The organism is Marinimicrobium sp. (assembly GCF_002695945.1).
GTDB lineage: Bacteria > Pseudomonadota > Gammaproteobacteria > Pseudomonadales > Cellvibrionaceae > Marinimicrobium > Marinimicrobium koreense.
In genome coordinates, this window is record NZ_NZQP01000062.1 from 1 (window position 1) to 57,671 (window position 57,671).

General features: G+C 56.8%; 44 protein-coding genes and 1 other RNA gene (1 of these 45 running past the window's edge). 26 read left to right on the top strand and 19 right to left on the bottom strand.

The features are described 5' to 3' along the window. From CMG77_RS14180 to CMG77_RS14195, 4 genes are all read left to right on the top strand, one after another. Positions 1-465, top strand: a 465-nt coding sequence (locus CMG77_RS14180; protein ID WP_286904921.1) for a GGDEF domain-containing protein, incomplete at its 5' end; no start/stop codon positions are given. 102 nt (positions 466-567) lie between these two features. Beyond that, positions 568-834 (top strand): hypothetical protein, encoded by a 267-nt coding sequence (locus CMG77_RS14185; RefSeq protein WP_286876286.1) that lies wholly within the window; start codon positions 568-570, stop codon positions 832-834. A gap of 153 nt (positions 835-987) precedes the next feature. Continuing rightward, on the top strand, positions 988-2,469 hold the full coding sequence (locus tag CMG77_RS14190) for an amidohydrolase family protein (RefSeq protein ID WP_286806452.1): 1,482 nt from the start codon (positions 988-990) through the stop codon (positions 2,467-2,469). Positions 2,470-2,578: 109 nt separating this feature from the next. Further along, positions 2,579-2,968, top strand: coding sequence for a Dabb family protein (locus tag CMG77_RS14195; RefSeq protein WP_286806454.1), 390 nt, complete (start codon positions 2,579-2,581; stop codon positions 2,966-2,968). 78 nt (positions 2,969-3,046) lie between these two features. Here the strand turns inward: CMG77_RS14195 and CMG77_RS14200 are convergent, their stop codons facing one another. Next, on the bottom strand, positions 3,047-3,277 hold the full coding sequence (locus CMG77_RS14200) for a hypothetical protein (protein ID WP_286806456.1): 231 nt from the start codon (positions 3,275-3,277) through the stop codon (positions 3,047-3,049). A 32-nt stretch (positions 3,278-3,309) separates the two neighbouring features. Here CMG77_RS14200 and CMG77_RS14205 point away from each other — a divergent pair, with 32 nt between their 5' ends. After that, positions 3,310-4,461 (top strand): glycoside hydrolase family 88/105 protein, encoded by a 1,152-nt coding sequence (locus CMG77_RS14205; protein ID WP_286806457.1) that lies wholly within the window; start codon positions 3,310-3,312, stop codon positions 4,459-4,461. 33 nt (positions 4,462-4,494) lie between these two features. On the opposite strand, the gene CMG77_RS14210 is transcribed toward CMG77_RS14205, so the two are convergent. Continuing rightward, positions 4,495-4,878, bottom strand: a complete 384-nt coding sequence (locus CMG77_RS14210; protein WP_286806458.1) for a PKD domain-containing protein — start codon at positions 4,876-4,878, stop codon at positions 4,495-4,497. Positions 4,879-5,122: 244 nt separating this feature from the next. Here CMG77_RS14210 and CMG77_RS14215 point away from each other — a divergent pair, with 244 nt between their 5' ends. Next, entirely contained in the window at positions 5,123-5,314 is a 192-nt protein-coding gene (locus CMG77_RS14215; protein WP_286806459.1) for a hypothetical protein, read from the top strand. A 60-nt stretch (positions 5,315-5,374) separates the two neighbouring features. Next, positions 5,375-6,547, top strand: coding sequence for a helix-turn-helix domain-containing protein (locus CMG77_RS14220; protein WP_286806460.1), 1,173 nt, complete (start codon positions 5,375-5,377; stop codon positions 6,545-6,547). Between the two features lie 70 nt (positions 6,548-6,617). Here CMG77_RS14220 and CMG77_RS14225 read toward each other — a convergent pair whose 3' ends face one another. The 4 genes from CMG77_RS14225 to CMG77_RS14240 all read right to left on the bottom strand — a co-directional run bounded on the left by CMG77_RS14225 (position 6,618) and on the right by CMG77_RS14240 (position 12,327). Further along, positions 6,618-8,234 (bottom strand): hypothetical protein, encoded by a 1,617-nt coding sequence (locus tag CMG77_RS14225; protein ID WP_286806461.1) that lies wholly within the window; start codon positions 8,232-8,234, stop codon positions 6,618-6,620. Between the two features lie 382 nt (positions 8,235-8,616). Next, positions 8,617-10,098 carry a glycerol kinase GlpK gene (gene glpK, locus CMG77_RS14230; protein WP_286876284.1) on the bottom strand — a complete coding sequence of 494 codons (1,482 nt, stop codon included), beginning with the start codon at positions 10,096-10,098 and terminating at the stop codon, positions 8,617-8,619. Between the two features lie 74 nt (positions 10,099-10,172). After that, on the bottom strand, positions 10,173-11,450 hold the full coding sequence (gene gabT / locus CMG77_RS14235; protein ID WP_123639069.1) for a 4-aminobutyrate--2-oxoglutarate transaminase: 1,278 nt from the start codon (positions 11,448-11,450) through the stop codon (positions 10,173-10,175). Positions 11,451-11,487: 37 nt separating this feature from the next. Then, on the bottom strand, positions 11,488-12,327 hold the full coding sequence (locus CMG77_RS14240) for a CLCA_X family protein (protein WP_286806464.1): 840 nt from the start codon (positions 12,325-12,327) through the stop codon (positions 11,488-11,490). A 94-nt stretch (positions 12,328-12,421) separates the two neighbouring features. Between CMG77_RS14240 and CMG77_RS14245 the strand changes: the two genes are divergently transcribed. Then, the gene (locus CMG77_RS14245) at positions 12,422-13,474 is read left to right on the top strand and encodes an NAD(P)-dependent alcohol dehydrogenase (RefSeq protein WP_286904924.1); all 1,053 of its coding nucleotides are present in this window, start codon (positions 12,422-12,424) and stop codon (positions 13,472-13,474) included. Between the two features lie 41 nt (positions 13,475-13,515). On the opposite strand, the gene CMG77_RS14250 is transcribed toward CMG77_RS14245, so the two are convergent. Together CMG77_RS14250 and CMG77_RS14255 are read right to left on the bottom strand one after the other, a co-directional pair. Then, positions 13,516-15,345, bottom strand: a complete 1,830-nt coding sequence (locus CMG77_RS14250; protein WP_286904925.1) for an SLC13 family permease — start codon at positions 15,343-15,345, stop codon at positions 13,516-13,518. Positions 15,346-16,276: 931 nt separating this feature from the next. Beyond that, positions 16,277-17,689, bottom strand: coding sequence for a deoxyguanosinetriphosphate triphosphohydrolase (locus CMG77_RS14255; RefSeq protein ID WP_353743505.1), 1,413 nt, complete (start codon positions 17,687-17,689; stop codon positions 16,277-16,279). Positions 17,690-17,962: 273 nt separating this feature from the next. On the opposite strand from CMG77_RS14255, the gene atzF reads away from it, so the two are divergent. The 13 genes from atzF (at position 17,963) to CMG77_RS14320 (ending at position 34,594) form a co-directional block, all read left to right on the top strand. Then, positions 17,963-19,738 carry an allophanate hydrolase gene (atzF, locus tag CMG77_RS14260; protein ID WP_286904927.1) on the top strand — a complete coding sequence of 592 codons (1,776 nt, stop codon included), beginning with the start codon at positions 17,963-17,965 and terminating at the stop codon, positions 19,736-19,738. Positions 19,739-19,812: 74 nt separating this feature from the next. After that, positions 19,813-22,593, top strand: coding sequence for an urea carboxylase (gene uca / locus CMG77_RS14265; RefSeq protein WP_286904928.1), 2,781 nt, complete (start codon positions 19,813-19,815; stop codon positions 22,591-22,593). After that, complete coding sequence (locus tag CMG77_RS14270) at positions 22,532-23,452, top strand: carboxyltransferase domain-containing protein (protein WP_286904930.1); 921 nt, start codon at positions 22,532-22,534, stop codon at positions 23,450-23,452. Before uca ends, CMG77_RS14270 begins: the two co-directional genes overlap by 62 nt. Positions 23,453-23,669: 217 nt before the next feature. Further along, on the top strand, positions 23,670-24,371 hold the full coding sequence (locus CMG77_RS14275; RefSeq protein ID WP_286904932.1) for a GntR family transcriptional regulator: 702 nt from the start codon (positions 23,670-23,672) through the stop codon (positions 24,369-24,371). A 152-nt stretch (positions 24,372-24,523) separates the two neighbouring features. Beyond that, the gene (gene urtA / locus CMG77_RS14280) at positions 24,524-25,780 is read left to right on the top strand and encodes an urea ABC transporter substrate-binding protein (protein ID WP_502691945.1); all 1,257 of its coding nucleotides are present in this window, start codon (positions 24,524-24,526) and stop codon (positions 25,778-25,780) included. Positions 25,781-26,313: 533 nt separating this feature from the next. Beyond that, on the top strand, positions 26,314-27,486 hold the full coding sequence (gene urtB / locus CMG77_RS14285; protein ID WP_502691947.1) for an urea ABC transporter permease subunit UrtB: 1,173 nt from the start codon (positions 26,314-26,316) through the stop codon (positions 27,484-27,486). 34 nt (positions 27,487-27,520) lie between these two features. Beyond that, a complete protein-coding gene (gene urtC, locus CMG77_RS14290; protein WP_286904937.1) occupies positions 27,521-28,666 on the top strand; it encodes an urea ABC transporter permease subunit UrtC in 1,146 nt (381 codons plus the stop codon). After that, on the top strand, positions 28,663-29,487 hold the full coding sequence (urtD, locus tag CMG77_RS14295) for an urea ABC transporter ATP-binding protein UrtD (RefSeq protein WP_286904939.1): 825 nt from the start codon (positions 28,663-28,665) through the stop codon (positions 29,485-29,487). The genes urtC and urtD overlap by 4 nt, the downstream gene beginning before the upstream one ends. Before the next feature lie 130 nt (positions 29,488-29,617). Continuing rightward, entirely contained in the window at positions 29,618-30,313 is a 696-nt protein-coding gene (gene urtE, locus CMG77_RS14300; RefSeq protein ID WP_286804958.1) for an urea ABC transporter ATP-binding subunit UrtE, read from the top strand. Between the two features lie 143 nt (positions 30,314-30,456). Beyond that, complete coding sequence (locus tag CMG77_RS14305) at positions 30,457-31,602, top strand: OmpA family protein (RefSeq protein ID WP_286804959.1); 1,146 nt, start codon at positions 30,457-30,459, stop codon at positions 31,600-31,602. Positions 31,603-31,785: 183 nt separating this feature from the next. Beyond that, positions 31,786-32,143, top strand: a transfer-messenger RNA (tmRNA) gene (ssrA, locus tag CMG77_RS14310). Positions 32,144-32,328: 185 nt separating this feature from the next. Then, a complete protein-coding gene (locus CMG77_RS14315; RefSeq protein WP_286804961.1) occupies positions 32,329-33,570 on the top strand; it encodes an integrase domain-containing protein in 1,242 nt (413 codons plus the stop codon). A 517-nt stretch (positions 33,571-34,087) separates the two neighbouring features. After that, on the top strand, positions 34,088-34,594 hold the full coding sequence (locus tag CMG77_RS14320) for a putative molybdenum carrier protein (RefSeq protein WP_286804963.1): 507 nt from the start codon (positions 34,088-34,090) through the stop codon (positions 34,592-34,594). Positions 34,595-35,106: 512 nt separating this feature from the next. Here CMG77_RS14320 and CMG77_RS14325 read toward each other — a convergent pair. The 7 genes from CMG77_RS14325 to CMG77_RS14355 all read right to left on the bottom strand — a co-directional run bounded on the left by CMG77_RS14325 (position 35,107) and on the right by CMG77_RS14355 (position 46,943). Continuing rightward, positions 35,107-35,745 carry a hypothetical protein gene (locus CMG77_RS14325; RefSeq protein WP_286804965.1) on the bottom strand — a complete coding sequence of 213 codons (639 nt, stop codon included), beginning with the start codon at positions 35,743-35,745 and terminating at the stop codon, positions 35,107-35,109. 166 nt (positions 35,746-35,911) lie between these two features. Continuing rightward, on the bottom strand, positions 35,912-39,013 hold the full coding sequence (locus CMG77_RS14330) for a type III restriction-modification system endonuclease (protein WP_286804967.1): 3,102 nt from the start codon (positions 39,011-39,013) through the stop codon (positions 35,912-35,914). 106 nt (positions 39,014-39,119) lie between these two features. After that, positions 39,120-40,778: an RNA-binding domain-containing protein gene (locus tag CMG77_RS14335; protein WP_286804969.1), complete on the bottom strand. Its 1,659-nt coding sequence runs from the start codon at positions 40,776-40,778 to the stop codon at positions 39,120-39,122. Positions 40,779-40,789: 11 nt separating this feature from the next. Continuing rightward, on the bottom strand, positions 40,790-42,748 hold the full coding sequence (locus CMG77_RS14340; RefSeq protein WP_286804970.1) for a site-specific DNA-methyltransferase: 1,959 nt from the start codon (positions 42,746-42,748) through the stop codon (positions 40,790-40,792). Next, the gene (locus CMG77_RS14345; protein ID WP_286804973.1) at positions 42,741-43,484 is read right to left on the bottom strand and encodes a DUF4391 domain-containing protein; all 744 of its coding nucleotides are present in this window, start codon (positions 43,482-43,484) and stop codon (positions 42,741-42,743) included. The genes CMG77_RS14340 and CMG77_RS14345 overlap by 8 nt, the downstream gene beginning before the upstream one ends. Continuing rightward, a complete protein-coding gene (locus CMG77_RS14350) occupies positions 43,484-46,753 on the bottom strand; it encodes a helicase-related protein (RefSeq protein ID WP_286876268.1) in 3,270 nt (1,089 codons plus the stop codon). The genes CMG77_RS14345 and CMG77_RS14350 overlap by 1 nt, the downstream gene beginning before the upstream one ends. After that, on the bottom strand, positions 46,740-46,943 hold the full coding sequence (locus tag CMG77_RS14355; RefSeq protein ID WP_286804677.1) for a helix-turn-helix domain-containing protein: 204 nt from the start codon (positions 46,941-46,943) through the stop codon (positions 46,740-46,742). The genes CMG77_RS14350 and CMG77_RS14355 overlap by 14 nt, the downstream gene beginning before the upstream one ends. A gap of 326 nt (positions 46,944-47,269) precedes the next feature. Here CMG77_RS14355 and CMG77_RS14360 point away from each other — a divergent pair, with 326 nt between their 5' ends. The 5 genes from CMG77_RS14360 (at position 47,270) to radC (ending at position 51,177) form a co-directional block, all read left to right on the top strand. Then, entirely contained in the window at positions 47,270-47,443 is a 174-nt protein-coding gene (locus CMG77_RS14360; RefSeq protein ID WP_286804676.1) for a hypothetical protein, read from the top strand. Between the two features lie 71 nt (positions 47,444-47,514). Further along, positions 47,515-48,474, top strand: a complete 960-nt coding sequence (locus tag CMG77_RS14365) for a DUF932 domain-containing protein (RefSeq protein WP_286804675.1) — start codon at positions 47,515-47,517, stop codon at positions 48,472-48,474. 104 nt (positions 48,475-48,578) lie between these two features. Then, positions 48,579-49,586 (top strand): YqaJ viral recombinase family nuclease, encoded by a 1,008-nt coding sequence (locus CMG77_RS14370; RefSeq protein WP_286804674.1) that lies wholly within the window; start codon positions 48,579-48,581, stop codon positions 49,584-49,586. A gap of 115 nt (positions 49,587-49,701) precedes the next feature. After that, positions 49,702-50,583, top strand: coding sequence for a recombination directionality factor (locus CMG77_RS14375; protein WP_286804673.1), 882 nt, complete (start codon positions 49,702-49,704; stop codon positions 50,581-50,583). An 84-nt stretch (positions 50,584-50,667) separates the two neighbouring features. Continuing rightward, entirely contained in the window at positions 50,668-51,177 is a 510-nt protein-coding gene (radC, locus tag CMG77_RS14380; RefSeq protein WP_286804672.1) for a RadC family protein, read from the top strand. Positions 51,178-51,304: 127 nt separating this feature from the next. Here radC and CMG77_RS14385 read toward each other — a convergent pair whose 3' ends face one another. From CMG77_RS14385 to CMG77_RS14400, 4 genes are all read right to left on the bottom strand, one after another. Further along, entirely contained in the window at positions 51,305-54,427 is a 3,123-nt protein-coding gene (locus CMG77_RS14385; RefSeq protein ID WP_286804671.1) for an efflux RND transporter permease subunit, read from the bottom strand. Continuing rightward, positions 54,420-56,087: an efflux RND transporter periplasmic adaptor subunit gene (locus CMG77_RS14390; protein ID WP_286804670.1), complete on the bottom strand. Its 1,668-nt coding sequence runs from the start codon at positions 56,085-56,087 to the stop codon at positions 54,420-54,422. The genes CMG77_RS14385 and CMG77_RS14390 overlap by 8 nt, the downstream gene beginning before the upstream one ends. Continuing rightward, positions 56,071-57,426: a TolC family protein gene (locus CMG77_RS14395; RefSeq protein ID WP_502691942.1), complete on the bottom strand. Its 1,356-nt coding sequence runs from the start codon at positions 57,424-57,426 to the stop codon at positions 56,071-56,073. The genes CMG77_RS14390 and CMG77_RS14395 overlap by 17 nt, the downstream gene beginning before the upstream one ends. Beyond that, positions 57,423-57,671, bottom strand: the 3' portion of a protein-coding gene (locus CMG77_RS14400; RefSeq protein ID WP_265367062.1) for a DUF411 domain-containing protein. The gene runs 294 nt beyond the window's last position; only the last 249 of its 543 coding nucleotides appear in the window; its start codon lies off the right edge, out of view; it ends in the stop codon at positions 57,423-57,425. Before CMG77_RS14400 ends, CMG77_RS14395 begins: the two co-directional genes overlap by 4 nt.

The window sequence follows — 57,671 nt, forward strand, 5'->3', positions numbered from 1 at the left end:
CACCTGCGTCTCCTATGGTGGATGTCAGGTACGGGATTGTGTCACTCAACCGGCCAAGATAGTTGTCGCGGACCGGCCACCGTAATTGTCGCCGAACACCACTTCAAGGACGTCAATGATACCTGGGGCCACACCTGTGGTGATCGAGTGTTGACCAAAGTCGCCGACGTTTGCCGACACTCATTGCGCCCCACCGACATCATTGGCCGCTTCGGAGGCGAGGAATTTGTGGTGGCGCTGCCGAACACTGATTCAATCAATGCGCAAGCCGTGGCAGAGCGGTTGAAGGAGAATGTCGCCGCACTGATACTCGAGGGGGAGATGAGCGATCTTCGCCTGAGCGTCACCATTGGTATAGCGGTCGCCAACGCCGACGATGATCTGGATGCGCTGATTACCCGGGCGGATAACATGCTCTATGTGGGTAAGCGCGATGGTAGGAATCAGGTCGTGATGTTAAATTAAGGTGGCTTATTGAGAGACTTCGAGGTTTTGAAATGTACTTCAAACGCTCCGGAGCTTACATTGATTGCCTGCATATATCGGCCATTATCAAGGAGAAAGTCGTTGAGGATTTTAGTCGTTTTTTTGGTATCGGTTTTGGCCACTGGCTGTTCTACCTCCACCAGCAGAATGCACGAAGAGCGAGCAGCGGCGGAACAAAGCCGGGCCTATCGGATTGGCCAACAGGCAGGCACGCCTGACAACATCCAGGCTATGCGCTCGGCTCAGAAGAGCGCCCAATCCCACCGGGATCAGGCACAGGAGACGGACGGCTGGTCGATGTTTGAGTTTCTGTTCGAGATGATTGAATTTATTGGCGACAGAACGTGACCCCTGGAGCTATCGCCCCCAGCATGGCGCCCCTCCAGTCACCCACCCGCTTGAAAACCACTCTCCGCCCGCCTATACCTTCTAGTTACCACCCGTTCCTTCCGGCCCCACCACGGGCAAGTTGTTCCTAATTCCTGAAATCAGGAGCCAACCATGAAATTTGTTCACGATCCCGAGGGCACACGCCTGCCCATCAAGCTGGACAGCACCAGTAATGGAGAGTATGTGCCTATCCCGCTGGACAAGACGAGCAAGCTGGCCAACCGCATGGCGCACGAGGCCACCTCTGCCAACGCACACCGGCTGGGTGTCAGCCGACGGGAGCTGCTGGTGTCCGCCTGCGGCGCGGCGACCACCCTGTTGGCGTTCAATGCGGCTCAGGCGGCGGCCGGGCGTGGGGCTGGTTTTTATTCCCTGGCGTCTGAAGCCGGGCTTGATAAGTATGCCGCCGCCGAGGCGCTGGAAGGGGATGAATTCATCTTCGATGTGCAGGGTCATTTCGTGAATCCCACTGGGGCCTGGCTGGACAAGATACCGGAGGATGCTCGACCCCTGTCCGGCATGGAACAGGCCGGCTGCGCCCTGGCCACCGGCAAGGAGGACCGCTCTTATCTGCAGTGCCTGGGCCCGGATGCGTTTATCCAGGATGTGTTCATGGATTCCGACACCGACCTGATGGTGCTTTCCTTCGTGCCCTCGAAGCGGGACGAGGAGCCACTCACCATTGAGGAAGCGTCCGCCGCGCGATCGATTGTCAATCAGATGAAAGACAACCGTCACCGCCTGTTTCTGCACGGGCGGGTCAATCCGAATCAGGACGGCGACCTGGAGGACATGGACCGACTGAAGGAGGAATTCGGCGTGGTCGCCTGGAAGACCTATACCCAGTGGGGACCGGACGGCAAGGGCTACTGGCTGGATGATGACGACACCGGTATTCCCTTTCTGGAGAAAGCGCGCAAGCTGGGCGTGAAGATCATCGTCATTCACAAGGGCATTCCTTTCGGACCCCAGTCCTATGAGCACTCCCTCTGCGACGACATTGGCCGGGTCGCCAAGCGCTATCCCGATCTGAAGTTTCTGGTCTATCACTCAGGGTTTGTGCCCGGGCAGGCCGAGGGGCCCTATGATCCTAGCCGGAACGAAGGCGTCGACTCCCTGATCAAGACGGTGGTCGAGAACGACCTTGGCCGACACTCCAATGTTTACGCGGAACTGGGGTCAACTTGGCGGTTTCTGATGCGCGACCCCGACTCCGCCGCGCATACTCTGGGCAAGTTGATCAAATACCTGGGGGAGGACAATGTGCTCTGGGGCACCGACTCTATCTGGTACGGCTCGCCCCAGGACCAGATTCAGGCGTTCCGGACTTTCCAGATTGCCGAAGCAGTACGGGAAAAACACGGCTACCAGGGGCTGACACCAGAGATCAAGCGCAAGATCTTTGGCCTCAATGCCCTCGTGCCCTACGAGATTGACGAGTCACTGATCCGCCAGCTGGTCGGCAAAGACAACATCTCTCTGGCCCGAGCCCACTACCGCGAGCACCCGGATCCCCACTACCGCACCAATGGTCCCAAGACGCGTCGCGAATTTCTGAACCTGATGCGGTGGAGTGGTGGCCGGGCTACCTGATGGGCTTGCGTGGCTTCGCCTGGGATGTCATCATTAATTTATATGATAAATTGGCAGATCTACCTTAGGTCTGGCCAGAAATGATGCCCCCAACAAAAAGGTCAACACCATGACAAAGAACGTCCGGATTCTCGCTTTCGCCATTTTCTCCACGCTGGCCGCGGTGAGCACAGCTCATGCCACCGAGGACCCAGTGCGGCATATTGTTGCCTTCAAATATAAAGAAGGGGCAGCCGAGAGTGATATCAATCAGGTAACCAATGCCTTCCGCGCTTTACAGAACGAAATTCCCGGAATCGCCTCCTATGAAGACGGCGTCAATAACAGTCCGGAAGGCTTGAACAAAGGGTTCACCCACGTTTATGTTGTCACCTTCGACGACGCAGAAGCCAGAGACGAGTACCTGCCGCACCCAGAGCACAAAAAGTTTGTGGCGCTGATGGAGGAGCTCGACATCCTGGAGGATGTATTTGTGATCGATTATTCAATCAAAGAGTGAATAATTATTACCTTTGCCAAAGAACATCTTCAAGCGCCAGCGTAGCGTTATTCAAGCCGCGAACCTGAAGGGAGGTAGCTATCTCTTCAGTTCGCGCTGAATTTCCTCTAGCTGATCCGCAATTCTCGCCTGCTCACGAGCGCTTTTGCGTAAAGCTCGCACTGCCATTACTACGGCAACAGCAAGCCCTACAATTGAACCCAACTTAATCAACAGAGCGACGATGGCGAGCGCACCAGGTGTACCAATCATTATTTGCGTCCTTTTTGTAATACAATTAAGATGAGCGTAATCAATATAATCAGACATTACAACCACTGATCAACCAGAATGGATATCGCATGAACACACTCCTACATCGCAATCGGCTGATTGTACTCGTCGTACTGTTTTTCCTTAACGCTTGCACCACCGGCAGCAACCAGTCTACCCATGCGCTACCGGACGCCGAGGTCGTACGGGAACAACTGACCCGCGCCAATGATTACTGGCAGTCAGAGCATCCGGAACCCGGCTGGGCTTTCTGGGAACACGCGGCTTACCACACCGGCAACATGGAAGCCTATTTCGTAACGGGCGACCAGGACTACCTTGATTATTCCCTGCGCTGGGGCGAGCGAAACGAGTGGATGGGCGCGAAATCAAACCAGCCTTCAGAGTGGAAATACAGCTACGGGGAAACCGACGAGTTTGTACTATTTGGTGATTGGCAGATCTGCTTTCAGACCTATATCGACCTTTATGAAATCACCGGAGATCGCGAAAAAATTGCGCGGGCGCTGGAGGTGATGGAATACCAGATGGCCACCGATGCGGATGACTACTGGTGGTGGGCCGATGGCCTGTACATGGTGATGCCGGTCATGACCAAGCTCTATCAGGTCACTGGCGACGACCTGTACCTTGAAAAGCTGCACGAATACTACACCTACGCCAAAAGCATCATGTACGACGAAGAAACCGGCCTGTTCTTTCGCGATGCCAAGTACGTTTACCCTGAGCATAAGAGCCTGAATGGTCACAAGGATTTCTGGGCCCGGGGCGATGGCTGGATCTTTGCCGGTCTGGCCAAGGTGCTGGCGGACCTGCCCGAGGACCATAGGCATCGGGATGAATACCTGGCGGATTATCAGAAAATGGCCGCCACCCTGGCCGATGCGCAGCAGCCCGGTGGCTACTGGACGCGCAGCCTGCTCGACCCGGAGCACGCTCCCGGGTATGAAACCAGCGGCACGGCCTTTTTTACCTACGGCTACCTGTGGGGCATAAACAATGGCCTACTCGATCGAAATACTTACTTGCCTGTCGCCCTGAACGCGTGGCAGTACCTGAGCGAAACAGCGCTGCAGGGGAGTGGCAAGATCGGCTATATTCAGCCCATTGGTGAGCGAGCCATACCCGGCCAGGTTGTCGACGCCGAATCCACTGCCAATTTTGGCGTGGGCGCCTTTCTGTTGGCCGCCTCTGAGATGTATCTATTACTAGAAAGGTGAGCGCTCCAAGTGGGCGAATCAGTCCTGACTCGTTTACCGGAGGTGGCCTCTGGCCAGCTGACGTGAAATATCGTCGTCCAGCGGCTCCGGTATGGACAGCACAGTCTCCGAATGGGCGCTGGCTTGGCCTCGGTTGATCGTCAGCGTCACGGTATACTCACCGGGCTCACTGTAGGTGTGATAGATATAGGGTTCGGTGCCATCGCTGTTATACACAGCGCCATCGCCCATATCCCAGCGGTAGCCTTGGGCGGTATGATCTTCGGGCGGCAAACACGACACCAGCCCGCTGACGGCCGGATTGATCAGGCAATCAAATTGATCGCCCGACACGCTTCCGTCACTTTGGGGCGATCCGGCGTAGACCAGGGCGGGGACGGCCAACAGGCAAAGGCACAGACGGACTATTATTGGCATGGTGCATTCCTCCTGAGGAACGTGACGGGCAAGCCAAAACGCACGGCAGCTTCGTCAATGCTAGTTAAAAACACGATGCAATATCGTGATGAGCTCCACAGAAACTGTGCGGAACCTTCACCTTATGCGCTCTACCAATAAATTGTGCACAATGCGGGTGAAAAATCGGTGAGTTTTATCCAGCAACGAACAGACCGAGAGGAAATGCTTTGTGATATCCATCAGGCTTTTCAAGATCGCCGGGATGACCTTGCTTGCGCTGGGCCTTGCAGACTGCACCTTCACCGAGCGCGGCGTGTATGACGGTATTCGCCAGGGGCAGATCAACGAGTGCAATCAGATGCCGAGTGGGCAACGAGAGCGCTGCCTGTCCGAGATTACCGGAGAGTATGAGGAGTACCGCCGTCAGCGGGAGATGATCGAGGACGAGCAATAGACCGATAACTTATAGTACAATAGACCAGATTCGACCAAAAACTCATAAAATGACTCGACCATGCTGACGTTTTACCGGCGATCCATGGCAGCCTTTCTGGTGCTGCTGGCGGCCACTGCGACAATCATCTATAGCGGCTATGCCAAGTCGCAACTGAATACCTCACTCTTCCCAGCCGATGACGACGGGTACCTGTGGGCACCGGCGATAGAACCCCGCAACCCCACTGGAGACACCTGGCTATCGATCAAGAGTAAGGCTGGCACACTTGACTACGAGTTTATGCTGGATCCTGAGGAGTCATTTCCGTACACCCATTTCTCCCTGTACTTCATCAAGCCGGAGCAGGCCCATCACATGGTGGATCTGACCGGTTATCACAGCATCTCGTTCCGCGTGCTGTGCGCGCCGCGCAACGTCCTGCTGTTTGCGTTGTTCAGCTATGACGACCAGGTCACCGATCCGCTTCACCAAGATACCCGACGAGTCTCGTCCACCGCATTTTCCTGCGATAACCGCTGGGAAACCGTAACCCTGGAACTGAAAGAGCTGATCACGCCTGACTGGTGGCTGGATCGCTATGGTCTTGAGCTTAGCGAGCGAGGTTACCGCCAGGACAAAACCATGGGTCTGGCATTCATCAACTCCCTACAAAGTCCTGTCGATGTTCTGTCTCAGGTCCGCATCGACGAGCTGAACCTGATTGGCAGCCGGCCCGGTTATCTATACGCCAGTGTGGGCGTCAGCCTGGCCCTGTGGGCGCTCTTCCTCGCATGGGTAACCCGCGCGTACATCTCGGTAAAAACCGCCGTCTTGAAAGAAAAAATAAAGCGGGATCAACCTCTGATTGCCTACAAGAAGCTCTCCATCGAACCTCAGAAAGACAAAGACAAAAGTGCCCTTCTGCGGCATATCGCCACGGAGTACGCCAACTCCGAGCTGACACTGGACTCCACCGCCGTAACACTTGGCATCAACCGCACCAAGGTCAACGAAATTCTGAAAGAAGAGTTGGGCCTGACCTTTACCGCTTACCTGAAGCGGCTTCGATTGACCGAGGCTGCACGCCTGTTGTCAGAGAACTCTGGCGCCAACATTTCCCAAGTGGCGTACTGCGTGGGTTATAACAACGTCTCCTATTTCAACAAGTTGTTCAAAGAAGAGTACGGCTGCCCACCCAAAACCTTTCAGAGCCTGTGTCGCCCCAAAAATCCCGAGGAGAGGCCAGATTAGCATCACCTATCTTCATGGCAACTGCTTTCTTCCTGGCCGCTTCAGAGACGCACCCACTAAAGATTAAACCTTAACTGCCGCCTTGTAACCGCCAGATTTGAAAAGACGATGGAGCATCGCCTACCAGAACGCCGCAGTGCATCCAGTATACGGAGTCGCCACGTCTTGTCGGAAAATTATGAATCGCCTGACAGGCATAGTCGGTGCCACCGACGAGATAACAAAGCTCACCTGTCGTCGAGTTCTGACAGCGCCACACCGAATCCGGATCTTGAGTGCTCGAGGTAAGCAGGCGACCATCGCTCGCACTGTAGCGGTAAGCCCAACCCGAGCTCATTCGGACCGGCGCGTAATTGGGAATCATGATTCGACGACTAGCGTCCACATCAACGTCATACGCACCTGCGAGGTAACGGACAAAGTTGGTCTGCTCGTCGGGGTTGTCCGTAGCACTATAGACTATGGCTTGCCGGTCATTGGCGATCGACCAATCAAAACTTCCCGTTTCATCCGTCCCTGCCCTCGGGATACGATAGTCAGCCGTGCCATCTTCACGGTAAGTCAGCAAGCTGTAGTCGCCCCGGTTATGCACACCCTGGCGATTAAACTCGTAGAATCTTTCAGAGATCAACTTGGGATAAAACCCGTTCACTTCTGTTCGCACAAAGTATTGAGTCTCGGTAGCATATCGCCCCTCACCTCGGTACGTAAGACAACTTCCTTTGGCACGGTGCACCGTTCCCGACAATATCTTGCATGTATCTGTAAAGGAGTCTGTGCTGATTTCAAGTACATTACCATTCAGAGACCAGGTAATTTCCTCGGCGTGGCGCTGGTTGCAGATCGCAGATGCTCGGGCGTAATTTGCCACCCATGAGTCGGCATCACCACTCCCCTCAGCACAATCGGAAAACTCTTCCATCAAACCAGAACCATCCGCATCGAAGCGAACTCGAGCTGCCCACTCTCCGAATGAGTTGGTGTGTATATCCCAAGACCATTGATCCGCTCCAGAGTACTCTATAAAAGTCTCCGGTACCGCCAACAATTCCAGACTGATATCGAAATGAGCTAGTGCGTCTTCTCTGGAAACCAGGGTAAGGCTGGTACCAGTCTCTCCTTCAAACTCATTCAATGCGGACTGCAGCTGTGCATCAAAATTGACGTCATCCAGCTCCACTGCGCTCAGAAATTGCTCCAGACCGAAGTCTCCCAGCATTTGAGCCTCCAGTAAACGGATGCCATTACTTGGGTCACTGTCAGAGTCCAGGGTCTGAAGCAGGCGAAGCAGGTTTACTGTGGTGACATCTGACGGTGCTTCATCCCTACTGACGCCCCGCAATTCAGCCGGGGTAACAACACTGTCAGCCTCATTCAAAGTTACTGTTCCCAACGACATTCCCGCATATGAGAATGCTACCGGCTCATGGGGAATAAACCGGAATCGACCGCTGCTGTCCGTAAAACCAAAAACTTCTCCTGCTTCATACCTCAGCCCTTCAACGGCGGCGTCTATCAAATACCCAAACTCAGTATTGATATCGACCGGATCCTCGGGTTCGTCTTCACCGCCGTTATTCCCGCCGAGATCATTACCACCTCCTCCACTGCTTCCGCCACAAGAGACCAGAAAAAACATCAGGGATGACAATAGTATGAGCAGCAAAGCGTTGAACGAGGAGCGCATGACATTTTCCTTTGGCCAATTCCAGGAGATCAACAGTGATTTTAGATTCTGGCACCTCAATCTTTTATTGTCCAATATTTCCACAGTCAAACGCCCAGACAAGAGTCGATCACTTGCCGTTACGCGCGAGAGATTTAATTATTCATATAAAAAATGCCACCAATCATAACGTAATGGCATTAGCCCCTCGATGGCAACGCCGGGTTTCTTTACACGCGGAACAGGCCGGCTAATAACCCGACCATCACTCGAGGGAACCCAACGCTCATGTGGATCGGCACCTCATCACGGTTTTGAACTGGCTAGCAGTTTTCGTACTCGCTTAATAAGATTCCACAAAATGAGTATTTCGGCGCATTTTCGAGACGGAACCTGAGTCGACTCACCCGTTCCGCGCACGCTCGATGGCTGCCTGCCAGCCTTTGAGCATTGCATCACGCTCCTGATCGCCCAGTTGGGGTTCGCAGCGTCGGTCCAGGGTCCAGTGCTGAGCCAGATCGTTCAGATCCCCGAACAGGCCGAGCTGTAACCCGGCCAGACGAGCGGCCCCGAGCGCCGTGGTTTCGATGATGTCCGGACGCTCCACCGGAACGTGCACAATGTCGGCCAGAGCCTGTAGCAGCCAATTATTGGCTACCATGCCGCCGTCCACCCGCAGGGTTTCGGGCCGCTCACCGGCATCGTCTTCCATGGCTTTGAACAGATCCCGGGTCTGATAACACACCGCTTCCAGTGCCGCGCGTGCCAGCTCGGCGCGGCCACTGTCGCGGGTCAGGCCGCAGATCAACGCGCGGGCGTCCGGCTCCCAGTGCGGCGCCCCCAGCCCGGTGAAAGCCGGCACCAGATACACACCCCGGTTGGAACTCAGGCTCTCCGCCAGGGCTTCAGTTTCCTCGGCGCTTTGGATAATGCCCAATTTATCTCTCAGCCACTGCACCGCCGCACCGGCAACAAAAATCGCGCCTTCCAGCGCGTATACGGGCTTGCCGTCAAACCGGTAGGCGATGGTGGTCAGCAGCCGATGTTGGGACAGGCGCGGGGTCTCACCAATGTTCATCAGGGCGAAACAACCGGTACCGTAGGTGCTCTTGATCATCCCCGGCTCGAAGCAGGCCTGGCCGACCACCGCCGCCTGTTGGTCGCCTGCCACCCCGGCAATGGGTAACTCCACCCCATCGAGCCCCTCCAGCGCGGTTCCGAAGTCGGCGGCGCAATCGAGCACCTCGGGCAACATGGCCTCGGGAATGCCGAACCGCTCCAACAGCACCGGGTCCCAACACTGGTCGTTGATGTTGTAGAGCAGGGTACGGGAGGCGTTGGTGGCATCGGTAGCGTGGACTTTGCCGCCGGTAAACTTCCAGATCAGCCAGGTATCCATGGTGCCGAACAGCAGGTCACCGCGCTCGGCTTTGGCGCGGGCATCTTCCACGTTATCCAGAATCCAGGCGATTTTGGTGGCGGAGAAATAGGGATCAAGTAGCAGCCCGGTGCGCGCTCGGGTGTCATCCTCCAGCCCATCGCGGGCGAGCCTGCGACAGTGATCAGCGGTGCGGCGGTCCTGCCAGACAATGGCGGGATAGGTCGGCGTACCCGTGGTTTTATCCCACACCACGGTGGTTTCCCGTTGATTGGTGATACCAATGCCCAGCACGCGCTGATCGCCGGAGAGTTGGTCGAGCGCGTCGCGGCAGACCTGAGTGGTGACCTTCCAGATTTCTTCCGGATTGTGCTCCACCCAGCCGTCGTCGGGGAAGTGCTGGGAAAATTCCTGCTGGGCCTTGGCCACCATGCGCCCATCCGGGGCGAACACAATGGCGCGGCTGCTGGTAGTGCCCTGGTCAATGGCAAGGATCAGATCAGACATAGTCGCTCCCGGGTCTATGCAAGTGCACTAAGCATAGCACTCCGGGAGCGGGGGTTTGGGGAAAACCCCGGTCTTTAGGCAGAGAGCTCCGCCAGTGCCGATTCCACAATCGCCAATCCCTCTTCCAGCACCTCATCTTCAATGGTGACCGGCATCAGGAAGCGGATGGCATTGCCGTGCATACCGCAGCTGAGCAAAATCAGGCCCTTCTCCTTGGTCTTCTTCAGCAGCTCCGCCGCCAGATCCGGACGGGGCTTGCGGCTCTCTTTGCTGTCCACCAGCTCAAAAGCGGCCATGGCGCCCAGGTTACGGCCGTTGTCCACATTCGGGAACTTCTGCTCCCACTGCGCGAAACGGGCGGCAAGAGTGTCGCCCAACCGCTGACTTTTACCCAGAATGTCTTCCTTTTCGAAAACATCGAATACCGCCATTACCGCGGCGCAGGCCAGGGGGTTACCGGTGTAGGTGCCGCCGAGGGAGTTGGGGCCGGAGCTGTCCATGATGGTGTCGGTACCGACCACGGCGGAAATGGGCATGCCATCGGCCATGCTCTTGGCCATGGTCATCATGTCCGGCTCCACACCGCTGTGTTCGATGGCAAACAGTTTGCCGGTGCGACCAAAACCGCTCTGCACCTCGTCCACCACCAACAGGATGCCGTGCTCATCACAGATCTTGCGCACGGCTTTCAGGAAACTCGGTGGTGCCGCGTAAAAACCGCCCTCACCAAGCACCGGCTCGATAAAGATCGCCGCCGTCTGTTCGGGACTGGAATCGGTTTTCAGAGTCATTTCCAGGCCGCGCAGCGCCTGCTCTTCGCTCATGCCGTGGTACGGCACCGGGAAAGGTGCGCGGAATACCATGCCCGGCATAGGACCGAAGTCGCCCTGATAGGGATTGACCTTGCCGTTCATGGCCATGGTCATGAATGTGCGGCCGTGATAGCCACCATCAAAGCAGATCACGTTGGTGCGACCAGTAGCCGCCCGGGCAATTTTGACGGCGTTTTCCAGCGCTTCGGCGCCGGAGTTGGCCAGCATCACTTTGGCGTGGCCCCGTACCGGGGTGTGTTCACTCAGCTTCTGCGCAACGTTCACGTAGCCTTCATATGGCATCACGGTCTGACAGGTGTGCATCAGTTTGTCCAACTGGCCTTTGACCGCATCCACCACGGCCGGGTGGCGGTGGCCAATGTTGAGCACACCGATACCGCCCGCAAAGTCGATAAAGCGTTTGCCATCGGCATCCCACAGTTCCGCATTCAGTGCATGGTCGGCAAAGTTCGGATTGGGGCTGGCCGCGCCGGCCGCCACATAGCGTTCTTTCAGTTCATTCAGCGATTTGTTGTTCACGTTTCCGTCTCCTTTGGCGCTGGGTCAGCGCGTGATGTTATGCCTCGGCAGACTGGTAGAGCGCCTGCCCAAGATGGGTGAAATAGTCCTGAAACGCGGCGTTTACCCGCGCGCGTTGCTGGCCTTGAGGGTAGAGCCCCAACCGGGCCTCATCGGTCTGCCGGGTGCCCGTGACCAGGAAGCTGTTTTTGATCGGTGCGTCCTGCACGTAAGCCTCAAACGCCCGGGCACAAAGCTCTTCGGGCAGCGCGTAATACACCGTTCCCATTCGCTTGTCCTGCTCGGCAGAGCGCTCGAACAGCTCGCTGGGAGCGGTGCCAGCTTCATTCAATAGCACAGTGTGGTAACAGTTACGCAACCGGTCGTTCAACGGATGACTGAGCCCGGCGGCATTCGCCAGCCAGGCCTTGGACCCGAAGCTCGCACCCGGAACCGGCGCAAACGCCTTGTCGCAAATATAGTGGTCAAAGGCGTGAAACCATTCGTGGGCAATGCTGCCCGGCCCGGCGTTCTTGGCCAGGGCAAAGGTGTGGGTCGCGGGCTCATAGTGAGCCGCCACGCCCCGCTGACCGCCCTGCCCGTATTGCAGCGCCAGGGTGCCACGCAGCGAAATCAGCCCTTCCGGCCCTTTGAGTATAGCCATCAAATCGCACAGAGCGTCGTAAAACAGCCCGGCCGCGCGCTGTTTCTCCGCCTCGGTGACCCACCGACCCAGGCTGATTGATCGAAACCCGAACCGGCGACGAATATCCAGGAAGGTGGGTTCATCAGCCGCGCCGTCATTGGCCCGCGACTGAGGGCCGCAGCGGTGAAAACGACGCTGTAAGAAGCCTGAATTGGCTTGAGAGCGAGCCTGACGCTCGTGAGGAGGTGTCATAAACCTTGTAATACCGCAAAACAGGTCCCTAGTATGGCGCCATCAATCAGGTAACACCACCCCATTCACACAATTCACCACCCGGAGATGATGTATGACGGAAGCCAAAGCCTACGCCGCTCAGTCCGAAACCTCGGGCATGACCCCTTTTGACTTTCAGCGGCGCGAGCTGCGTCCGGACGACGTACGAATCGATATTGACTACTGTGGCGTTTGCCACACCGACATCCACTTCGCCGAGAACGATTGGGGCGCGAGCATTTACCCCGTAGTGCCCGGCCACGAAATCATTGGGCGGGTGACCGCAGTGGGCGATCAAGTCACTGGCTTCAAGGTGGGCGATGCCGTGGGTGTCGGCTGCATGGTGGATTCCTGCCGCACGTGCACCGCCTGCAACGCGGGTCTGGAGCAATACTGTCAGGAAGGCATGGTGGGCACTTACAACGGTAAAGACCGACACGATGGCAGCGTGACCTACGGAGGCTACTCAGACCACGTGGTGGTCAGTGACCGCTTTGTGCTGCCCCTGCCGGAAGCGCTGGACCCCGCCGCAGCCGCCCCGATTCTGTGCGCGGGCATTACCACTTACTCGCCTCTGAAGCACTTTGGTGTCAAGGCCGGAGACAAAGTGGGCGTGCTCGGCATGGGAGGCCTGGGGCATATGGGCGTCAAATTTGCCAAAGCGCTGGGCGCCGAAGTGACCATTTTCACCCGCTCCGAGAGCAAGGTCGGCGAGGCCAAACAACAGGGGGCCGACCATGTGGTGGTATCCACGGACGAGCAACAGATGGCGGCGGCTGAAGGGCAGTATGACTTTCTTCTGGACACCATTCCGGTGCAGCACGACCTGACACCCTATCTTAACTGCCTGGGCGTGGATGGCACCCACGTGCTGGTGGGGCAGATCGACACCATCGAGCCGAGCATCCACACCGGCGCCCTGATCGGCAAACGCCGGACCCTGGCCGGCTCAATCATCGGCGGTATCCCGGAAACCCAGGAGGTGCTGGATTTCTGCGCCGAGCACAACATCACCTGCGATGTGGAAATGATCAACATTCAGGACATCAACACCGCCTATGAACGCATGAAAAAAGGCGATGTGAAGTACCGGTTTGTGATCGACATGAAAAGCCTGAAGGGCTGATGCACCAACGCTCCGGGTATGGACTTATGGCTTGAGGGTCATCACAGTGGCCATACCCAGAGCAGCAGCGGCGTGCCCACCAGTACCACAATGATTTCCATGGGGAGGCCCAGCCGCCAATAATCCCCGAAGCGGAAACCACCCGGCCCGAGAATCAGGGTGTTGTTCTGGTGGCCGATGGGGGTCAGAAAGGAGCAGGAGGCACCGATTGCCACTGCCATCAGCAGGGTATCGGGGTTGACGCTGAGCACGGCGGCACTGCTGATAGCGATCTGGCACATGACCGCCGCTGTAGCCGCATTGTTCATGAAATCGGACAGGGTCATGGTGATGACCATCAACAGCACCACCGCCACGATGGCATTGCCGCCGGCGACATTTTCCAACAGGATTTGTGCCAGTAAATCCGCCGCGCCGGTCGAGGCCATGACCCCGGCAACCGGAATCATGGCGGCCAGCAACACGATCACCGGCCAGTCGATAGCCTCGTACATCGAACGCATCGGCAGAACACCGCTGACCATAAAGCCAAGCACCCCGGCGGCAAAGGCCACCGCCGCGGGCACCCAGCCAATGGCCGCGGCCAGAATGGCCAGCCCCATGATGCTCACCCCCAGGGCGGCCTTGCCTTTATCGGGAACACCAATGGAGCGCTCGGCCAACGGAATACAACCAAATTCCCTGCCAAAGGCACTGATCGCATCGCTTGAGCCCTGCAGCAACAACACGTCCCCGGCCCTGACCCGAATGGAGCGCAGNCGCTTGACCGAGCGCTTNCCCTGACGGGAAACGGCCAACAGNTTGATNCCAAAGCGGGTCCGCAGCCGGATGTCGCTGGCACTGCGCCCGAGCAACGTTGAACCGGGCAATGCGGCCCANTCCTGGAGNGCACTGCCACTGTCGTCCCCNGACTCTTTCTCACTCTCNTCNTCNTCGGACGTCGGCGCTGAGGCTTGCTCCGNCTCATCGTCTGANTCGGTCTCNACGTCCTCTTCCAGCGCCAGGCCCAGNCTGGAGAGCACCGCNGACAGCGCCTCNGGCTCCGCCTCGAGAACCAGGATATCCCCGGCCCGCAGCACGCGGGCCGGATTGGGCGCCTGGACTCTCAGGTCATTGCGCACCAGCCCGANGATCTGNGCTTCATCNTTATCGAGCAGCGCCTCGGCCTCGCGCAGCGGTTTACCGACCACCTTGTTCTTCTCAGTGACCCGCACTTCGGTGAGGTAATGGCCGGTCTCAAAACTNTCGACCCCCGCCGGCTCGCGCCGGGGCACAAGCCGCCAGCCGATGACGGTGATAAACACAACACCGGTCAGTGCGACCAGGGCCCCGACCGGGCTGTAATCGAACATGCGAAACGGCTCACCACTGAGATCAGCGCGGAAGCCGGACACAATCAGGTTGGGNGGTGTCCCGATCAGGGTGGTCATCCCCCCCAATATGGTGCCGAACGCCAGCGGCATCAGTACCACGCCAGGGGGGACCTCCTGCTTGCGGGCCAGTTGAATCGCTACCGGCATCAATAGCGCGAGCGCCCCGACATTATTCATAAAGGCCGACAGAAACGCGCCCAGGGCTGTCAGCATGGCGGCGCCAATGGCCAGGCCCGCATTTTTGGGCAAGAGCTTTTGGGCAAGTACATCTATCGCACCGGTGGACTGCAATCCACGGCTCAGAACCAGTACACAGGCAACCGTAATCACCGCACCGTGGCCAAAGCCGGCAAACGCGTCCTGCCCCGGAATCAACCCGGTGAACACACAGGCCAGCAAGGCCGCCAGAGCCACCATGTCATGCCGCCAGCGTCCCCACAGGAACAGGCCAATACTGGCGGCCAGGATTGAGAGAATCAGCGTTTGATCCAGGGTCATTGAGACGCTACTCCGTGGGCTCCAGGCGCAGGTTATCGAGATAGATCCAGCGGGGCTCGGTCACCCCTGAGGTAAAGAGTAGCAGACGGATCATCCGGGCCAGATTCATCCTGCGGGTTTCTGGCGCCGAGGCAATGTCCTCCAGCGGAATGCGGTAGTGGTTCCAGCCGGGAGCGACCTCCAGCCGGCCGTTGTACCGATCCGAAAACAGTCCTTCATTGCGATCNTGGGTGGCGTCATTGATCCGCAGGGTCATGCGCAGCGTGTCATCGCCGGGGTTGAAAATGGACAGGCTTAGCGCCTGATAACCGCGCCAATCATCCACCAGCCGGCTAAGATGCGTGCCCGCGTAGGGGTTCTTGTCGGTACTGATCAGTCGCACCGCCAGACTGTACTCCCCCTGGGCCACGGNTTGGCGGACACGCTGTACATCGCCCTCCCAGAAAGGCACATCCCAGCGGGATTCAAAATCACCGAGAACCGGAAACTGGCGATGCTGCCGGTACTCGGCCAGGCCAAGCACCAGCACCGACTGCAATTGCCAGAGCACCAACACNGTGGCGATAACCCGACCGGACCAGACCCAGCGGGTCGCCGGCTGGCCCCAGAANAGNCCCATCCAGGTACCGACCACGTTCAGGAGAATATCCNNCCNACTCGCCTGCCGATCCACCAGAGTCTGNAGGCCCTCGATCAGNGCGCTCAGCACCACGACCACCANNGTNANNGCCAGCCATTGATGGGGCGCCCGCAGCGGCCANCGCCCCTGCCACCAGAACATCAGGCAGGCGAAGAACACCCAGTGCCCCTGNTCCCANGCTTCCCGNATGACNGGCGCGGAGAGCCAGTCCGGCCCGCCGATAAAAAACAGCGGGCTGGCAATCAGTACGGGAANCAACAGCCAGTCGCGATGCTCCTTCAGGCGCTGCATTCAGTAGCGGACCTCGCCCATGCCATTGAATTGCTTGGCCAGGTTGGTGGCATAGTTGTCGGTCATGCCACTGATGTAGTCGATCACGGCCATCAGGGCCTGGTATTTATAACGCCCTTCCNGGGCGAACACCGAGGGGTGAAAGTTGTTGTCGCCCATCAGNGCCAGCACCCGATTGTCTTTGTAGGTGACCTGATCCGGATCACCCAGNAGGGCATCAACGGCCCCGCACAGGGTGCTCANCAGGGTGCCGATGGTGTTGTAGGCACCGATTTCCANCTCGACCCGTTTGGCGTGGTTGAAAATGCGCTGNTTGGCCAGATCCTTGGCGGCCTGCACGGCGGTACGGACATTGTCATCGCACAGCGAAATCAGATCNCCCTTCACNGTNCCGGNCAGAAAATCTGCACGATGCNCCATGAAGGCGTCGGTNCCGGAGTCAATCAGGGCTTCAATCACCTTGCCGCGCAAGATCGCCGGCTTGCGTCCGTCATCCACNTTATTGAGATTGCGTTCCAGTTCGGGAATCTGCACTGGAGGAATCACCCGGCGCAGAATGTCATAGATTTCCGGCCAACTGAGAATGCCCATCTCCAGNCCNTCCTCCAGGTCCANAATGCCGTAACAGAANTCGTCCGCNGCCTCCATCANGTACACCAAGGGGTGNCGGCAATACCAGTGCTCGCCGANCGGCAACAGACCGGTGCGCTGNGCGATTTCGTGAAAGTAGTCCAGTTCNGTCTGGAAGATNCCGTACTTGTTATTTTTGGGGCGTNGGTTCTGNACNCTGGGCGTCGCCGTCCAGGGGTATTTGATGGAAGCGCCCAGGGTCGCGTAGGTCAGGCGCATGCCTTCTTCGTATTGGTAGTACTCCAGCGTGGTCAGCACNCGCAGNCTCTGNGCNTTNCCNTCAAACAGNCGNACNTCNTCNCGCTCGGCTTCGGTCANCCCCTCCAGNTANACGCGCCCTTCTTTTTGNAACCAGTTNCGAATGGCCTCTTCGCCGGTGTGGCCGAACGGCGGGTTACCGATATCGTGGGCAAGACAACTCGANTGGACGATATCGCCGATGTCGGTGGGNAGNANNGGTNCCGGCAATTCNCCCCGGGCCTGCAGGGCATTGCCCACACGCATGCCCANCGTGCGCCCGACACANGCNACNTCNAGNCTGTGCGTCAGGCGATTGTGCACATGGTCATTGGCCGCCAGCGGATGCACCTGNGTTTTGCGAGCGAGCCGCCGAAACGCCCCGGAGAAAACGATTTTGTCGTGATCCGAATAAAAGGGTGAACGCCCTTCTTCGCTTTTGGCCGGGCGCTGCCCGAGCCGCTCGGCACACAACAGTTGCTCCCAATTCATTGCCATAGCAGGTCCTCTGTACCCTTGGCCCGATTCTTCCGCAATGTACCCCATGTGTCTGGCGCGGCACAAACCAAACCGNNNCGTGNCNNNAGCGNCGNNCGATGCACCAGCATNGCCCAGCCANCNNCNNNGCTGCCCAANCAGNGCGCACCCNANGCNCTTCCACCNNNGCANCACCCTCGGCTCCGGCNNCACCCNACCNTCANTAAGCCACTGATTCTAAAGCGNTTTAGNGGCCGNNCTAANNNCCNGTCAAACGCTGGCACAGTTTCTGCTGAATACCATCTTGCATACAAGATTGGCGATTAACGATGAGGANCCCCGATGACGTTACCCACCGGCTGGACGTTGAGCGAATGGCAGNACGCCTATGGCAAAGCGCAACTGGACCCCAAAACCACCCTTGGCGAGCTGCGCGATACNCTNTCGGCCGATGACCCCGNCTGGATTCATATTGTNTCGCAANCCGANCTGNANGCNCAGATCGCNACCCTGACCTCCCCCAGCGAACAGCCCCTGTTCGGCATACCCTTTGTGGTCAAAGACAANATCGANGTGGCNGGNTTACCCACCACGGCNGCCTGNCCNNCNTATTCNTACACCGCCNANCNGGACGCCACCACCGTGGCCCGNCTCAAAGCGGCGGGNGCCATTGTTCTGGCCAAAACCAACCTGGACCAGTTCGCCACCGGACTGGTGGGCACCCGTTCGCCCTACGGNNNCGTNCCCAACAGTTTCAATCCCGACTATGTGTCCGGCGGTTCCAGCTCGGGCTCGGCCGTGGCCGTCGCGCGNGGNCTGGTGCCNTTCAGNCTCGGCACCGANACCGCCGGCTCCGGGCGCGTACCCGCCGGGTTCAACAACATTGTCGGNCTGAAACCCACCAAGGGCCGATTCAGTATTCAGGGCGTGGTGCCCGCCTGTAAAAGCCTCGACTGCGTGTCGGTGTTTGCGTTGACGGTGGATGATGCCGATACGGTGGCCTCGGTACTGGAAGGNTTCGANCCCGCCGATGGTTATTCNCGCCAGCCGCCGCACNCGGCCCGCTACTGGTCAANCCNACCCCGCTTTGGNGTACCCGATCGACACGACTGGTTTGGNGATTCCGANGCCCAACGNGCCTGGGANGCCAGCCTGAAAACCCTGCAGGCGGACGGNGTGGANCTGGTGCCCATGGACTTCACCCCCATGCAGACGCTGGCGCAANTNCTCTANGGNGGCCCCTGGGTCGCCGAGCGCCATGCGGCCATCGCAGAATTCATGGCAGAGCACGCCNAGGANATGAACCCGGTNGTGCGCGGCATCATTGAACAGGCACAGAACTTCTCCGCCACCGATGCCTATCGGGCNGAGTACGCCCGGGCCGATCTGGCGCGNGCCATNCAGACCGCCATGGCCGAGGTCGANGCACTACTGGTGCCCACGGCACCGCGCCTGCCCACCATNGNNCAGGTCGAGGCCGACCCGGTCGGCGTGAACAGTCAGCTCGGNACCTGGACCAATTTTGTGAACCTGGCCNACTGCAGNGCGCTNGCCCTGCCCGCCGGTATTCGCGCCGACGGTTTNCCCTTTGGNNTCACCCTNNTTGCNCCCGCNTGGCAGGACCGGGCCCTCACGGATTTTGGTCGTCACTGGGAAGCCATTGCGCCCTGGAAGCGGGGCGCAACCGACCTGCAATNACCCGCTCCCANCGCNCCTTCAAAAGCNCCNCAGGATCACGTNCGCCTGGCCGTCGTCGGCGCGCACCTGAGCGGTATGCCGCTGAATCATCAGCTCACCGAGCGTCACGCCCGGTTGGTAGAACGCACCCATACCGCACCCACCTATCGACTGTACGCACTACCGGACACCATCCCGCCCAAACCGGGTCTGATCCGGGCCGATGAGGGCGCAAGCATCATTGTTGAGTTGTGGGATATCCCGGTCGACCAGTTCGGCAGTTTTGTGGCGCTGGTACCCGCACCTTTGGGCATCGGAACCCTGACGCTCGACGACGGACGCGAGGTCAAGGGATTCATCTGCGAAGGCGCCGCCGTGAAAGGCGCCCAGGACATTACCGAACTGGGCGGCTGGCGCGCGTTCATTGAGTCCCGAAGTTGAAGCCACATTGAACGCGCCATCCGAGCAACGCCCTATCCGCCCCGAACCCATACGCTGATACACGGAGAACACACATGTTTCACACCGTCCTGATCGCCAACCGCGGGGAAATCGCGGTTCGCATCGCCCGCACTCTGAAAACCATGGGCATCAAATCCGTCGCCGTCTACTCTGATGCCGACCGCAACAGTGCCCATGTGGATGCGGCCGATGTCGCCATCGCCCTGGGCGGTGAGAGTGCCGCCGACAGTTATCTCAAAGTGGACAAGATCCTGGCGGCCGCCAAAGAAACCGGTGCCCAGGCCATCATTCCGGGGTACGGCTTTCTGTCAGAGAACGCGGACTTCTGCGAACAGTGCGAAGCCGCCGGCATTGCCTTCTGTGGTCCCACGCCCCAGCAGATTCGCGAATTCGGTCTGAAACACACCTCCCGGGAAATTGCCGAAAAAGCCGGCGTGCCACTAACTCCCGGCACAGGCCTGCTCAACTCCCTGGACGAAGCGAAAAGCGCCGCCGAACGCATCGGTTATCCGATAATGCTCAAAAGCACCGCCGGTGGCGGTGGTATCGGCCTGACCCGCTGTGATAATGAGGCCGCACTCATTGAGGCGTTCGACAGTGTGAAACGCCAGGGCCAGAATTTCTTCAGTGACAGCGGCGTTTTCCTGGAACGCTTTGTCGACAACGCGCGTCATGTGGAAGTGCAGATTTTTGGTGACGGAAAAGGCAGTGTGCTCGCACTTGGAGAGCGGGACTGCTCACTGCAGCGTCGCAACCAGAAGGTGGTGGAAGAAACCCCCGCGCCGAGTCTGCCCGCCGCTACCCGGGAAAAACTGATGGCCGCTTCGGTGAGTCTGGGCAAGGCGGTGAATTACCGCTCGGCCGGCACCGTGGAATACATCTACGATCCGGTGCGGGANGATTTCTACTTCCTCGANGTGAACACCCGCCTGCAGGTGGAACACCCGATCACCGAAGCCTGTACCGGAGTGGATCTGGTCGAATGGATGATCCGCACCGCCGCGGGTGATGCCCCCGACCTGAACCAGGCAATCGACCCCAAAGGCGCGGCCATTGAAGTNCGCGTCTACGCCGAAGATGCAGTACGGGATTTTCAGCCCTCCCCCGGCACCCTCACCGACGTTCACTTTCCCGAGAACGCCCGTATCGACACCTGGGTATCCACCGGCACCGATGTGTCGCCCCACTATGACCCGATGATCGCCAAGATCATCGTCACCGGTAACGACCGGGCCGAGGCCATCGCCAACATGGTGGCAGCACTGGACGAAACCCGCATGGCCGGCATCGCCACCAACCTGGATTATCTGCGCCAGATCGTGGCGTCGGACTTCTTTGCCTCAGGCGATGTGGCCACCAACAAACTGGCCAGNTTCGAGTACCAGCCGCCGGTNGTGGAGGTCATGCAGCCAGGCACCTACACCAGCATTCAGGATTACCCCGGNCGGGTCGGCTACTGGGGCATCGGCGTGCCCCCTTCCGGNCCCATGGACGACTACGCNTTCCGNCTGGCCAATCGCATTGTGGGCAACCACGAGCACAGCGCCGGANTGGAGTTTACGATTGTCGGCCCCACCCTGCGCTTTCATACCGATACNGTNATCGCCCTGACCGGTGGCCGCACACCGGCGACGCTCGACGGCGAAGCCATNGAGTTCTGGCAGCCGGTCGGAGTAAAAGCCGGCCAGGTATTGGAAGTCGGCAAAGCCGTCAACGGCTGCCGGACTTACCTCGCGGTGCGCAACGGCTTTGATGTGCCCGAATATCTGGGCAGTCGCTCGACCTTCGCACTGGGTCAGTTTGGCGGCCACGCCGGGCGCGTTCTGCGCGCAACGGACATGTTACGGGTGAGCGACCCGGCGCTNCCCGCTTGCACCACGGCANCGCCCACCCATTCACCCCANCCCTGCCCCACCGCACTGATTCCNGAGTACGCCCAGGAATCCGACGAGGGTCCGCGCGAATGGCACATCGGCGTGCTTTATGGCCCCCACGGTGCCCCGGACTTTTTCAAGGAAGAGTCCATTGAGATGTTCTTCAACACCGCCTGGGAAGTGCACTACAACTCCAACCGCCTGGGCATCCGGCTCAATGGCCCCAAGCCGAGCTGGACCCGCAGTGACGGCGGAGAAGCGGGCTTGCACCCGTCCAACATTCACGACACGGAATACGCCGTCGGCTCCATCAACTTTACCGGCGATATGCCGGTCATTCTGACCAAAGACGGNCCNAGCCTGGGCGGGTTTGTCTGCCCGGTNACCATTGCCAANGCGGAGCTGTGGAAAGTCGGCCAGGTGAAGCCCGGNGANAANCTNCGCTTCAAACAGTTGAGCTTTGATGAGGCGCTNGCCATGGAAAAGGCTCAGGATAAAGCGATCACCGATCTGTCCGAGCCTGAACCGGTGGGTGATTTCACTATTCCTGTACCGGACCACTCGCTCTCTCCCTGCATTCTTGCCGCCCTACCGGCCGCCCAAGGGCGCCCCGAAGTGGTTTACCGTCAGGCAGGNGANAAATACATNCTGATGGANTACGGCCCNCTGGTCATGGACCTGCGNTTCCGGTTGCGGGTACACGCCATGATGGANGCCCTCAAGGAAAANCCCATTNAGGGCATTATTGAACTNTCNCCCGGNGTTCGCTCNTTACAGGTNAATTANGACAGCCGGGTTCTGCANCAGCGNGAGCTGGTNACACANCTNCTNNCNATCGAAGAGACAGCTGCCGCNCGTGGACCAGATGCGCGTNCCCAGTCGCATCATTNACCTGCCGATGGCNTTCGANGATTCGGCAACGCTCGAAGCNGTAGCCAAATATCGGCAATCGGTGCGTGATACCGCNCCCTGGCTGCCCAGCAACACCGAGTTCATGCGCCGGATCAACGGACTGGAATCCATCGATCAGGTGCGCGAGGTTCTGTTCAATGCCAGCTACCTGGTACTGGGGCTGGGAGACGTTTACCTTAGCGCCCCCTGCGCCGTGCCCATTGATCCCCGTCACCGACTGCTGACGTCCAAGTACAATCCGGCCCGCACTTACACCGCCGAAGGTACGGTCGGTATCGGCGGTGTCTACATGTGTATCTACGGTATGGACTCNCCCGGNGGCTATCAGCTCGTGGGTCGGACGCTACCTATCTGGAACAAGTTTCTGAAAAGCCCGGTATTTATCNATGGTGAGCCCTGGTTACTGCGTTTTTTTGATCAGGTGCGCTACTACCCGGTCACCGAAGCCGAACTCACCGAGCAGCGCGAAGCNTTTCGCGAAGGTCGNCTGAGCATCGACATAGAGGAGACCTGGTTCGATATTGCCGAGCATGAACGTTTTCTGGAAGAGAACGCTGAGAGCATCGCCGCGTTTCAGCAAAAACAGCAGGCTGCGTTTACAGAAGAGGTCGCGCTCTGGCAGGCCGATGAAGAAAAACAGGTGGAAGCCGCTCTGCAGGCCGGCCCCGCCATTGACCCCAACGATGTGGACGGTCATGCCGTGACCGCCGACATCAGCGGCAATATCTGGAAGCTCCTGGTGGAGCCGGGGCAATCGGTGGAGCCGGATCAGCCGTTGCTGATTGTGGAGGCCATGAAAATGGAGTTTTCCATCTATGCCGACCGTAAAGCCACCGTCAGTGCCGTGCACTGTGCCCCCGGAAAGCCGGTCAATGCGGGCGACATTCTGATGGTACTCGAAGACTGATCACCGTCAGCCTCGGGGCGAACATGAGGCAAATGACGTATTGCACGCATCATTTAAGTGCACACCCGGGAGCGCCTTAGAGCGCTCCTTTTTTTATTCTCCATAAAACCTGTTGTTTTCTCAGTCACTTACCGGATTTCACCACCAGATTTCGAGTTTGGCACAGTTCCTGCTGAATACCATCTTGCATACATGATCATATTCAAGGCGGACAGCAGTGAATCAAAAATCGGATCGCCCAAGTTTGACCGAGCGGGTCTACAGCGCCCTCAAGCAGGAAATTTTTGATTTCGTGCTGCTGCCCGGAGACCGCTTTACCGAAAGCGAAATCGCCCAACGCATGTCCGCCAGTCGAACCCCCGTGCGTGAAGCCCTGACGCTTCTGCAGAGAGAGGGTTTTGTCGATGTGATGTTTCGCGCGGGCTGGCAGGTCAAGCCGTTCGATTTTGAAAAGTTCGATCAGCTGTACGAGTTACGGATCGTGCTTGAACAGGCCGCAGTGCGAAAGCTCTGCGAGATGGAGGGNACCCCGGACCTGGACGCACTCAAGGAATTNTGGCTGGTGCCGGTCAGCGNCCGACTGGACGACGGGCCCACGGTGAGCCTGATGGATGAACGCTTTCACGTTCATCTGGTGGAGGCTTGCGGCAACGAAGAGATGGCCCGGGTCCANCACAACATTACCGAACGGCTGCGCATCATCCGGCGCATTGATTTCACCCAGCGGCCACGGATTGAGGCGACCTATCAGGAACACGCAAAGATTCTGCGCACCATCATCAAGCGCCGCTCGGACGAAGCCCAACGCCTGCTGAAAACGCATATTGAGGAAAGTCAGGCCGAAGTCAGAAAGATCACGCTGCACATGTTGCACGAAGCCCGTCAGGGGCACCAGTTACCGAAGACATCCAACCCCTGACCGACAACCCGATTTCAGGAGAACGTACGCCACTGTACCCACAACAGGATGTTTACCCAGCAATACACCGTAAAACCGACATCAATGGAGAATGACTCATGAAGCTAGCTCAACTACTCAAACCCATTGGCACCCTGGCGGTCGCCTGCAGTATGGCNCTGACGGGTCTCACGNCCCACGCCCAGGANGAAGACACCATNAAGGTGGGGGTTCTNCACTCCCTNTCCGGCACCATGGCCATTTCGGAAACCACNCTGAAAGACACCATGCTGATGCTNATCGAAGANCAGAACAAGAAGGGCGGCCTGCTTGGNAAGCAGCTGGAGNCGGTGGTTGTCGACCCAGCCTCCGACTGGCCACTGTTTGCGGAGAAAACCCGCGAGCTGATCACCCAGGAAGAAGTCGATGCCATTTTCGGCTGCTGGACATCGGTTTCCCGTAAATCGGTTCTTCCGGTGATTGAAGAGCTTAACGGTATTCTTTTCTACCCGGTGCAGTACGAGGGTGAAGAGTCTTCGCGCAATGTGTTCTACACTGGCGCGGCGCCCAACCAACAGGCNATTCCCGCCGTGAACTACCTGATGAATGAAGTNGGNATCAAACGCTGGGTACTGGCCGGNACCGACTATGTGTACCCCCGGACNACCAACAAGATTCTGGAAGCCTACCTGAAAGCCAATGGCGTTTCCGACGAAGACATCATGATCAACTACACCCCGTTCGGTCATTCCGATTGGCAGAACATTGTGTCGGACATCAAACGCTTCGGCAGCCAGGGCAAACCGACGGCTGTGGTATCCACCATCAACGGGGACGCCAACGTGCCGTTCTATCGCGAACTGGGTAACCAAGGGGTATCGGCGGAAGACATCCCGGTGGTCGCTTTCTCCGTGGGCGAAGAGGAGCTGTCCGGTATCGACACCAAGCCTCTGGTCGGCCACNTGGCCGCGTGGAACTATTTCATGAGCGTCGATACCGATCAGAACGAAGCGTTCATTGAAAAATGGCACGACTTTATCGGTAGTGAAGANCGCGTCACCAATGACCCGATGGAGGCGCATTACATCGGCTTCAANATGTGGGTGAAAGCGGTCGAGAAAGCGGGTACTACCGACACCGACGCNGTGATCGATGCCATGGTGGGTGTANAGGTACCCAACCTGACCGGCGGCATCAGTGAAATGCTGCCCAACCATCACATCGAAAAGCCGGTTCACATTGGTGAGATTCAGGATAACGGACAGTTCCTGACCNTATGGCAAACCGAAGACCTCGTGCCCGGTGATGCCTGGTCCGACTACCTCGAAGGAAGCAAGGACCTGATNGCCGACTGGACCGACCCGGTCAACTGCGGCAACTACAACACCAAAACCAAACAGTGCCTGGGCGCCGCGCCANCCGCGGAATAAACCAGAACGACAGGCCACAAGAAGCACCACCGCCCGGCGCAGCCCGGGCGGTGCACCCATTCTGGCAATAAGAGCACGCTGTTATGATTACCACTGGTCAACCAAGGACCCACGTTGGGCAACGGTTACTGCATTTTTTACTGCCACTGTTGCTGTGCATTGCAACGCCGGCGNNCGCTCAAGAGGAGAACGCCCTGGCCGAACAGACNCGAGCGGTCGCCCAGGCCAGTCTGATGCAACGGGACGACGCCATTGACGCCCTGGCGCAAGTCGCTCACCCGAGAGTTCCGATCGTACTGACGGCCCTGCTGGAAGGGAACCTGTACAGCGATGACGAAGACGAAAGCCGCATTCTGATTGAACGGCCCGATGGCAGCCTGGAGAACGCACTCACCGGAGCAAGCCTGGACGCCGCGATCNATACTAAACGCATNCCCGTCACAACGCGGATGCGCACCCAGATTCGCAACATACTCGCGCGCCTGAACCTCGATTCCGAAGATACCCAGANCCGCTACGAAGCNGTACANCGGATGATCAAAGAGGGCATCGACGAAAACAACATCGANCTATTGCAAGCTCGCAGCGANATCGAAGAGACGCGCCTGGTAAATGAAACCATTGAAACCGCCCTCTCTCTTTACGACCTCAAGAGCGACAACGAGCGAGTTCGCCTGTCCGCCATCCAATCGCTGCGTGGCTCACTGGTGGGCGAAGCCCGCAACGAACTGCGCCGTCTGCGCGATGACGACCCGGCNCCCGCCGTGCAGGAAGCCGCCGGAGAAGCACTGGCCTCTATCCAGACCAANCTCGAATTNTACCAATTCGTCGAAAGCATTTTCTTCGGCTTGAGCCTGGGCTCGGTCCTGTTACTCGCCGCCATTGGTCTGGCCATNACNTTCGGGGTNATGGGNGTGATCAATATGGCNCANGGCGAGCTGATGATGATCGGNGCCTACACNACNTGGGTNATTCAACAGCTNTTNCCGGGACAGATTGCCTGGAGNCTGGCCATGGCCGTNCCCGCGGCCTTNCTGGTCGCCGGNCTGGTGGGCATTGCCATTGANCGAGGNGTGATCCGCTTTCTNTACGGCCGCCCCCTGGAAACCCTGTTGGCCACCTTCGGTATCAGCCTGATTCTTCAACAAGCGGCTCGCACCATTTTTTCGCCGCTGAACCGTAGCGTGACCTTACCTGACTGGATGAGCGGNTCGATGGTCATCAACCCGGCGCTCTCGCTCACCTACAACCGCCTGTACATTCTCGCCTTTGGCCTGATCGTGTTCTTCATGCTTATGGCCATTCTCAAACGCACCTCGCTGGGCCTCAAAGTGCGNGCGGTATCCCAGAACCGCCCCATGGCGCGCGCGGTGGGAGTGCGNGCCAGTTGGGTCGACGCCATGACCTTCGGCCTCGGCTCGGGCGTGGCGGGCGTGGCCGGTGTCGCCCTGTCGCAGCTGACCAATGTCGGCCCCAACCTCGGCCAGGCCTACATCATNGATTCATTCATGGTGGTGGTGTTCGGTGGTGTNGGCAACCTCTGGGGCACNCTGGTGGGCGCCATGGGGCTGGGCGTACTCAACAAATTCATGGAGCCCTGGGCGGGCGCGGTNCTGGCCAAAGTGCTGGTANTGGTGATGCTGATTCTGTTCATTCAGAANCGCCCCAAAGGCCTGTTCCCTCAAAAAGGACGGGCAGCGGAATAACCCCTNCCCTNCTGAAAGGTTTCGAGAGACNCTTATGTTGACACAACGTTTACTACTCAGTGATCGGGGCGGCATGCTGGTATTGGGGCTGGTNGCNCTGATGGCGGTGATCGTTCCGGTCTGCAATATGCTGGTGCCGGAGAGTTCGCCCTTCCATGTTTCGACTTACCTGGTCACCCTGATCGGNAAGTTTCTGTGCTTTGCACTACTGGCCCTGTCGGTGGACCTGATCTGGGGTTACGCCGGCATCCTGTCNCTNGGNCACGGNGCCTTNTTNGCNCTGGGCGGCTANGCCATGGGCATGTACCTGATGCGNCAGATTGGTGATCGGGGCCAGTACGGCAATCCCGACCTGCCGGACTTCATGGTATTTCTGAACTGGGACAGCCTGCCCTGGTACTGGCTCGGTTTCGATATGTTCTGGTTCGCCGCGCTGATGGTACTGGTGGTGCCCGGCCTGCTGGCCCTGGTGTTTGGCTGGCTNGCGTTNCGTTCACGGGTGACCGGGGTCTACTTTGCGATCATCACNCAGGCGCTCACCTACGCNCTGATGNTGGCGTTCTTCCGCAACGANATGGGCTTTGGGGGTAACAACGGCCTGACNGACTTCAAGGACATCCTGGGATTTTCCATCACTGACAAAGGCACCCGCAACAGCCTGTTTATCGCCTCGGCCATTATGCTCATNCTCGGCTACCTGGCNTGCCGCTATATCGTCACCTCTCGCATGGGNCGGGTGATTGTTTCCATTCGCGACGCCGAAAGTCGAACCCGTTTNTGCGGGTATAAAGTGGAAGCCTACAAACTCTGGCTGTTTGTGTTTTCCGCCATGCTNGCCGGCATCGCGGGCGCCCTGTACGTGCCCCAGGTGGGCATCATCAATCCCGGTGAATTCTCACCCCTGAACTCCATCGAGCTGGTGGTCTGGGTGGCGACCGGCGGTCGCGGGACGCTTTACGGGGCCATTGTNGGTGCCTTCTCCGTGAACTACGCCAAAACCCTGTTTACCACCTGGTCACCGGAGAGCTGGCTGTTTGTGCTCGGNGCCCTGTTTGTGATTGTCACCTTGATTCTGCCCAAGGGCCTGGTGGGTCTGTTTGATCGCCTCAAGCGCAAAGGCAACAAGACCGATCCCCAGACCGGAGCCGACCAAACAACCGAACCCAAGGAGGCGCCATGAACCTGATCAAGCAAGCCCATCAATTCAGNCAGAGGGCGCTACCCAAACGGGATCCGAATTTTGGTAAACCCCTGGATACCAGTCACGGNCCGATTCTGTACGTTGAAGGCGTGACGGTCAGNTTTGACGGCTTCAAGGCGCTGAACAATCTGAACCTGTATGTGGACGATGGCGAGCTGCGTTGCATCATCGGCCCCAACGGCGCCGGAAAAACGACGATGATGGATGTGATTACCGGNAAAACCCGNCCCGATGAGGGCAGCGTGTANTTTGGACAACAGATTGANCTGNTGAACCTGTCNGANCATCANATTGCCCGGGGCGGCATCGGTCGGAAGTTTCANAAGCCGACCATTTTCGAAGCGTTGACGGTATACGAAAACCTGGAGCTCGCCACCGCCGCCGACAANCGNGTCTGGTTCACCTTGACCCGATCACTCTCGGCGGAGCAGACGGACCGGATTGATTCAGTGGTCCGCCAGATCGGTTTACTGTCAGAGGTTCAACGCCCCGCCGGTCTGCTCTCCCACGGTCAAAAACAATGGCTGGAAATCGGCATGCTGCTGATGCAGAGCCCCCGGGTGTTGCTGGTGGATGAGCCCGTCGCCGGATTGACCGGCGAGGAAACCGAACGCACCGCCGAGCTGCTGACCTCCCTCGCCGGCGATCACTCGGTGATCGTGGTGGAACACGACATGGCCTTTGTGCGCTCGATCGCCCGCCAGGTCACGGTATTGCACCAGGGCTCGGTATTGGCCGAAGGCACCATGGATCAGGTGCAGAACAACCCAAAAGTCATCGAAGTGTATTTGGGTGAATAGTGTGGGTAACGGCGGATACCGCCACTAGGTAGCGTAGGGCGGATCGGTCCGACGATTCGGAGCCCAGCGCATCCGCCGTAAATACCCCCTAAAACAACCAACGACCTGGACTGTAACAACGGAGACCCCCGTGCTAACCATCGAAAACGTCAACCAATATTACGGCCAAAGCCACATCCTCTGGGACCTGTCCCTGGAAGTCCGTGAAGGCACCTGCGGCTGCCTGCTCGGGCGCAACGGCGTGGGCAAAACCACACTGCTCAAATGCATCACCGGTTTGCTGCCCATTGCCGAAGGAAGTATCCGGCTCAACGGCAAAGACATCAGTAAACTCTCCACCGAAGCCCGCGCCCGGGCCGGCATCGGCTACGTACCCCAGGGCCGGGAAATATTTCCGCAGCTGACCGTTGAGGAAAACCTCAAAATCTCTCTCGGCGCGCGGGGCGACGGTCAGACCAAAGTCCCCGATCACATCTACGAGTTGTTCCCGGTACTGCTCGACATGCGCCACCGCCGAGGGGGCGACCTGTCCGGCGGCCAGCAACAGCAACTGGCCATCGGACGGGCCCTGGTGCTGGACCCGAAAGTTCTGCTGCTGGACGAGCCCACCGAGGGCATTCAGCCAAACATCGTGCGCGATATCGGCAACGTGATTGGCAAACTCAATCGGGAAATGGGGCTCACCGTTTTGCTGGTTGAACAGAAACTGCCGTTCGCCCGCAAGGTGGCCGATGACTTTTTTATCATGGAAAAAGGCCACACTCAGGCCTCTGGCGCGATTGCCGCTCTGGACGACCATCTGGTACAGAAGTATTTGAGTGTATAACCATGCCTCGGGCCGTCATCAACCGACCCTGAGAAAGGGGGTGACTTGAATCACATTGTTTCACCCCCATACACGGACTGTTGCTCAAGCCTGCTACACTTAGCAGGTATCAATTGCCACGGAATCACTCAGGAGAGACATTAATGGCACTTAAATTTGGAACCCCGCTTACAGCACTGGCCCTCGCGGCCACACCCCTTTCCCACGCCGACGACCACGACCTGCACCACCCCACCTTTGAACTCCATGGTGGCCTGGGGCGCACGGTATTTGACACCCCGCTGGAAGACACCGGTCACTATCAGCTTGGCCTGGGAATGAACCTCGGCGAACGCTGGGGCCTGGAATTGATGGCCTCGCAATTCGACACCGAGCAGAGTGAAACCGGTGTGGATATCGACGGCGAACAGTATCGCCTCGACGCGCTTTATCACCTGGCCGATCGCAATCAGCGCGCTCGTCCCTATTTCGCCTTCGGCGTTGGCGACCAGGAGCTGTCCGGCCCCACCCTGGCCCGGGCCCAGAACGACACCCTGATCAATGCCGGTGTCGGGGTCAAATACCAACTGTCCAAACGCTGGTTGTGGCGCACCGATATGCGCCTGTTCAACAACCTGGATGCCGAACACACTGACTTCGCCATCAGCACCGGCCTGAGCTTCCTGTTCGGTTACGACGACCGCCCCGCACGGTCAACCGCGCCCGAACCCGCTCCAACCACACCACAGGATAGCGACAACGACGGGGTGGTCGATAACCGGGACCAGTGCCCCGATACGCCCGAAGGAGCCCGCGTCGATGCCCGAGGCTGCGCCCTGGACAGCGACCGCGACGGCGTGCCGGACCACCGGGACAACTGCCCCAATACCGCCCGCCAATACCGGGTGGACGATCAGGGCTGTCCGGTTGAGCTGACCGAGTCGGTCTCCATCGAAATGCAGGTGCAGTTTGAGACCAACAGCGCCGAGGTTCGGGAGCAGTTCATGCCCGAAGTGCAGCAGGTCGCCGACTTTATGCGCCAGTTCGACCAGACCCGGGTCACCGTCGAGGGCCACACCGACAGCAGCGGCGCCGCCGCCTACAACCAGCAACTGTCCCAGCGCCGCGCCGACGCGGTCCGTGACGTGCTGATTGAGCGCTTTGGCTTGCCCGCAGACCGGGTAGAGGCGGTTGGTTATGGGGAGGAGCGCCCCATCGCCGATAACGACACCGCCAGCGGCCGCGAGCAGAACCGCCGCGTCGTTGCGGAGATCAGCGCCGATGTGACCCGCACCGAAACCAGAGACTGATTCAGGAAAGAAGGCGACAGCGGCCGTCTTGGGGGTAATGCGACCTTGCGTTACCCCTCACACGGCCCTACAATGCTCCCAATTCTGGAACTTCCGGCTTTTCCGGTAGTCTCATGAATCGCAGGGTTCGAGTTCGGCCAGCTTGACTGGCACTCTGCCCGACGCGACCAAATTCCCCTTTAAGGGGCCGATTTGGATTCGACGCCGGTGACGAAACTCAAGGTGCATGTCGTGATGGCAGCCAATCACGTTAATCCAAAGCTGCAACTTAATAGTTGCCAACGACGACAACTACGCTCTAGCAGCCTAAGAACCTGCTAGCGGTCAATAGCAAGGTGCCAGTACCGCGTTATTGACTGTCAAATAGAACTGGATCGCGGTGAAGTTCGCCTGTGGCGGATCCGTTAAAACCTAAACAGGATCGCGTCTTACGTCCTGCCCGTTGGGCTGTAAGAGGCTAAATCAATAAACGGAAACTAAGCATGTAGAGCCAAGAGCGGAGTATCGGCGGACGGGGGTTCAACTCCCCCCGGCTCCACCATCACCACATCTAAAGACGTCCTAGGACGTCTTTTTTTGTGCCTAAAATCAAGCAGTTACGTGGTTTTCCAGTCTATTAACGTCCGATAAGATCCAGTAACAACCGACACTGCGGGTATTCCAAGTGGTATTCCATGGCACCCAATGCTATATTTTGGAATACCAAATGGCAGTCTGGAATACCCAATGAGCACCTACACCACCACCCTGAAGGCCAAGCAGGTCGCCGCCGCCAAGCCTCGAGACAAAGACTACGTCCTGTCCGATGGGGGTGGCCTTCAACTCCGCGTGCGCGCCAATGGCTCACGTCTGTGGAACTTCAATTACCGTCACCCCATCTCCAAGAAACGAGTCAACATCGGGCTGGGTAGTTACCCCGAGATCAGCCTCGCTCAAGCTCGCGAAAAAACCAAAGAGAGCCGCGCGCTCGTTGCCCGGGGCATCGACCCCAAAGCGCACCGAGACAAAGAAGCACTACAAAGGAAGCTGGAGACGAGCAACACCTTGCGCAAGGTCGCCGAAGAGTGGATTGAGCTGAAAAAGTCCCGTGTGACCGCTGACCATGCAGCCGACTCCTGGAAGTCACTGGAGATCCATATTTTCCCCAAGCTGGCGCACACACCGATTACCGACGTTAGCGCTCCACAGGTGATTGATGTCCTACGCCCTATTGAAGCCAAAGGCAGCCTCGAAACCGTCAAGCGCCTATGTCAGCGGCTAAACGAAATCATGACTCACGCCACAAATAGTGGGTACTTACCAACCAACCCGCTCAGCGGCATAAGGGAGGCTTTCTTAAAACCCAAGAAGAAGAATATGCCCACCATCAAGCCGGAGGAATTGCCGGAGCTGGTACAAACCATCGCCAACGCCAGCATCAAGCGAGTCACTCGCCTGCTGATCGAATGGCAGCTGCACACCATGACACGCCCCTCAGAAGCGGCTGGCGCTCGCTGGGAAGAAATCGACTTCGCGAAGCAGTTATGGACAATACCAGCCGAGCGGATGAAAAAACGGAAAGAGCACATAGTGCCACTGACAGAGCAAAGCCTGGCGCTACTGGAAGCATTAAAACCGATTAGTGGGCACCGGGAGCACCTATTTCCATCTGATCGCAACCCACGAACCCACACCAATAGCCAAACCGCCAATATGGCGCTTAAGCGGATGGGTTATGGGGGTAAGCTTGTCAGCCACGGCTTGAGGGCATTGGCCAGCACAGTACTGAATGAAATGCGGCAGGACCCGGAGCTCATTGAGGTATGCCTGGCTCACGTTGACAGCAGCGTGCGGGGGGATTACAACCGGGCAGACTATCTGGAGGCTCGAAGGAAGCTCATGACGGTTTGGAGCAGCCAGATCGAAAAGGCGTCGATAGGCTCACTGTCCGCCTGTCAAAGCCCCCCTCTAAAGGTGGTGAATGGATGATAGTTGAACAGAAATCGCAATGGCTCCTAAAGGCCAGAGCTGGGGCCGAATAAAGCACGCGGCTCTCGTTGGCCTGTGAGTCCCGCAGCTCATACGCACTCGATTAAATGCGCTTTACTGGGTCCAAGCGCCAAGGCCGGACTTGAAATATATTCATAAGGCTTTGATATAAAAAGACTTTAATTGGTTCAAATAATGCTGATACCGTCGTCCCATTTGGGTAATTATTGAACCGAAATGGGTATTGAATCCGCCCTTCAAGCCATAACTGAAGCAGTTGAAAGCCCTTACTTCATGGCGAAAGTCTGGCCCTGTCGAGCTAAGTAGATAGTAGCGCGCACCCAGAGTCAGCACAATGGGCCACTATATCGGCAGACCTCTCAGCCACCGAGCACTCCTTTATGGAACGGTTGCGGTCATTCTCTGAGTACCCCCTATCTTGGCGGTGTATCATTTCCCCAGTGATGAATACTGAAAGATTTTTATATTATATATATGTTAATCTGGACACGGTGATATGCTTTCAAAAATTGTAAGTGGTGGACAAACCGGAGCGGATAGAGCGGCTCTGGATGCAGGTATTGAAGCCGGTTTCCCTATAGGTGGGAACTGTCCCGCCGGGCGTTTAGCTGAGGATGGCTCAATAAGTAACAAGTACAAGCTGACCGAAATTGAGGGTGGCTACCGGCAACGTAACAAAAAAAATGTGACGGACTCTGACGGAACCGCAATTTTCTACAGCTCATACCCGACTGGCGGCACTGAAGCATCAGTTCTCTTCTGCATCAAGCAAAAGAAACCTTACAAGCTAATTGATATTCAATTGATTGATCCCAGAAGGTCGGCAGAAGTCCTGAGCAGATTTATTGAAAACTTTGGGATCAGTACACTGAACGTAGCAGGACCCAGAGCAAGTAGCTGCCCAGAAATCTACGACCACGTAAAGCAATCGATAACCCTTGTCTTACGTGAAAGCCATAAGCCAAAGGGTACAACTGATCCCACAAGGCCTGGTGGAGCTTAGTTGACAAATGTGCCCGCAACAATCATTGCCCGCATTATGATAGTTTTTGGCTATCATTATTGCTTGGCGTTTTCCAAGCAGCCTACACTAACTCTTAGCTCAGGTAATTGAAGCTCTACCGCTTACGAAAACAGCCGGGAAAAGACGTCTCCAAAATTTCTGCAACTCCTTCTTTTCATTCTTAGAAAATCGAATTCCTCTGGAAAATATTAGACTATTGTGAAGTTTTTGATAATCAGACACTATAGCCTCGTGGCTGAGAACATTGCGTATTCTAATAGGGAGATCGTCACGCCACACCTTTTCTGCCTCCTTCATTTTAGACAGTCTTACGGCTCCAGAGAACTCAATTTTCTTCTTAAGAAAAATTTTTTTCACGTCTAAAATCTTACGTCAAACGCTCGACCTTGCACTTCATTAACTTCACACGGACTCACCTTAGAGCTCTAAGCTCTTCAAGCGCTCGAAACAGTCTGAAAATACAAGCTTCCAATCAAGCTAAAAGCAGTTATTCAAAGCTTCATCGTATTAGCTAATCGCTCCCAGTCGATCTCCTTGGAGTAGAGCAAAATATCAACCTCATGCCAGCTCAGACGCAAATATAGCTTCTCGACAAACTCCATAGTATCTCGGCTATAAAGCTCTTCCTGCAATTCAAGCTTTCTCCTTTTCAGCTGCCACTTTTGTCGATACTCCAGCGACATGGGATCGATGCCTTTGTGACGATCACGAACGTCAGAAATTGAATCGTAAACGAAGTCATAGTCCTCCGGAAAAAGGTGGGCATGAATGCTTCTAATTTTTTCTGAACGACACTTCAGAATTCTTTCAATTTCTTCTGCGCGAAATGCATACAAAATGGCTTCTATAGTGCCTGGGTCGCCATCGAAAGAGCCAAATGAAACACAAAGTTCATCGACTACGGCCTGGCCGATCCTAGCATGCTCTCCACCAGATTCACTCACTGCAGATCTAGCTATGAGATCGTACTCGTCCTCCATGCCCTCGTTGTGGCCACAACAAGTGTTCCCAGGATCCAGGTCATGTAGCACTTTAGAGACCTCACCGTAGGTCACCGGGCAGTCCAAATAAGGATGAGAATGCTTTTCCATGATAGCTTTCTGTTGCGCCTTTCTCTTACTTCGACCCATCGATTCTCCTCCACTTTACAAACGTTTTCTGATCGGATATCTAAGCCATTAAATACAATATAGAAGCCCCTCGTAAGGATACACACCCAGCCCGCCGAAGATTGCCGGATCCCGGACGCCGCATCAATAGTTGGCAGCTAGTTCCTACCCAGGCTTATTCTCTTGATCACACGCTAGTAGCCCGCCCAACAACGTCCATCAGCTTTGAGTAATCCGTAACGACATCGTATTTCACGCGATCTTCACTGATCCTTTGATTTATCTCGTCGAAGAACTTCCGGGCGCACTCGATCTTCGTTTTCTCGATCTCACGCAGCTTCATAGACGACATGGAGCCTTTGGTTTCGGCTATAAAGTAGATATGCCTGACACTTCCGGCGCTAAAGGATATCGCCCAATCGGGGTTATAGTCACCGACAGGCGTCGGGATCAGGAAGCCGCGCGGCAACTTGGCATACACGACGACTTCATGGCTCGTATCCAGCTCCTCTACAAACTTACTCTCCACATCGGAGTCCGTTATCGCATAATCGTAGACGTGGTTCTTGAGTTTCGCCGTAGCACGGGAGAAATCTTGGCCAGTCTGGTTGGCGGTGAAAATGTCGGCGTCGTAGCACTCACCCACCTCGTTGTATGCAAGGCGCTCAATCACCATGGTTGCTTTCTGTTCAGTAATAAGACGAGTAGCCTCCGCGATGAAGTGTTCAGGGTTCTTTTGGAACTGCGCGAAAACCGCCGCCTGTGCTTGACTAAGTATTGCCGCCGTGGTCTCTCTGGTCAAATGAGCGTTTTCAGCAATTTTTCCTACGAGATCGTACTTTACCAATGAATGAATAGAATCTCCGTACTCATTCTTGGTCTCCTGAACTGAAAATCCATCACCGCCACGAAGCTGCTCATCGGTTAAAGCATCCTGCTGAACACCCGCTTGGACGGTGTACTGCAAAGGGGTCACCCGCAACTCTTTGTCTAAAGTACCAACGCACTTTTTAACTAGCTCCTCCGAATCAAAATCAACCCGATATACAGCCTTGCGATTGATACGCTCCCACAGAGCCCGGAACTCCTTCTTCTCGAAGTTCGCGTTCAGGGGGTTGGTCTTGGGTTTACGTCCGTCATCCACCTTCGGTAGTTGAGCGTCGCTGAAGACACTGTCGATCAGTTGGAAAACCTGATAGGCATGAGGCTTCAGGTCTTCTGGCAGCTCTGCGAGCGTTCCGGAGTCCTTGGCATCATGGTATGCGTCGGCGATCTGGTCGGCATCGTCAGTGTAATCGTTCTTTATTAGGTAACGATAAATCTGTTTCGCCATGGCAGCGGTGACTTCGACCACCCCTTGATCTGTCGTGATCGTCTTTCCGGTGAAGTAGGCCTCTGTCGCCTGGCGTGGGCGCGACGACAAGGTCTCCGAAATCTCTTTCTGCAAACCCACCACGAAGTCTTTGTAGCTCTCACTCGCGACCACCGTAAGCACGTTGATATCGTGTACCACGGCCGGGTGATCCATGCGGTCACCATGCTGGTCGACGCTCAGGCGTAACCCACGCCCCACTTCCTGGCGGCGAGAAATGGTGTTGTCGCTGTGCTTCAGCATGCACATAACAAATACGTTCGGGTTGTCCCAGCCTTCGCGAAGTGCGGAGTGGGAGAAGATGAACCGCGTCGGTTCTTCAAAGGCCAGCAGGCGTTCCTTGTCCTTTAGAATCAGGTCGTAAGCGTCTACGTCATCGGAATCAACGGATCTCGCACCGACGGCTGGGTCCTTCATCCGCTTGGTCCTTTTGTCGATCGAGAAATAACCATTGTGGGTTCGACCGGGTTCAATATCTGCCAAATACTTCCGGTACTGCTCGTTATCGATAGCAAGCTCAGAAAGGTACTCGTTTTTCAGCAGATCGTACTCCTCCTCGAAAACCCGCGCGTATTCGCCTTTCTCATCAGGTGCGTCGTAGTCGCGATATTTTGCCACCTCGTCTATAAAGAACAGTGACAGCACCTTGATGCCCTGCGCAAAGAGCTGCTTTTCTTTGTCCAGGTGTGCCTTGATCGTCTCACGAATCTGTATACGACGGACGTCACGCTCCGTGACATCACCATTCGCCTCGCCGGCCTTCAGTATTTCCCCGTTGGTAAACTCCACTGTGTCGTTTCGTTCATCGATCTGGCTGATTGTAAAGCCTTGGTATTGGTCCAGCTCGCCAGAGATCGTAAACAAATCGTCGCGAAATGCCATCCGCCGAAGCTGTCGTTTGATCTCGCCCGACTTCAGCTTCACCTCCAACTCAATCCGAGCCACCGGGGCATGCTTCGAGATGTCGATACCTTCGAGATACAGGTAGGCACTGGTTCCAGCGAGCCCACGGGTTTGAATGCCGCGAACCGCGATTTTTTTCACCAGCTTTTGGTTATAAGCGTCGAGCGCGTCCAACCGGTGTACCCGGTTGTGTTGGGTACGGTGGGTAGCCGAGTAACGCAGGATAAACAGCGGCTTGAACTTCGGTAGGGCCTCCATGGTGGCCGCACCCTGCATCTTCTGTGGCTCGTCCAGAATCAAAATCGGCCGGTTCGACGCAATTACATCGATTGGCTTGCGCGACTGAAAGTCGTCTAATTCATCATAAATACGACGATTGTCCTTGCCCCGCGCGTTGAACGCCTGGATGTTCATGATCATCACATTGATTCCGGCATCCGAAGAGAAGCTCTCGACTTCATGCAGGCGCTTGGAATTGTAGATAAAAAACCGCGCCTTCTTGCCGTAGGTTTCAGTGAAGTGCTCGGCGGTCACTTCGAAGGACTTGTACACCCCTTCGCGGATGGCGATAGAAGGCACGACGATAATGAACTTTGACCAGCCATAGCGTTTGTTCATCTCGAAGATAGACTTAATATAGCAATAAGTTTTACCCGTGCCCGTCTCCATCTCCACATCAAGGTGAACGCGGGTCGCAGCCAGGGCGTCCTTCTTGTAAGCTGCGGGGGCGGGCACACGCTCACCCTTAGCATTAAAGGTCGTAAAGTCCGTCAATGACTGCGAGCCAGGTAGGTTCTGCCTACGCTGGACCTTCTGAATATTGTCCAGGATCTGCGCTTCGGTCAGCGCCAAGTCGGCGTTCTTGAAACCCTCCTCAAAGGCGCTGGCTTGCGCCTTGCGTCCGGGATCGATGCGATAATTCAGGCCCGAAGTCATGGGCTGTCCGGCGAAGCACTCCACCACATCGTTGACGGCGTTGGTCTGATATGACTGGACCTTGAACTTGAGTTTCATGGCATCCTCTTTCTGCATTCTTTCTGCATTTTGTTAGCTTCGACCACTTTGCAGAAAGGCATAACCAATTGATTTTTAAGAGAAAATGATATTTTAAGGAACATATTCATTCTGCAAGTTTCCATTCTGGCCTGCTTCGTGAACCAGCGTTAAAAATAACCCCTTGGCGTCTTAATTTGGTCAGTAAGTTGCTGATTTTTATTACTTTTTGCTCATTAGACAAGGCGTCGCTCAGCTTATCGAACAGTAATTTATCGATATCGGCGCGGCTGGCCCCGCCAGACTGCCGAAGGTAATCAGTGACCTGCTTGGCGTAAAACTCATCATCCTGGGCTCGGGTACGGATGTAATCCACCATACTCCCGGTGGCCTTGGCGACGCTGGCCGATACATGAAAGCGGGGCTTGCGCCCTTCAATCAGGCCGGCACGCTTCAGCCGGGCCACAGCCTCATCGGGAATCGGCAGCTTTTTCTGTACCCGGTCCAGAGCCAATACATCCGCAAGCGGCAGGTCGGTTTTCTGTATCAATAGCCGGCTATAGGCTGGGTCCACCACACCACCGTAGATGGTCAGGCTGACCGCACTGGGCTCCCCAAGCTCATAGTCCGGCATGGGAAAGTAACGCTTGGCCTGGCGGGCGTACATGTCGTGAATGCCGTAGCCCATGGTATCAATCATGTTCAGCTCAGCCATGGCCTGTGCCAAGAAGGGATTGCGGTAGCGGCGGGGGATGCGGTTGCCCTCCAGATAGTCTCCCGGAGCACCCTCGAAGAAACTGCCCTCATTCTCAAATATCAAGCGGTCGGACTGCTCAATCACCACGACCCGGCCATTACGGGTGTAATCTTGGTGCGCAATGCAGTTGTGCAATGCTTCCAGCACGATTTTCTGGTCATACTTGGAGACTTCAATCGGCATTAGCTCGTCTTGGGGCAACAAACGCAGCTGGATATTGCGAATACGCTGATACAGCTGGGTGGTGGTCAACAGAAACGGAGGTGCGAAGTGCTGATAGGCCCGCTCGGTCCCCTCCAGCTTCCAGGTCATCTGAGCTGGGTGCGGCGACAGGTGCCAGACTGCCTCGGGCTTGCCCAACAACAGCAGCGCCGTGCGCGTAACCTGGCCGTTCAAGGTAATGCGCGCCCGGTCCAGGAAGGTCGCCAGCGGCCAGCTCATAACCTCTTCGGGACTGAAGCGGTTGGCATACTTCCTGACAAAGGCCTTTCGCGCCCTGGCCAGCGCCGATTCGTCCAGATCGGTCAGACTGGCCGCCGGCACCAGTTGCGCGCTCCAGTCCTGCGCTAGGGTCTGCTGGCGAATCTCATCCAGCTTGTCCAGCCCTAGAGAACACAGACTTTCGCCCGCTCGGGCGTAATAGTGCCCTTTCCACGCAATCGGGATACCCCTTGGCGCTGCGGGAATCTCGAACAGCAACACCCGCCCGCCTGCATGCTGCAGCTCATGGATATCGCGGAAGGAAACGCTGGGCTCGGTGCTTTGCGCCACTTGCTGTTTAAGGCCGTGTAAGCGCTCTGGCTCTTGCCGGTAGAGAGTACCCACCACACCACGGGTTTTATTACTAACACCGAAGACCAGCCACGCACGCTCCAGCCCCCGCAGATTGGCTTCATTGCTGAGCGCCGAAAAATACTCACCAATCTTGTTGGTGTCGTAATCATTGCCAGCCTGCTTGAACTCCACCACCTCGTTCTCCCAGGTGCTGATCAAGGTCTCAAGCAGCGCATTCAGAGCTTGCTCGTCCATGCCGCGACTCCTTAGAGACTTCTGACTTCAGTGGTCGGCGAAAGCTGACGGAAGACCTGTTCCACGTTGATTTTTACCGCGTCGGAAACAAAGCCGTTGTCGCGAAAAACAACCCGCAGGGGCTCATGGCCAGCCAGCTCCTTAACCAGATCTTCTGTAACACCCTTATCGAAACAGGCAACCAGCGCGTTCTCGTCTACGAAGAAGACGGTTTTGCCCTGCACTGTTTCGCGGCGAATGGGTAGGGTCAAGTCAACGCCCCAGTCGACCAATACCTGGAATAGCAGGTCCTCTGGTGTGCGGTCCTCCTTCACGTTATCGACTGTATCGAGTAAATCTGATTGCCTCAGTTCGTCCGGGCGGTAATAGACATCCTTCATGTTCGAAGTATCGACCTTAAGCTCCCGGAAACCAACATCGCGATTCCAGGCAGGATGGTATTCGTTTTCAAGGATCTTCTTCCCTGCACGACGAATGCGTTCCTTTGCGAGTTCGGCGATATCACGGTATCCCGCTTTGTACGCGTTGGAAGCTGACCCGACCTCTTCGGGTAGCTGAACCATAATAAACTTGCGCGCACCGCCATCTTCTGCATTTAGGGTCATTACGGATTGCGCTGTCGTCGCTGAGCCTGCGAAGAAGTCTAATACAATAGAGTCCTCTCTAGTCGCTATTTTCAAAAGGCGAGCAATAAGATCTGGCGACTTTGGGAAGTCCATAACTGCAGCCCCGAAAAGATCTTTGACAGCTTTACGACCATAGTCGTTTGTGAACTCCTTGTCAGTCCACAACGACTTCACAAGACTTTTCGCTGTTTTCCCGTCATCACTATTCAAATAGTCCTTTCTATGAATACGCCATTCTTCACCGCGAGGTTCTGCCAACAAAAGGTGCGCTTCCGACTTTACCTTGTCCTTTCCCCAAGTCCAGCAAGTCTGAACGCCATTTGGCGCATCAGGCCAAACTTCGAAAGTAAAATCTTCAGACTTAGTGATTGAGACTGCGCCACTCTCAGGGTTTACATACAACGGGTAGTAAAGATTTGGCCTAGTCGTCGGATTAAACGCCTGATTTCGATTGCGCAAGCCAAGCAGGCGATATGGACCTCGATCGTCTGACCGATTGTATTCTTCAACCATGCGCCCCTCTTTCTCAAGTCCCCGGATAGCGGCGCCGTTCATGCCGTCCTTTGCAAACACTAAAATTGACTCGTGCGTCTTGGCGACAAATCTATCAAGATGTCGGCCTCGCGGATTAACCAAAACGGCTAGCTGAGCGATAAAGTTCTCATCACCAAAAATTTCACAGCCCAAACGGATTAGATTATGGGCTTCGTTATCATCAATACTGATAAACATGACCCCATCACTAGATAGTAGGCGCTTGCACAATAAAAGCCGAGAATACATCATTGTCAGCCAATCGCTATGAAACCTACCATTCGCTGATGTGTTGGCAATGAGTCGGTTTCCTTCGCTATCCTTTTGCTGAGAGCGAATGAGGTATTCTCCTTCAGCCTCCGAAAAATCATCTTCGTAAATGAAGTCGTTCCCAGTGTTATATGGCGGATCGATATAAATCATTTTTATCTTTCCCAGGTATGTCTCCTGGATAAGCTTGAGGGCTTCCAAATTGTCTCCCTCAATGAATAGGTTCTGCGTAGTACTAAAACGGGGGCTGCTTTCCGTGGAAGGTCGAAGCGTTTTTGTCACCGGCGAGTTTCCCAGTGCAAGCGCCTCTCGCTTACCGGGCCAGTCTAGGCGATAGCGTTCCTGAGGGCCCTCAACAATATGGCCGCTCAGCTCTTGCTTCAACTGATCAAAGTCCACCACTAGGCGCAGATTCCCGGTTGTCTCTTCGCGAGCCTCAGTTACGCAACCAGGGAAGAGCTTCCTAATTTTGGCGATGTTCTGTTGGCTAAGGTCGGGACTATGCATTTTCAGTTTGTTGGTTTTCGGTTTTTCAGCCATGTTTCTTCTGTCCTTCATTCGTTGATTCGATCAAGGCATCGAGCTCCGCCTTCAACCCCCGTAACTGGCGGTTAAACTCTACCTTTCGGTTAAATTGCTTTTCCCGCTGAACGCGGGCTTCCAGCCGCTGGCATTCGCGCTGCATTCCGACGACCCGGCTGTGGCGCTCCACCAAGGCCGCCATGGACTCGCCCGAGCGGGTCGACACCGGAATCAGTAGCCGCAATACCTGCTCGTACAGCCGAGGTAAATCCAACGCAATTGGCAGCGGCGCCCGTGGCATGTCCGCTGGCAGCCAGTCAGTGGCGAAGTAGTCGTCGATCACCCATTTGTTGGCGTCGGACTCACTGGGCCGCTTGTAGGTGGCCGCCACCCGAATGGCATCACGGGGCGCGCCGTCCTCGCGGCTGGCGGTCACCTCGAAGATCAGCGGAAAGCCGATGGCACGGTCAATGCAACGCAGCACCTCAACCGGCAGCGCATCCGCCACTCCGGCCGGCTTCAGCGCTACTCTGAATATCTGGATCTCGGGCACTGCCCTGCTACCCTGCAGGTTCAGTGTCTCCGGCGCCAGCTTGTACTGCCAGGTGATTCTAGCGACCTGGGCTGTGAGTTGATCGCGCACCCTGCGGCCTGGCGTGCCTGCACCCACAATGCGGTTCTTAGGCACGACCCGACTCAGCCGCGCACGCTCAGGGTAGTCTAACAGCGCTGGGTGGCTGGCCTCTCCGCTCATCATGTCTCCTGAACGACGATGAAGGATAGCAGCTCGAAGTCATCCAACCCAGCGATGGGGTTGGTGAGTGCACTGGTGCGCGAACCTGTGAAGAGGCTGTCCAAATCCTTCTCGTCTTGCACCTGAATGATGCTGCGGATAGCCTGGTCGAGCAGGTCGGAGTAAAAGTACATATTGCGACCGTCGTCTGTGGCCCGGTTAAAGGGCTGACATGCCGCTTGGATAGGCTCAGTGCGCCCCCGGCAAGCGGAGCGGGCCAGGTCCAGCAAAGGCTTGACTTCGGTATGGTTGGCAATGATCTCGCCGTCGTTGGCGATGTAGACCAGGTAAAACGGGTGCAGCCGGTTCTGTTGCTGAATGTTAACCGCGTGGTTACGGTTGCGCAGGGTAAAGATCGCCCCCGGCACCAGGTCACTATCCCAGTTTGTCGGCACGACAGCGTGCAGGCCGCTGGGCAGGTTAGCCAGCTCGCCATGAGTTTTGATGTAGTTGAGCAGGTCCATGCGGAAGTCGTTCAGCCCCAAGTCCGTGATGGAGACGCCTGTTTTAACGTCTTCCATATCGATCACTTCTTCTTGGAGGCGGCGAAGCTGCTCTTTGCGGTAGGCGATTTCGCTGGATTCGGTGTTGAGCAGGTTGTCGTCGCCAGTGGCGGTGGCATCGACGATCACCATGCGGTTCTCGACACGCTCTTTGAGGTTAATGTATTCGTCCAGGCTGATGTCCGGCCAATAGTTGACGAGCTGGATACTGGCATTCGGCGAGCCGATTCGGTCGATGCGGCCGAAGCGCTGGATGATGCGCACCGGGTTCCAGTGGATGTCGTAGTTGATCAGATAGTCGCAGTCCTGAAGGTTCTGGCCTTCGGAAATGCAGTCGGTGGCGATCAGGAGGTCGATCTCGTTCGGCTCATCCGACAGGACATGGTGTTTTTCCTTCGCCTGCGGAGCGAACAAGGTCAGTAGAGACTGGAAATCATAGCCCCGGCCAAGCGTGGATTTGGGTGCTTCGGAGCCAGTGACGATAGCGCTGTGCAGTCCGTGGTCTTCAAGAATCCCCGGCACCAGCTGGTTGTAGAGGTAGTGCGCAGTATCGGAAAAGGCCGTGAAAATGACGATCTTCCGGTTTTCGGGATTGATGGGCGCATTGATCTTGTTGTTGAGTTGCGCTTTGATGTGCTGCAGTTTGGCGTCGTCTTCCGGAGTTACTTTTTCCATCTCGGCCAATAGCGCTGCGAGAACGCCAAGATCAGCCTCAAGGTCCCGCTCCCAGGACGGCAAGTCCATGTCGGCCAAGTTGATGCGCACCTTTCCACCGATACTGTCGTCATCAGCGGGCAGCCATTCCTCATCTTCGGGCTCTGCATCCTCAAAACCGGCGGTGACATCCGCGAAGCCGGCATCGCGGCCAGTTTCCTTATAGGTGGCGATCTTTTCCAGCGTGCGAGTGTGATTATCCTGCAGTTTTTTCAAAGTCTTACGGAATGCTTCTACCGAGCTCTCCAGGCGCTTGAGCAGGTTAGTGGTCATCAGAGCCTGAAGACTGCGCTCCCGGTCCGCCTGCTTGAGCCGGCCGCCACCGCTGGACACCTCGGTGTCGTAAAGTGCCTCGTACTTTGCTAACCGGCTGGGCAAGATGTAATTCACAGGGGCATAGACCGCGAGCTTGACCATGGTCAGTTGCGCGTAGATTTCATTGAAGCCGATGACATCGGTACGCTGCGTCAGTGGCGGATGGAAGGCCAGGGGCTTGCGGCGCTCAGGGAAACTGCCAATCTCTGTCGTATCGTAGAAGTGCTCGATGTGTTTTCTGGATCGGGCGATGGTGACACTGTCCAGCAATTCGAAGAAGTCAAAGTCCAACGCCTCCAGAATCGCCCCTGCGGTGCGCTCTTCCGGCGGCATCCTAGACCAAGCGTTGAATGCAGTCTGTGCGCGGCGGAATATTTCCTCAATGTCTGTTTCTGTCCGCAGCTTTGCGGTGAGCGCATCGGATTCACCCTCATAGGCAAGAGCTAGCTGGTTTCGCAGGTCGGTAAAACGGTTGTTGACCGGCGTTGCGGAAAGCATTAAGACCTTGGTCTTGACCCCTTCGCGGATCACCTTGTTCATCAGACGCTGGTAGCGGGTTTCTCGGTCTTTGAAAACATCGTTGTTGCGGAAATTGTGCGATTCGTCGATCACCACTAGGTCATAGTTGCCCCAATTAACCCGGTCCAGTCGGGTGCCGAAGGATTCCCCGCTAGTACGCTGAAGATCGGTGTGGCAGAGGACCTCGTAGTTGAATCGGTCCTTAGCCAGGGGGTTAGTGGTGAGATTGCGGTTATAATTTAACCAGTTGTCAGCGAGTTTCTTGGGGCAGAGGACCAGTACGGAGCGATTGCGCAGCTCGTAATACTTGATGACCGCAAGGGCTGTGAACGTCTTCCCAAGGCCTACGCTGTCAGCCAGGATGCAGCCGTTGTAAGTTTCCAGCTTGTTGATGATGCCGGTGGCCCCGTCACGTTGGAAACTGTACAGCTTGTTCCAGATAAGGCTATCCTGATAGCCGGTCCGGTCGTTGGGCAGGACATCTTCGCTGATGTCTCCCAGAAACTCATTGAAAATGTTGTAGAGCATCAGGAAGTAAATGCGCTCGGGAGAATTTTCTTGGTACACCGATGCGATGTGCTCACACAGCCTATCGGTCACATCTTCAATTTTTTCGGGATCACTCCAAATCTGGTCGAACAAGCGCAGAAAGTTGGCCGTGTACGCCGGGTCATCAAACCGATTGACGAAGTTGGAGACGGCGTCGCCTTGCTGATAACCCAGGTCGACGGCGGTAAAGCCGTGCAGGGGCTGATAGACCGCCTCTTCATTTTCTGCCTCAACGCAAGCGAACTGTTGCATGGGTGCTTTGCTACGATTGGATCGGAAAACAGCCTTACGCTGCATCCAGTCAGCGCATTCCCTAGCAATGGCTCGCTGGGTCAGCTGGTTCTTCAGCTGAATTTCAAACTCACTGCCGTAAAAGCTCCGCTCCCGCTCGGCCTTTGGGATATGAAATTCCCGGCGGACCTTGCGACCGCTGTCAGTGACTTCGTCGGGGACGAATGTCGGAGAGGTGAAAATGAACTCCAAGGATTCAATGGATTCGAGCTGCTCCTTCAGTTCCGCAAAGGCGTAGATGGAGAAACAGGACGCCGCAATCTTCAGCTTCGCACCTGGCTCGATACTGCTTCGAAGGTCGTCCCCGAGAAGGTCGTTGATATTATCAATCAGCTTCATGGGAACTCCGTGGCATTGCCGAGTGCGTTTGCTGATCAATCCAGCGCTCGATATCCTGGCGCCGAAAACGCCAACTATTGGCCACTTTGAACGCCGGGATTTCTCCCTTAGCGGCGAGTCGATAGACAGTACGCTCGTGGACTTTGAGGAATTCCGCCACCTCTTTAAGAGTGATTACGTCGCCTGCCACCTGCCGAGTCCCGTGTCAAAATAGTACAATAGGGGACAATATAGGCCACGAGCATTAAATGTCAAATTAACCGCCAGTTTGATGTGAGCCCGCGTTTTCAGCACGGCCAAGCCAAAATTTTTCAAACCTATATCACCCCCATGACCCCGGCCCCAGCACGCCGGTAAACCCTGGTTGATATAGGAGATACGGCTATGCACACCGCATGCCCTCGTTGTAATTCCCACCGCATTATTCCCAGCCGCTATGGCCGCAAGGTCGGTGGCACCGTTGGCACTACTGCTGGCGCTATCAGTGGAGCCATTAGTGCTACCAGTGGCGCCCGATTGGGCTACACCGTCGGCGCGATCGCGGGCCCGGCGGGTGCCGCCTCTGGCGCGGTGCTTGGCGCCATTGTGGGCGGGCTCTCGGGCTGCGTCGTCGGCGTGAAGCTCGGCGACAAGCTTGATGAGGAGGTATTCCAGGCCTACCGCTGTCTGGGCTGCGAGCACCGGTTTTAACCCACCCCCACTGATCAAACTTTGCTCAGACCTTCGTGGGTCTGGGCTCTTTATTCCGTAGGAGAACCACTATGGCACACCTCGTTGAAAACATGGCCTATGTCGGCCAGACCCCGTGGCACGGCCTCGGCCGTCAATTGGATTCCGGCCTTCCCGTTGATGACTGGGTCATTCAGGCCGGCATGGACTGGGAGATCCAGGAATCCCCGGTGCGCTTTATTGCCGGGCAGCGTGAGTACCTGGGCGAGATCAAGCCCTTCGACGATCACAAGGTCCTGTATCGCTCGGACACCCACGACCCACTGTCGGTGGTGGGCAACCGCTACAAGGTGGTCCAGCCTCGGGAGATTCTGGAGTTTTACCGGGACCTAACCGAACGCTCCGGCTTCGAGCTGGAGACGGCGGGAGTGCTCAAAGGCGGGCGCAAGCTCTGGGCCCTGGCCCGCACCGGGCAGTCCACCACGCTCAAGGGCAAGGACACCACCAAGGGCTATGTGCTGCTGGCCACCGCCTGTGACGGGACCATGGCCACCACCGCTCAGTTCACCAGTGTGCGGGTGGTGTGTAACAACACCCTGGCTGTGGCACTGGGCAGCGGCGCGGGTGCGGTGAAGGTGCCCCACCGTTCGGTGTTTGATGCCGAGGCGGTCAAGCAGTCGCTGGGAATTACCGTCTCCGCGTGGGATGAGTTTATGTACCGGATGAAGCACTTGAGCAACCGCTCCGTTAAGGACAGTGAGGTGCGCCACTTCCTGCTGCGGGTGATGGGCGATCCAGATACAGCCTCCATCAGCAAGGGCACCGAGCGCAATATGGCTCGCGTGCAAGCGCTGTATGACGGCCAGGGCCTGGGGGCGGATCTCGCCTCTTCCAAGGGCACCGCCTACGGCCTGCTCACTGCCGTCACCCAGTTCGTGGACCACGAGCGCCGGGCACGCAGCCAGGACAATCGGCTGGACTCCGCCTGGTTCGGTCAGGGCGCAGCGCTCAAAGGCCGGGCTCTGAACCAGGCCCTGCTGATGGTCGCCTGAGCCCACGGCTCCACTCTTCCTTCTTTACTTACCGTCAAACCTCATAGAAGCCCCAGCCACCGACACGCGTGGCTGGGGCTTTTGTGCGTTTGGGAGACTCGACAATGAAAGCACCCCGTATTACCTCACCCAAGCAACGGCCTGCCCTGCGGCTGGTCTCCACCAAAGATCTGAGCCGGAACGACTGGCTCAAGGTTCGCCAGACCGGCCTCGGCGCCAGCGACGCGGCCGCCGCCGTGGGCCTGAACCCTTACCAATCCCAGCTTGAGCTGTGGATGATCAAAACCGGCCGGGAGGATCAGCTCCCCTCGGTCGATCCCGATGATAATGGCTCCCCCATGTACTGGGGCCATATTCTCGAACCGATTGTGGCCACCCACTACACCAAGCGCACGGGCAACAAGGTGCGCCGGGTGAACGCCGTCTTGCAGCACCCCGATAAAGACAAAGCCTGGATGCTGGCCAACCTGGACTACTCAGTGGTGGGCGCATCCGATGTTCAGATACTCGAATGCAAGACCGCCGGGGAGTTTGGGGCTCGGCTATGGCGCGACGGCGTACCGGAATACGTGCAGTGCCAGGTACAGCACCAGCTGGCAGTCACCGGCAAAGCCGCCGCCGATGTCTGTGTGCTGCTCTGCGGCCAGGAGATTCAGGTGCACCGCATTGAGCGGGACGATGCGCTGATTGCTCGATTGATCGAACTGGAGCGCAAGTTCTGGGACTACGTGGAAACCGACACCCCACCCCCAGCGGATGGCTCGGAGTCGGCCGGGGCCGCCTTGCGGTATCTGTACCCCCAGGACGACGGCGAGACGGTGGACTTCACCGATGACCCGCATCTGTGCAACGTGTTCGATCAGCTGGTGACGGCCCGCCATAAGCTCAAAACCTTGACCCAGCAGGAGGAGCTGCTCAAGCAGACTCTCCAGCAGGCCATGAGCGAGGCAACCCGAGCCACCTTTGCGCGGGGCTCGATCTCCTGGAAGCGGAGCAAGGACAGCAAAGCCTTGAATACCGATGCCCTGATGCGGGACCTGCCGGAGCTGATGAACGAGTACCACACCACTCGCCCCGGCAGCCGGCGCTTTCTGGTTCGCTCGACTGACTGAGCGGGTGTGTCCGCGCTCAGCTCTACGACTCCCTTCTATCCACTCCTTCTTTATCCATTCCCTTGGGTGAGCCGTTCTGCGGCTCGCCCTTTTTTAACGCTATGAGGATACCGCCATGATTAAAGGCCTTGCGATTACCCCGCCGGTCATCGGCCGAATCAGTATTGGGCGCGTGACCGAAAAGAACGGCATGCGTCTGCCGGAGAAAGACGATCAATTTACCTTAACCACCCAGGTGCAGAGCCCAGAGGGATGGTTGCTCCATCCACTGGATGCTGAACTGCGGGACCAGACTGAGACCGGCAAGCTGCGCACGATTCCGGTCACCCTGCCCTTTAGCGACCCCGACCTGAACTTCCGGGCCGAGTACACGTTGTTTGACCGAAGCACCGGTCGACCGGTCTGTGCCGGGGACGGCGAGCAATGTCGGCGTCGCCACGAGGAAGTCATGGAGCAGTTGCCCTGCCCGGCTCCCGCGCATTGCCAGTTCGCCGCTGGTGGCAAGTGCAAGCCCTACGGGCGGCTGAATGTGATGGTGGGTGACTACGACCCTCTGGGCACCTTCATCTTCCGCACCACCGGGTTCAACAGCATCCGTACTTTGATGGCTCGGCTGAGGTACTTCCAAGCCGTCTCCGGCGGACTGCTGGCCTGCCTGCCACTGGAGCTTCGCCTGCGCGGTAAAAGCACCACCCAAAGCCATAGGACACCGATCTTCTATGTCGATCTCGGTATCCGCGAAGGTCTGACCCTGGAAGCGGCTATCACCCAAGCGCGCGAAACCGCTCAACAGCGACATGAGTCTGGCTACGACCAGGACGCCTTGGATCAAGCGGCACGGTCGGCCCTGGCTAACTCCGCCTTCGAGGACGACGAGGACGAAACCCCAGTTATTCTGGAGGAGTTCTACCCCGACGCCACTACGAAGCCACCGGCTAACACCGCGCACCCCCTCTCCCTGGCCGACAAGCTCGAACAGCGTACAAAAGCGCAATAACCCTTTTCTCTCCCCTGACCGGCCCACTCATACACCGGCGGCGTTCATTCGCTGCCGGGGGCCGCCCTATGCGAGGACATTCTGATGAAAGACACAAATACCCCGGATACTCTGCCTTTCTACCCACCCGCCAACAAAGGCGACGACCACCATGGCCTGTCTGAAGCACTGGTACTAGACTGGGCTGAGGTGATCCTGCAGGAGCGCTTCCTGCGCAGCAACTACTTGGTCAGCCCCGACTTGGCCCGCCGCTACCTGCGGGTGGCGTTTGGCAAAGAAGACCGGGAAGTCTTCGGCATGGTTCTGCTGGACAACCGCCACGGCGTGCTGGATATCGCCAAGCTGTTCTACGGAACCATTGACGGCGCTTCCGTCCATCCCCGCGAAGTGGTGAAGACAGCGCTGAGCCACAACGCCGCTGCGGTACTACTGGTTCACAACCACCCCAGCGGCAACCCCGAACCCAGCACCGCCGACCGGCGGCTGACAGAGCGGCTGAAGGAAGCCCTTCAGTTGGTGGACGTTCGGGTCATTGACCACATGGTGGTTGGGAGTGATGAGGTGGTGAGTTTTGCGGAGCGGGGGTTGATATGACACCACTGGTACGCTCGGTCAATGCCGAGCGTACCAGTGGTGTTCAACTCCTTTTTTTGCAGTCTTCCCCAAACTTATACTCAAGCCTGAGAAAATATCCACTCCATCAGGAATCAATTTAGCAATACTAACCCTTTAACGCATGCCCTCTCCAAAGGTAATACACAACCGGCAACACCAGCAGAGTCAGAACCATCGCGCTCAACATACCGCCCACCATTGGAGCCGCAATTCGGCTAACAACTTCTGCACCTGTGCCAGAGCTAAACATAATGGGCAGCAAGCCAGCAAAAGTGGAAACCCCCGTCATCATCACTGGTCTGACACGTAGCCCAGCTCCGTGTGTCACGGCTTGAATTAGTTCCTCTCGACGGAATGGCGCTCCTTTCTCTTTGCAATCACTTACGAATTGACTGTACGACTGATTGAGATAGGTCAGCATAATGACGCCAATTTCTACCGCGACACCCGCGAGAGCGATAAACCCGACCGCCACAGCTACAGAGAAATTGAAATTCAAAAGGAACATTAACCAGATGGACCCGATTACAGCAAGCGGCAAGGTTCCTAGAATTATGGCTACTTCAGCGAAGCTCCTGAAGTTCATGTACAGCAGTATGATGATAATAGCCAAAGTCAGCGGTATTACATAGGTCATCTTCTCCTTGGCGCGCTGCATATATTCATACTGGCCGGACCAGGTTACCGAATAGCCCGCCGGCAAATCCAGTTGTTCCTGAACGGTCACCATGGCCTGCTCAACGTAAGTGCCTACATCCACGCCTTCGATATCCACAAAAGTCCAGCCGTTGAGCCGTGCATTTTCACTCTTGATTGCCGGGGGGCCTTCCTCTACATATACCTTTGCCACATCGCCAAGTGCAATACGCTCTCCGGCGGGCGTAACAATGGGCAGCAATGCCAATTGTTCCGGCGAGTCCCGGTAATGCTGCGGGTAACGCAAATTGATCGGATAGCGTTCAAGCCCCTCAATCGTCTGCGACACATTCATTCCCCCAATGGCGGTAGCCACCACCTGCTGCACATCGGCAATATTCAGGCCATAGCGTGCCGCCTGTTCCCGCTGAATATCCACCTTGATATAGCGACCACCGGCCACCCGCTCAGAGTAAACCGAGGCGGTTCCGGGCACATCTTTAAGGACTTGTTCCAACTGCTGGCCAATGGCCTGGATTTCTTTCAAGTCCTCGCCCGCCACTTTAATACCTACCGGCGTTTTGATGCCGGTCGCCAGCATGTCAATTCGGGTTTTGATGGGCATCACCCAGGCGTTGGTCAGGCCGGGGAATCGTATTAGAGCATCCATCTCCTTTTTGAGTTTCTCTGTGGTCATGCCCTCGCGCCACTGGTCTTTGGGTTTGAGCTGTATGAAGGTTTCAATCATAGTCAGTGGCGCTGGGTCAGTCGCCGTGTCGGCACGACCGATCTTGCCGAACACGGTTTTGACTTCCGGCACCGTAGCAATCAACTTATCGGTTTGTTGCAGTAACTCCCTGGCTTTTCCGATGGACAGCCCCGGATAAGTGGTGGGCATATACATCAGGTCGCCCTCATCTAAGTCAGGAATAAACTCACTGCCGATTTGATTGACTGGCCAGATCCCAATCAAAAGTATCACAACAGCCATTGCAAGCGTGGTTTTGGGGAACCGCAAGACGCCTTTGAGCAATGGCATATAGCCAGCAATCAGTAGCCTGTTTACCGGGTTCTTGCTTTCGGCGACCACCTTTCCTCGAATGAAATACCCCATCAAAACCGGAACCACTGTAACAGCGAGCGCCGCACTGGCCGCCATGGCATAGGTTTTAGTAAATGCCAGCGGACTGAACATCCGTCCCTCCTGGGCCTCCAGGGTAAACACCGGAATAAAGCTTACGGTGATAATCAGCAGACTGAAAAACAATGCGGGGCCCACCTCCGAAGCCGATTTCGCCACTACTTGCCAACGGTTTTCCGGCGTCAAAGGCGTCCGCTCCATGTGCTTGTGCATGTTCTCGATCATAACGATGGCACCGTCAATCATCGCGCCTATTGCAATCGCGATACCGCCCAGCGACATAATGTTGGCGTTCAGACCTTGAAGATGCATCACGATAAAAGCCGTCAAAATGCCCAACGGAAGGCTGATGACAGCAACCAGTGATGACCTGACATGAAAGAGGAAAATGACGCAGATCAGCGCCACAATGGCAAGTTCTTCGAGCAGACTTTTCCATAAACTGTCAACGGCCCGGGAGATTAATCCGGAACGATCATAAACGGTGACAATCTCTACCCCTTCGGGCAAACCGCTTTTGAGCTTTTCCAGCTTTGCTTTGACGCCGTCAATGGTTTTTTGAGCATTTTCTCCCGAGCGCATCACCACGATACCGCCCACAGTTTCACCTTCACCATTGAGCTCAGCTATGCCACGGCGCATCTGTGGACCCACCTGGATCTCAGCCACGTTTTTTAGTAGCAGCGGCCCGCCGTTAGCGTTCACACCCAAGGGAATGTTACCCAGATCCTCCACGCTTTGGACGTAACCCGTGGCGCGCACCATATACTCTGCTTCCGCCATTTCCACCACTGAGGCACCGATCTCCTGGTTGCCACGTTGAATGGCGTTCTGAATATGCGACAGCGGGATATCAAAAGCACGTAGCTTTTCCGGATTAACCTTCACCTGGTACTGCTTGACCATGCCGCCAAGGGCCGATACCTCAGAAACGCCGCTCACCGTTTGCAGCTCGTATTTCAGGAACCAATCCTGCAGGCTGCGCAGCTGGCTCAAGTCATGCTTGCCACTGCGATCCACCAACGCGTAGAGGTAGACCCAGCCAACCCCGGTTGCGTCCGGCCCAAGTTGTGGCCGGGCGCTTGGTGGCAGTGTGGGAGCCACTTGGGACAGATACTCCAGCACCCTCGAACGGGCCCAGTAGGCGTCAGTATCATCATCAAAAATGACATAGACATAGGAATCGCCAAAAAAAGAATAGCCCCGCACGGTTTCCGCGCCCGGCACCGATAGCATGGCCGTGGTCAGTGGATAGGTGACTTGATCCTCCACCACCTGCGGCGCCTGCCCGGGGTAGTTGGTCTTAATGATGACCTGTACGTCGGATAGATCCGGGATCGCGTCTACGGGGGTATTCTTCACGGAATAGAGGCCCACACCCACCAGCATCAAGGTGCCCAGCAGCACGAAAAATCGATTGCTGATGGACCAACGAATGATGGACTCAATCATGACGATGCTCCTCGTTGTCGTGATGATCGTGTTCCATGGCGTCCTGGCTCATGCTGTCGTGGTCCGGCATAGACATCTCATCGTGGCCCTTCTCGCTCGGTTCCGGCATCGAGCCCTGGCCTCCCCCTTTATGCTGGCTGTGGTCCATTTCAGAAGATTCGGTATCGCCTGAAGATCCTTCACCGGGGATGTGAACTTGGCTCAAGCGGTAGTCACCGCCGCTATCGTTGACGATCTGTACATGCAGGCGCATCCCCGGCTCGAGATCCTCCATGCTGACGCCTTCCTCGACCATGAAATCCATGGTCATGGCGGGCCAATCCCAATCTGGTATCGGCTCGTGCTCGAGAGTGGCCATACGATGATCGGGCATCAGGCTGAGAATACGAGCGGAAACCCAAGTCGACGAGGGTTCAATGTCTTCTTCAACAGAGGCCTGTTCGCTCTGGTCGGGACGCGGCGTCATGCGTTCCAAATCTGCGGTTTTGCTGGATTCCGAGTCGATCAGGAATTGTGCGGAGGTGACGACACGCTCCCCTTCATTTAAGCCAGCCAGAATTTCCACGTGCCGCTCTCCGACGCGCCCCACTTCAACGACTACGGATCTAAACCTGCCCTCTCCTAGTGCCAACACCACGCGTGCTTGACTGCCGGTACGAATCAAGGCTTCACGTGGAATCAACAGGGTTTCCGCTCCCGCCTCGGTTTCAATGACCATCTGCGCGAACATGCCTGGTTTCAAGAACCCGTCGGGGTTGTGGAAGTGCACCCGGACCTGGGCTGTACGGGTTTCGGCATTGAGTGACGGATAGAGGTAATCTACCTGCCCTAACCACTCGCGACCGGGTAGATAGTCCAAGCGCATACGCACAGGATCGCCCTCACTGACCAGGTTCGCCTGGCGCTCAAACACCTCTCCGATCACCCAGATGTGCTCCAGCTGACCTATGCTCATCATATTAGTGCCGGGTTTGATGAACATGCCTTCACGCACCGAGAGATTCTCCAATACACCGGACTGAGGGGCCACGAAAGTGATGTGTTGATTAATCCTTCGGGTTTCACGCACCCGGTCGATTTCATTCTGAGGTAAATTCAACGCCAACAGCTGGTCTACCGCGGCACCTACAGCCACTGAATTGTCGCGCTTTAGCGCCATTAGCAGCTCTTCTTGGGCGTTGACCAGCGTGGGCGAATAGAGCGTGTACAAAGGTTCGCCTTTTTTGACCGGATCGCCAACCGCTTCAACGTAGAGCTTCTCAATCCAGCCCTCAACTCGCGGGTTGACATGCACCAAGCGATTCTCACTGTATTGCACATACCCGACGGTTCTAACCTCCGGCTGAAGTCTGCCGGAGTCAACCCTAGCGGTACGCACCCCGAGATTATTGACCACCACGGGGGAAATTTTGACGGTCCCAGGCTCATCCTTACCACTGCCCTCCTCATAAACCGGAACAAGGTCCATGCCCATGGGCGATTTGCCGGGTTTGTCGCGCCGATATTCGGCATCCATGGGTGCCACCCAGTACAGCGGTTGCCGTTCGCCCTCAGTGGCTGTAGTCCCATTTTCGTTGACGTCACTCAACAACCAGAATCCCGATACACCGAGCAACGCACCCACGGTTGTACCAAGCAGTACTTTAGTTAATGTATTCATTGTTTACCTTCCTAAAACGGTTCGATTGCCCTGCATCGTCCGACGAGGGCTCGGCGAGCAGGTAATTGATTTGGGCCATTATTTTCTGACGCTCCACCGCGATCACAAGTGCTTCGACTTTGGCATTCAGTTCGGCAATGCGCGCCCGGACGGCCTCGGCGAAGTCTCCGCTATCGTTGCCATAGGCCGCCAACGAAGCCTCTGCCTGGTCGGCCATTTGCGGTAGCAGCTGCTCGGTGTACAGCGCCAAGCGCTCATCGAGCCGCGTCAGCTGAACGCTCGCCGTTTCCAGTTCTGCCATCAGTTGGCGACGAAGCAAGTGCCTTTCGGTTTTGATGGCTTCGGCTCGATTCACGGCGGCGCTGACCTCCCTGTCCTGGCGGTTGCCTGTGAAAATGGGAAGATCGAACGTCACGCCAATTGAGAACAGATCAGACCGCTCGCGCCCCATGGGATCGCGGGCGCGAGAGCCGTACTGGGCGGTCAGGCCCCACTCGGGTTTGTATTTCTGTTCTGCCAAATCGACGCCGGTTTGGGTCGCGTCAATGCGCTGCTCCAGCGCCATCAGAGCTGGGTGATGGCGGATCAACTGGTAGCGTGCGTGTTCGTCAGCGGCCTCGATAGTCGGTATAGTAAGCGGCCTGGCGAGTGATGGCGTCGGCAGTATCGGCGCTAAGGGGACTCTTGCAGCAGCCCCGATCCATTCAGACAGGCGGCGCTGTGCGGCCTCTTTCTGCTGCTTTAGCGTTGTCAAGCGATCATCCAGACGGGTTAGCTCCAACTGCGCGCGAATGACATCCTGCTGACGGACCTGACCCAACGCCGACGAATAATGGGCCTCGGCAGATTCCACCAGTTGCTCGAACAACCCCCGATNCCGCTCGATCAATCGAATACTTTCCTGTGCCCTGTAGGCCTCTAGCCATAACTGACTGGCCGTTGCTTCCACCTTGGCGCGGCGATCTATCCTCAGCAGAGGGTGCTGTCCAGCAAGCTGCTGTTTTTGCCGTTTGGCAAGCGCCAGACTGTCACCACGTGGGAACATTTGCGTGACACCCACCGACAACTGAGTCATAGCCTCCTGGTTGATGTCGAAGCTATCTACGGGGAAATTGCCCGCCATCAGACTCACGCGGGGATCCGGCAAGCTCGCTGCGGCAGTCGCCTCATCATTGAGCGCCTGCTGGGTGTGCTTGCTGCCAGCAAGCCAAGGATCTGCTTCGANGGCGAGGGCTACCGCTTCTTCCAAGGTCAGCGATTCCGAAACCGGCTGAGCAAGGGCTGTAGCACTGCCCAAACCAAGTGACATAACGGATAGCATTATGACTAGNACTCTCATAACTGAACTTCCTGTTGATCACCCGGCTGATATTGCTGGGCGGGGTTCTCTACACTGACAAACACTTCGGTGTTGCCATCTTTTTTCATCAGCAGGACCTGATAAGCCCTAAACCGATCTTCAGCCTCCATCCCCGGACTGCCAAGGGGCATGGCGGGTACAGTCAGACCCACAGCATCAGACGGAGGGTTGGCCAGAAACTGTTGGATGTAGCGCGCCGGGATATGCCCTTCGAAGACGTAGCC

Excerpts from the sequence above, each read along its gene's own strand:
- glpK (WP_286876284.1), bottom strand. The coding sequence starts at position 10,098 with ATGTCTGATCTGATCCTTGCCATTGACCAGGGCACTACCAGCAGCCGC.
- CMG77_RS14315 (WP_286804961.1), top strand. The coding sequence starts at position 32,329 with ATGAGCACCTACACCACCACCCTGAAGGCCAAGCAGGTCGCCGCCGCC.
- CMG77_RS14220 (WP_286806460.1), top strand. The coding sequence starts at position 5,375 with ATGCTGACGTTTTACCGGCGATCCATGGCAGCCTTTCTGGTGCTGCTG.
- CMG77_RS14190 (WP_286806452.1), top strand. The coding sequence starts at position 988 with ATGAAATTTGTTCACGATCCCGAGGGCACACGCCTGCCCATCAAGCTG.
- CMG77_RS14340 (WP_286804970.1), bottom strand. The coding sequence starts at position 42,748 with ATGGCTGAAAAACCGAAAACCAACAAACTGAAAATGCATAGTCCCGAC.
- CMG77_RS14350 (WP_286876268.1), bottom strand. The coding sequence starts at position 46,753 with ATGAAGCTGATTGATAATATCAACGACCTTCTCGGGGACGACCTTCGA.
- CMG77_RS14225 (WP_286806461.1), bottom strand. The coding sequence starts at position 8,234 with ATGCGCTCCTCGTTCAACGCTTTGCTGCTCATACTATTGTCATCCCTG.
- CMG77_RS14335 (WP_286804969.1), bottom strand. The coding sequence starts at position 40,778 with ATGGACGAGCAAGCTCTGAATGCGCTGCTTGAGACCTTGATCAGCACC.
- CMG77_RS14215 (WP_286806459.1), top strand. The coding sequence starts at position 5,123 with ATGACCTTGCTTGCGCTGGGCCTTGCAGACTGCACCTTCACCGAGCGC.
- CMG77_RS14370 (WP_286804674.1), top strand. The coding sequence starts at position 48,579 with ATGAAAGCACCCCGTATTACCTCACCCAAGCAACGGCCTGCCCTGCGG.
- CMG77_RS14365 (WP_286804675.1), top strand. The coding sequence starts at position 47,515 with ATGGCACACCTCGTTGAAAACATGGCCTATGTCGGCCAGACCCCGTGG.
- CMG77_RS14210 (WP_286806458.1), bottom strand. The coding sequence starts at position 4,878 with ATGCCAATAATAGTCCGTCTGTGCCTTTGCCTGTTGGCCGTCCCCGCC.
- CMG77_RS14345 (WP_286804973.1), bottom strand. The coding sequence starts at position 43,484 with ATGAGCGGAGAGGCCAGCCACCCAGCGCTGTTAGACTACCCTGAGCGT.
- CMG77_RS14205 (WP_286806457.1), top strand. The coding sequence starts at position 3,310 with ATGAACACACTCCTACATCGCAATCGGCTGATTGTACTCGTCGTACTG.
- CMG77_RS14195 (WP_286806454.1), top strand. The coding sequence starts at position 2,579 with ATGACAAAGAACGTCCGGATTCTCGCTTTCGCCATTTTCTCCACGCTG.
- CMG77_RS14200 (WP_286806456.1), bottom strand. The coding sequence starts at position 3,277 with ATGTCTGATTATATTGATTACGCTCATCTTAATTGTATTACAAAAAGG.
- CMG77_RS14305 (WP_286804959.1), top strand. The coding sequence starts at position 30,457 with ATGGCACTTAAATTTGGAACCCCGCTTACAGCACTGGCCCTCGCGGCC.
- radC (WP_286804672.1), top strand. The coding sequence starts at position 50,668 with ATGAAAGACACAAATACCCCGGATACTCTGCCTTTCTACCCACCCGCC.
- CMG77_RS14240 (WP_286806464.1), bottom strand. The coding sequence starts at position 12,327 with ATGACACCTCCTCACGAGCGTCAGGCTCGCTCTCAAGCCAATTCAGGC.
- CMG77_RS14385 (WP_286804671.1), bottom strand. The coding sequence starts at position 54,427 with ATGATTGAGTCCATCATTCGTTGGTCCATCAGCAATCGATTTTTCGTG.
- CMG77_RS14330 (WP_286804967.1), bottom strand. The coding sequence starts at position 39,013 with ATGAAACTCAAGTTCAAGGTCCAGTCATATCAGACCAACGCCGTCAAC.
- CMG77_RS14245 (WP_286904924.1), top strand. The coding sequence starts at position 12,422 with ATGACGGAAGCCAAAGCCTACGCCGCTCAGTCCGAAACCTCGGGCATG.
- CMG77_RS14325 (WP_286804965.1), bottom strand. The coding sequence starts at position 35,745 with ATGGGTCGAAGTAAGAGAAAGGCGCAACAGAAAGCTATCATGGAAAAG.
- CMG77_RS14320 (WP_286804963.1), top strand. The coding sequence starts at position 34,088 with ATGCTTTCAAAAATTGTAAGTGGTGGACAAACCGGAGCGGATAGAGCG.
- CMG77_RS14390 (WP_286804670.1), bottom strand. The coding sequence starts at position 56,087 with ATGAATACATTAACTAAAGTACTGCTTGGTACAACCGTGGGTGCGTTG.
- CMG77_RS14375 (WP_286804673.1), top strand. The coding sequence starts at position 49,702 with ATGATTAAAGGCCTTGCGATTACCCCGCCGGTCATCGGCCGAATCAGT.